Source organism: Picosynechococcus sp. NKBG042902, assembly GCF_963864045.1.
Lineage (GTDB): Bacteria > Cyanobacteriota > Cyanobacteriia > Cyanobacteriales > MRBY01 > MRBY01.
Map to the genome: position 1 here is coordinate 55,139 of NZ_CAWLTV010000065.1, position 48,368 is coordinate 103,506.

At 50.8% G+C, this 48,368-nt stretch carries 46 protein-coding genes and 1 tRNA gene (1 of these 47 cut by a window edge); 18 read left to right on the forward strand and 29 right to left on the reverse strand.

The window, feature by feature from the left end; genetic code table 11:
• From AACR41_RS06290 to AACR41_RS06310, 5 genes are all read right to left on the reverse strand, one after another.
• Positions 1-492 carry the 5' portion of a DUF6208 family protein gene (locus tag AACR41_RS06290; RefSeq protein ID WP_030007333.1) on the reverse strand. Its footprint begins 462 nt before the window's first position, so 492 of the gene's 954 nt are visible here — the first part of the coding sequence; the start codon lies at positions 490-492; the stop codon falls past the left edge of the window.
• A gap of 22 nt (positions 493-514) precedes the next feature.
• Complete coding sequence (locus AACR41_RS06295; protein ID WP_030007334.1) at positions 515-1,189, reverse strand: M15 family metallopeptidase; 675 nt, start codon at positions 1,187-1,189, stop codon at positions 515-517.
• A gap of 13 nt (positions 1,190-1,202) precedes the next feature.
• Entirely contained in the window at positions 1,203-1,907 is a 705-nt protein-coding gene (locus tag AACR41_RS06300) for a potassium channel family protein (protein ID WP_012307864.1), read from the reverse strand.
• A gap of 166 nt (positions 1,908-2,073) precedes the next feature.
• Positions 2,074-3,408 (reverse strand): TrkH family potassium uptake protein, encoded by a 1,335-nt coding sequence (locus tag AACR41_RS06305; protein ID WP_030007335.1) that lies wholly within the window; start codon positions 3,406-3,408, stop codon positions 2,074-2,076.
• Between the two features lie 55 nt (positions 3,409-3,463).
• Positions 3,464-4,465: a glycosyltransferase gene (locus AACR41_RS06310; RefSeq protein ID WP_223209933.1), complete on the reverse strand. Its 1,002-nt coding sequence runs from the start codon at positions 4,463-4,465 to the stop codon at positions 3,464-3,466.
• A gap of 113 nt (positions 4,466-4,578) precedes the next feature.
• On the opposite strand from AACR41_RS06310, the gene AACR41_RS06315 reads away from it, so the two are divergent.
• On the forward strand, positions 4,579-6,198 hold the full coding sequence (locus tag AACR41_RS06315) for an ABC transporter ATP-binding protein (RefSeq protein WP_315862035.1): 1,620 nt from the start codon (positions 4,579-4,581) through the stop codon (positions 6,196-6,198).
• A gap of 17 nt (positions 6,199-6,215) precedes the next feature.
• On the opposite strand, the gene AACR41_RS06320 is transcribed toward AACR41_RS06315, so the two are convergent.
• From AACR41_RS06320 to AACR41_RS06365, 10 genes are all read right to left on the reverse strand, one after another.
• On the reverse strand, positions 6,216-8,072 hold the full coding sequence (locus AACR41_RS06320; protein WP_339367629.1) for an MASE1 domain-containing protein: 1,857 nt from the start codon (positions 8,070-8,072) through the stop codon (positions 6,216-6,218).
• A gap of 172 nt (positions 8,073-8,244) precedes the next feature.
• Positions 8,245-9,786, reverse strand: a complete 1,542-nt coding sequence (locus AACR41_RS06325) for a hypothetical protein (RefSeq protein ID WP_030007339.1) — start codon at positions 9,784-9,786, stop codon at positions 8,245-8,247.
• Positions 9,787-9,944: 158 nt separating this feature from the next.
• Entirely contained in the window at positions 9,945-10,736 is a 792-nt protein-coding gene (locus AACR41_RS06330) for a hypothetical protein (protein ID WP_030007340.1), read from the reverse strand.
• A gap of 59 nt (positions 10,737-10,795) precedes the next feature.
• Positions 10,796-12,793 (reverse strand): hypothetical protein, encoded by a 1,998-nt coding sequence (locus AACR41_RS06335; protein WP_030007341.1) that lies wholly within the window; start codon positions 12,791-12,793, stop codon positions 10,796-10,798.
• Positions 12,794-13,018: 225 nt separating this feature from the next.
• Positions 13,019-14,299, reverse strand: a complete 1,281-nt coding sequence (gene hisS, locus AACR41_RS06340) for a histidine--tRNA ligase (protein ID WP_030007342.1) — start codon at positions 14,297-14,299, stop codon at positions 13,019-13,021.
• Between the two features lie 29 nt (positions 14,300-14,328).
• Positions 14,329-14,853, reverse strand: coding sequence for a hypothetical protein (locus tag AACR41_RS06345; RefSeq protein ID WP_030007343.1), 525 nt, complete (start codon positions 14,851-14,853; stop codon positions 14,329-14,331).
• A gap of 85 nt (positions 14,854-14,938) precedes the next feature.
• Positions 14,939-16,105, reverse strand: a complete 1,167-nt coding sequence (recF, locus tag AACR41_RS06350; RefSeq protein ID WP_030007344.1) for a DNA replication/repair protein RecF — start codon at positions 16,103-16,105, stop codon at positions 14,939-14,941.
• Between the two features lie 110 nt (positions 16,106-16,215).
• Positions 16,216-16,821 (reverse strand): SH3 domain-containing protein, encoded by a 606-nt coding sequence (locus AACR41_RS06355; protein ID WP_030007345.1) that lies wholly within the window; start codon positions 16,819-16,821, stop codon positions 16,216-16,218.
• 89 nt (positions 16,822-16,910) lie between these two features.
• Positions 16,911-17,453, reverse strand: coding sequence for a hypothetical protein (locus AACR41_RS06360; RefSeq protein WP_315862033.1), 543 nt, complete (start codon positions 17,451-17,453; stop codon positions 16,911-16,913).
• A 22-nt stretch (positions 17,454-17,475) separates the two neighbouring features.
• Positions 17,476-18,360: an alpha/beta fold hydrolase gene (locus AACR41_RS06365; protein ID WP_030007347.1), complete on the reverse strand. Its 885-nt coding sequence runs from the start codon at positions 18,358-18,360 to the stop codon at positions 17,476-17,478.
• Between the two features lie 226 nt (positions 18,361-18,586).
• Here AACR41_RS06365 and clpS point away from each other — a divergent pair, with 226 nt between their 5' ends.
• Both clpS and AACR41_RS06375 read left to right on the forward strand, forming a co-directional pair.
• On the forward strand, positions 18,587-18,874 hold the full coding sequence (clpS, locus tag AACR41_RS06370) for an ATP-dependent Clp protease adapter ClpS (RefSeq protein WP_012307878.1): 288 nt from the start codon (positions 18,587-18,589) through the stop codon (positions 18,872-18,874).
• A 91-nt stretch (positions 18,875-18,965) separates the two neighbouring features.
• Positions 18,966-19,820 (forward strand): type II CAAX endopeptidase family protein, encoded by an 855-nt coding sequence (locus AACR41_RS06375; RefSeq protein ID WP_030007348.1) that lies wholly within the window; start codon positions 18,966-18,968, stop codon positions 19,818-19,820.
• Positions 19,821-19,857: 37 nt separating this feature from the next.
• Here the strand turns inward: AACR41_RS06375 and AACR41_RS06380 are convergent, their stop codons facing one another.
• Positions 19,858-20,802 (reverse strand): spermidine synthase, encoded by a 945-nt coding sequence (locus AACR41_RS06380; RefSeq protein WP_030007349.1) that lies wholly within the window; start codon positions 20,800-20,802, stop codon positions 19,858-19,860.
• Between the two features lie 884 nt (positions 20,803-21,686).
• On the opposite strand from AACR41_RS06380, the gene AACR41_RS06385 reads away from it, so the two are divergent.
• The 3 genes from AACR41_RS06385 (at position 21,687) to pstA (ending at position 24,734) form a co-directional block, all read left to right on the forward strand.
• Positions 21,687-22,751, forward strand: a complete 1,065-nt coding sequence (locus tag AACR41_RS06385) for a PstS family phosphate ABC transporter substrate-binding protein (protein ID WP_030007350.1) — start codon at positions 21,687-21,689, stop codon at positions 22,749-22,751.
• A 136-nt stretch (positions 22,752-22,887) separates the two neighbouring features.
• The gene (gene pstC, locus AACR41_RS06390; RefSeq protein ID WP_012307882.1) at positions 22,888-23,826 is read left to right on the forward strand and encodes a phosphate ABC transporter permease subunit PstC; all 939 of its coding nucleotides are present in this window, start codon (positions 22,888-22,890) and stop codon (positions 23,824-23,826) included.
• A complete protein-coding gene (gene pstA, locus AACR41_RS06395) occupies positions 23,823-24,734 on the forward strand; it encodes a phosphate ABC transporter permease PstA (protein ID WP_012307883.1) in 912 nt (303 codons plus the stop codon). Before pstC ends, pstA begins: the two co-directional genes overlap by 4 nt.
• 324 nt (positions 24,735-25,058) lie before the next feature.
• On the opposite strand, the gene AACR41_RS06400 is transcribed toward pstA, so the two are convergent.
• From AACR41_RS06400 to moaC, 5 genes are read right to left on the reverse strand one after another with little or no spacing between them, the layout of a single operon-like run.
• Positions 25,059-25,868, reverse strand: coding sequence for an LmeA family phospholipid-binding protein (locus AACR41_RS06400; RefSeq protein ID WP_030007351.1), 810 nt, complete (start codon positions 25,866-25,868; stop codon positions 25,059-25,061).
• Positions 25,869-25,915: 47 nt separating this feature from the next.
• Entirely contained in the window at positions 25,916-26,371 is a 456-nt protein-coding gene (gene tsaE / locus AACR41_RS06405; protein WP_030007352.1) for a tRNA (adenosine(37)-N6)-threonylcarbamoyltransferase complex ATPase subunit type 1 TsaE, read from the reverse strand.
• 13 nt (positions 26,372-26,384) lie between these two features.
• Positions 26,385-26,684, reverse strand: coding sequence for a DUF3181 family protein (locus tag AACR41_RS06410; RefSeq protein WP_030007353.1), 300 nt, complete (start codon positions 26,682-26,684; stop codon positions 26,385-26,387).
• Positions 26,677-26,934 carry a 2TM domain-containing protein gene (locus AACR41_RS06415; RefSeq protein WP_030007354.1) on the reverse strand — a complete coding sequence of 86 codons (258 nt, stop codon included), beginning with the start codon at positions 26,932-26,934 and terminating at the stop codon, positions 26,677-26,679. The genes AACR41_RS06410 and AACR41_RS06415 overlap by 8 nt, the downstream gene beginning before the upstream one ends.
• Before the next feature lie 55 nt (positions 26,935-26,989).
• Positions 26,990-27,499, reverse strand: a complete 510-nt coding sequence (gene moaC, locus AACR41_RS06420) for a cyclic pyranopterin monophosphate synthase MoaC (RefSeq protein ID WP_030007355.1) — start codon at positions 27,497-27,499, stop codon at positions 26,990-26,992.
• 60 nt (positions 27,500-27,559) lie between these two features.
• Between moaC and AACR41_RS06425 the strand changes: the two genes are divergently transcribed.
• Both AACR41_RS06425 and AACR41_RS06430 read left to right on the forward strand, forming a co-directional pair.
• Positions 27,560-27,633 (forward strand) — tRNA-Arg (locus tag AACR41_RS06425).
• Positions 27,634-27,794: 161 nt separating this feature from the next.
• Positions 27,795-28,895: a peptidylprolyl isomerase gene (locus tag AACR41_RS06430; protein WP_030007356.1), complete on the forward strand. Its 1,101-nt coding sequence runs from the start codon at positions 27,795-27,797 to the stop codon at positions 28,893-28,895.
• Between the two features lie 91 nt (positions 28,896-28,986).
• Here the strand turns inward: AACR41_RS06430 and AACR41_RS06435 are convergent, their stop codons facing one another.
• Complete coding sequence (locus AACR41_RS06435) at positions 28,987-29,364, reverse strand: DUF805 domain-containing protein (RefSeq protein ID WP_012307891.1); 378 nt, start codon at positions 29,362-29,364, stop codon at positions 28,987-28,989.
• A gap of 288 nt (positions 29,365-29,652) precedes the next feature.
• Here AACR41_RS06435 and AACR41_RS06440 point away from each other — a divergent pair, with 288 nt between their 5' ends.
• The 5 genes from AACR41_RS06440 (at position 29,653) to AACR41_RS06460 (ending at position 36,862) form a co-directional block, all read left to right on the forward strand.
• Positions 29,653-31,233 carry a Na+/H+ antiporter gene (locus tag AACR41_RS06440; protein WP_030007358.1) on the forward strand — a complete coding sequence of 527 codons (1,581 nt, stop codon included), beginning with the start codon at positions 29,653-29,655 and terminating at the stop codon, positions 31,231-31,233.
• 254 nt (positions 31,234-31,487) lie between these two features.
• Positions 31,488-33,023 carry a cryptochrome/photolyase family protein gene (locus AACR41_RS06445; RefSeq protein ID WP_030007359.1) on the forward strand — a complete coding sequence of 512 codons (1,536 nt, stop codon included), beginning with the start codon at positions 31,488-31,490 and terminating at the stop codon, positions 33,021-33,023.
• A gap of 232 nt (positions 33,024-33,255) precedes the next feature.
• Entirely contained in the window at positions 33,256-33,726 is a 471-nt protein-coding gene (locus AACR41_RS06450) for a hypothetical protein (protein ID WP_052349673.1), read from the forward strand.
• 60 nt (positions 33,727-33,786) lie between these two features.
• On the forward strand, positions 33,787-35,712 hold the full coding sequence (locus tag AACR41_RS06455) for a peptidoglycan D,D-transpeptidase FtsI family protein (RefSeq protein ID WP_030007361.1): 1,926 nt from the start codon (positions 33,787-33,789) through the stop codon (positions 35,710-35,712).
• 181 nt (positions 35,713-35,893) lie between these two features.
• Positions 35,894-36,862 (forward strand): hypothetical protein, encoded by a 969-nt coding sequence (locus AACR41_RS06460; RefSeq protein WP_030007362.1) that lies wholly within the window; start codon positions 35,894-35,896, stop codon positions 36,860-36,862.
• A 2-nt stretch (positions 36,863-36,864) separates the two neighbouring features.
• Here AACR41_RS06460 and AACR41_RS06465 read toward each other — a convergent pair whose 3' ends face one another.
• The 3 genes from AACR41_RS06465 to AACR41_RS06475 form a co-directional block, all read right to left on the reverse strand.
• The gene (locus AACR41_RS06465; RefSeq protein WP_030007363.1) at positions 36,865-37,545 is read right to left on the reverse strand and encodes a pantothenate kinase; all 681 of its coding nucleotides are present in this window, start codon (positions 37,543-37,545) and stop codon (positions 36,865-36,867) included.
• Between the two features lie 9 nt (positions 37,546-37,554).
• A complete protein-coding gene (locus AACR41_RS06470; RefSeq protein ID WP_030007364.1) occupies positions 37,555-38,751 on the reverse strand; it encodes an HhoA/HhoB/HtrA family serine endopeptidase in 1,197 nt (398 codons plus the stop codon).
• A gap of 285 nt (positions 38,752-39,036) precedes the next feature.
• Positions 39,037-39,387, reverse strand: coding sequence for a hypothetical protein (locus AACR41_RS06475; RefSeq protein ID WP_030007365.1), 351 nt, complete (start codon positions 39,385-39,387; stop codon positions 39,037-39,039).
• Between the two features lie 306 nt (positions 39,388-39,693).
• Between AACR41_RS06475 and AACR41_RS06480 the strand changes: the two genes are divergently transcribed.
• Positions 39,694-40,308 (forward strand): hypothetical protein, encoded by a 615-nt coding sequence (locus AACR41_RS06480; RefSeq protein WP_030007366.1) that lies wholly within the window; start codon positions 39,694-39,696, stop codon positions 40,306-40,308.
• Positions 40,309-40,408: 100 nt separating this feature from the next.
• Positions 40,409-41,683 (forward strand): MgtC/SapB family protein, encoded by a 1,275-nt coding sequence (locus tag AACR41_RS06485; RefSeq protein ID WP_030007367.1) that lies wholly within the window; start codon positions 40,409-40,411, stop codon positions 41,681-41,683.
• A 37-nt stretch (positions 41,684-41,720) separates the two neighbouring features.
• On the opposite strand, the gene mtnA is transcribed toward AACR41_RS06485, so the two are convergent.
• Entirely contained in the window at positions 41,721-42,761 is a 1,041-nt protein-coding gene (gene mtnA, locus AACR41_RS06490) for an S-methyl-5-thioribose-1-phosphate isomerase (RefSeq protein WP_030007368.1), read from the reverse strand.
• A 162-nt stretch (positions 42,762-42,923) separates the two neighbouring features.
• Between mtnA and AACR41_RS06495 the strand changes: the two genes are divergently transcribed.
• Positions 42,924-43,160 carry a hypothetical protein gene (locus AACR41_RS06495; RefSeq protein ID WP_012307905.1) on the forward strand — a complete coding sequence of 79 codons (237 nt, stop codon included), beginning with the start codon at positions 42,924-42,926 and terminating at the stop codon, positions 43,158-43,160.
• Positions 43,161-43,166: 6 nt separating this feature from the next.
• On the opposite strand, the gene AACR41_RS06500 is transcribed toward AACR41_RS06495, so the two are convergent.
• The gene (locus tag AACR41_RS06500; RefSeq protein ID WP_030007369.1) at positions 43,167-43,877 is read right to left on the reverse strand and encodes a 16S rRNA (uracil(1498)-N(3))-methyltransferase; all 711 of its coding nucleotides are present in this window, start codon (positions 43,875-43,877) and stop codon (positions 43,167-43,169) included.
• 149 nt (positions 43,878-44,026) lie between these two features.
• Between AACR41_RS06500 and AACR41_RS06505 the strand changes: the two genes are divergently transcribed.
• Positions 44,027-45,409: an NAD(P)/FAD-dependent oxidoreductase gene (locus AACR41_RS06505; protein ID WP_030007370.1), complete on the forward strand. Its 1,383-nt coding sequence runs from the start codon at positions 44,027-44,029 to the stop codon at positions 45,407-45,409.
• A gap of 92 nt (positions 45,410-45,501) precedes the next feature.
• Here the strand turns inward: AACR41_RS06505 and AACR41_RS06510 are convergent, their stop codons facing one another.
• Positions 45,502-45,909, reverse strand: coding sequence for a type II toxin-antitoxin system VapC family toxin (locus tag AACR41_RS06510; protein WP_012307908.1), 408 nt, complete (start codon positions 45,907-45,909; stop codon positions 45,502-45,504).
• A complete protein-coding gene (locus AACR41_RS06515; protein ID WP_030007371.1) occupies positions 45,909-46,115 on the reverse strand; it encodes a hypothetical protein in 207 nt (68 codons plus the stop codon). Before AACR41_RS06515 ends, AACR41_RS06510 begins: the two co-directional genes overlap by 1 nt.
• A gap of 147 nt (positions 46,116-46,262) precedes the next feature.
• Here AACR41_RS06515 and AACR41_RS06520 point away from each other — a divergent pair.
• On the forward strand, positions 46,263-48,368 hold a 2,106-nt coding region (locus tag AACR41_RS06520), incomplete at its 3' end, for a DNA methyltransferase (protein WP_030007372.1).

Genomic DNA, 48,368 nt, shown 5'->3' on the forward strand with positions numbered 1-48,368 from the left:
CGATACGGTTAGATTTAAGTCTGTTTTAACTGTCGGAAAGCGGGGATTTACCTTGGGGTGGTAGTAGCGTAAACCGACAGTATATTTGCCCTTGGGTAAGGAAATCTTGAGTTCTGTTTGGCTGGGATCGTCGGTAAGTTGCGTGAAATTTAACACCGTGCGATAGCCCGGAAAGTCGTAGATACAACCGACCCAAGCTTCCGTGGACTGACGGATAGTTTCAAGGTTAATGGTGAGTTCTTTTTCTACAGAAAGTGGCCCCAGGGTGCCGATAATGGCGTGGGTATTCCAGCGGGGTGCTTTGGTCATTAAAACGGGTAAGCTGAGGAATTTTTGGAGGGATTTTTCTCCAATAATGCGCCATTCTTTTGCATTTTTTTTATTCAGCGCCAAATACAAAGTGTAGAGATTGCCAATCAGGAATTTATTGACTTTATAAAAGCCAAAGGAAAAGATTGCCAAGGGCAGTTCTAACCAGGGTTTGCGCGCCATTATTTATCAGAAAAATTGTGTCCTAGATTCTACCGTAGTGGGCGATCGCCGTTTGGGTTTGCCAGGCCCAGAGCTGATCTCCATAGGAAAAGTGCCACCATTCGTTGGGGTGAATCACAAAACCGGCCTGTTCCATGGCCTGCCTAAGCAATTGGCGATTTTGATGGTACTGCTGTTCTGGGGGCGTGGTGGCGGCAGCATAAAAATCTGGGTAGGAGCGATCGCCAATGTCATCAATCTCTCCTCCCATTGGTAGAGGTTCCTGAGCGCGGTTTACCAAACGCACATCCAGGGCCGCGCCGGTACTGTGGGGCGGTGGGGTCGCTGGATCGGTGCTCGGTACGGCCCAAAATTGCAACACCTGCTCCCAAATCTGGGCTGTTTCTGGGGGAGTTAGGGGGCGATCGCCTTTTAGCTGGGTGAAAGTGTAGTCCACCATAAATTGCTGCACCGGGATCGGTCGGTAGGCATCGAAGATTTGAATTTGTAACTCTGGATGGGCAGCCCGCAAGAAATCCTGGGCTTGGATGAGTTTGTCGAGGACTCGGCGGCGCAAAAAATAAGGCGATCGCCCCCCATAATCAGCCCCCAAAGCCATGTAGGGGTGGGGCGTCACCAAAGAAAAAAGACCTGCGGGGATTGGCACCAGGGGGTCATCACTGATTGCGATGGGGATCCGTTGATAGGGTTTGGTCATGGGCCGGGGCAACTTAGGACAACGGTAGGCGATGGATCGCGTCATTAGTACCAATCACCATCATCATTAGCGACTTATCCAGGCGATGCTCTGGCCCAGGGTTAATTTCAAAATGCTCTTCATTGCCCACTGCTAACACATTCACCCCGTAGTTGGCCCGTAGGGACAGTTCCGCTAGGGTTTTATCATGGAAAGCCTCCGGGATTTTAATCTCAACAATGCTGTGCTCTTCGTCAATATCAAAGCGGTCGAGGATTGACGGTTTTGTGAGGGTCATCGCGAGGGCGGCCCCAGCTTCATATTCTGGGTAAACAATCCGGTCGGCCCCCACCCGTTTCAGGAGCTTGCCATGTACCTCCGAGGACGCCTTAGCCACCACATGTTCGACGCCCCCTTCCTTCACGTTTAAGGTTGTGACAATGCTTTCTTGGAGGTAATTCCCAATCGCCACAATGACAGTGTCAAACTCAAAAATACCCGCCTGACGCAGGGCCATCACCTCGGTAGAATCCAATTGCATTGCATGGGAGACTAGTTTTTCGGAAACCACCTGGGCGACTAATTTCGGGTTGATATCGGTGCCAAGGACTTCGTAGCCCATGTTGTGTAATTTTGTGCAGACGGCGCGACCAAATCGTCCCAGGCCAATGACCGCAAACTGACGACTTTCTTCCTGCCGAAAACCCTGAAAGAGAAAATTCCAATTCCGTAAATTCACCGTTTGTTTTACTCCAAAACCCAAATGGTTGTTAACTCGTGGCTAATGTGATTGCGAAAGGTTCAAAATGCTGTGGAGGCGATCGCCGCATCTTAACCGATGATCCTACTCGAATTTCAAGCGCTGGTGAAGCCTTGGGACATTCCTCTGGCCGAGGTGCTGCGGCTCAACCCACCAATAAATTTTCTTCGGGATAGCTAATGCGGCGTGGGGTGATTTCCCCGACGATGGCCGACATCAGCAAGAGCACCCCGACCCGACCACAGTACATGGTGGCAATGAGGGTCAGTTGACCGACAGCGGAAAGGCTGGCAGTAATCCCCGTGGACAGGCCAACGGTGGCAAAGGCCGAAATCACCTCAAACAAAATCGCAATCAATTCGATCTCAGGGTTGCTGATGGAAATAATCGCCGTGGCAATGGTGATCACAGTGGCAGAACCAAAAACAACGGCGATCGCCTTAAAAACGATACTCTGGGCAATTTCACGGTCAAAAACAGTGACACGGGTTTGACCATAGAGCACGGATTTGGTGCAATTCGCCAGGATATTAATGGTGGTTGTTTTGATCCCGCCCCCGGTGCCACTGGGACTCGCCCCAATAAACATCAAACCCATGGTGATAAACAGTCCGGCGGTACTCAGCTTGCCGATGTCGATACTATTAAACCCAGCGGTGCGGGTGGTCACCGATTGAAACCAGGCGGCGATCGCCTTATCACCCCAACTCATCCCCGCAAAGGTGGTTGGATTGGCCCATTCCACAAACAAAAAAGCCACAGTCCCCAGGCCCAGGAGCCAGAAGGTGGTGGAGGTGACCACTTCAAAATTCAACGAAAAGGTAAAGCGTCGGCTTTTGCGCTGGAGACGGTGCCGCAGCCATAGATACATTTCGATGATCGCCTCATAACCAATGCCACCAAAAATAATCAAACCAGAGATTGCCCCATTCACCAGGAGAGAATTTTGATAGCCCACTAAACTATCCGCAAACAAACTGAAGCCTGCATTGTTCCAAGCACTAATGCTGTGAAAAATTGCGAGCCACAATCCCTCACCGGGATCAAAGTCCCGACTAAACCGCCCAAACAGGAGAAAAATCCCCGTCAGTTCCCCAATTAGGGTCGTGGCGATAATTGAACGAATTAAGTTGCGCGTGCCTTGGTTGTAGGGTTGGTCAAAGGATTCTTTAATGGCAAATTTTTGGGCCAAGTCAAACCGACGCCCCAGCAGCAGCATGAGAAATGTCGAGAGGGTCATGTAGCCTAGTCCCCCCAGTTGGATTAACAGGAGAATAACTCCCTGGCCAAAGTTGGAAAAGGCTGTGCCTGTATCCACCACAATTAATCCTGTAACACAAACGGCGGAAGTCGAGGTAAATAGGGCGACGAGGGGACTATTCCATTCCCCGGAGGCGGTGGAAAAAGGCAACATTAAAAGCAACGTACCCAATAGAATAGCTCCGAGAAAGCCGAGGCAAATGGTTCTGGCGATGGTCATGGCCGATCAAGATTACAAAAAAGCATTTATAAAAGATCAAAAAAATGAAATGGCATTAGGCGCGCCACCGGGCAAGTTGTTGGCGGAGGGCCAAGCGGAGGCGCACCAGGAGAGGATTTTGTCGCTGGAGTTGGATATTGCCTGGGTATTGGCCTTGGTAATCAAAGAAATGATTAACCTCCTGGAGAATGGTGGCAAACCGGAGCAGAATCGTTTTGGTGCGGTATTCCTGCAAGAGGGCTTGGGCATTGGTGGCGGCTGGGGGATTGTTGAGGGCGGCCAAAAGGCGATCGCCATCGTATTCGACACAATAGGTACTGATTTTTTGACAATTGAAGCCCGGATCTAAGTAATCTGCTAAAGCACCGTTGACGCTACTAAAGACCTGACAACCACAGGCGATCGCCTCTAGGGGTGGCAAACCAAAGCCTTCACTCACCGCATTATTCAGCCAATATTCCGCAGAATCATAGAGATAAATTTTACTGCGATTAAAGAGGGCCGCAAGGTCTGGCACGAAGGAATTTATCACTTCTACGCGACATCGTTGCTGGAGGTAGGGCACCAGTTGCTGGAGCACATAGCTAGAAGTTTTACGGGTTTGCACCAATACATCAATATCCCGTTCTTGCTGCCAGTTCTCGAACTCCGGGGAAATTTGATTGGGTAGATAAAACAAAGGATTATTCGGTGCCCGTTGTCCCCAATAGCCTAGGGAATTGCGACTCACCGCCCAAATGGGAATGCGACTGGGGAGCTTAAACCCATAGCCGGTGCTGTGGGCATGGTAAACCACCGGATGCGATCGCAGTTGTTTGACCAGACGCGGAATATCAAAGCCCCAACTGATCACAAAAATAGCTTCCTGGGGCTGCACCTGGGGCAGCAGTTCCGGTAAATAAAGATGATCTGGGGATTTTTCTCGGTAGGTGACTAAATGGGCGGATTGCAGTTGTTGGGCCAGTTCACAGGTCTTGATTTCGGCAAAGAGGCCACCGCTGGCAAATTTTTTACTGACACCGGGGACGAGGAAATAAAGCGATCGCATAGTAGCCATTGGAAGAGTCTCTAAAAATATACTGTTTATCTGGAAAAATACTCGGCAGGGCCAGAAATCCCCTTAAAATCAGAGGGTCAGTGTTCCTTGGTAAGTTCGTCATGACCCCTCCTCTGCTTCAGGTTCAAGATCTACACATCGCCTATCCCGCCCAGGGTCAAGCTTTACAGTGGGCCGTTGCTGGGGTGTCTTTTCAAGTGAATCAAGGCGATCGCCTCGGCCTCGTGGGGGAATCCGGCTGCGGTAAATCCACCATTGGCCGCGCCCTGTTGCAACTGCTGCCACGGGGTTCCCAGGTAACTGGCAATGCCGCTTTTCAAGCAAAGCCCATCTTAAATCTCAAGGGTGAAGCCCTACGCCACTACCGGGGCGAAGTGGTGGGGTTAATTTTCCAAGACCCAATGACCAGGCTCGATCCCCTGATGACCATCGGCAACCACTGCCTCGAAACCCTCCGTTGCCATCGTCCCGACCTCAGCGCCCAAGCCGCAAAACAAAAAGCCATTGAAACCCTGGCGGCTGTGCGCATTCCCGAAAACCGCTGGCATCAATATCCCCACGAATTTAGCGGCGGGATGCGTCAACGGGTGGCGATCGCCCTAGCCCTGCTGCTCGATCCCAAATTCATCATCGCCGACGAACCGACCACTAGCCTCGATGTCACCGTTGCCAACGAAATCCTCCAGGAACTGACCCGTCTCTGCGCCGAACGGGAGATGGGCTTGTTGCTGATTTCCCACGATCTCGCCATGGTCGCCGAATATTGCACGGACATTGCCGTGATGCACCAAGGTCAAATCGTCGAAACTGGCCCCGTTAAACAAATCTTCAATGACCCTCAGCATCCCTACACCCAATCCCTCCTCGAAGCCGCCCTCCACCTCCACAGCGATCAAGAAATTTCCTCTCACCAAGAGAAACAAGCGATCCTCTCCCTCGAAAACCTAGAGCAACATTACACCCTGGAGAGCAACCTGTTTCAACGGCTAATCACGGGCAAAAAAACCCAGGTGATCCGCGCTGTCGATGGGATTAACCTTGACATCTATGAAGGGGAAATTTTGGGCCTTGTCGGGGAATCCGGCTGCGGCAAATCCACCCTCTCCCGGACAATTTTGCAACTGATCAAACCTACGGGTGGCAGAGTTATCTTTGCAGGGAAAGAATTAAACCGACTGTCGGTGGGACAAATGCGACCGGAGCGACGGCACCTCCAGATGATTTTTCAAGATCCCCATGCTTCTTTGAATCCCCTAATGACCGTGGGGGAAAATATCGGTGATCCCCTCCATATTCACCAGTTAGCGACGGAGCCAGCGGTTAAAGAAAAGGTATTGCAAATGCTGGAAAAGGTGGGTTTAACGCCCGCTGAGGAGTATTACGCTCGCTATCCCCGGCAACTGTCTGGGGGGCAACAGCAACGGGTGGGCATTGCCAGGGCTTTGATTACCGAGCCGCGCCTTGTGATCTGTGATGAACCCGTGAGTATGCTCGATGCGAGTATCCAGGCTCAGGTTTTAGATTTGATGCAAGCCCTAAAAGCGGAGTTTAATCTGACCTATCTGTTTATTACCCATGATCTGTGGGTGGCGAAGTTTTTGTGCGATCGCATTGCGGTGATGAACCAGGGCAAAATCGTTGAATTGGGTCAAACCGTTGATATTTTCAATCATCCCCAACACCCTTACACTCAGAAACTCCTGGGCGCGGCTCCCCTACTCCACTCCGCGTAATTAGCCCGCTCGCTCGTTCAATTTGGGTTGGGAGCACCATCTAGCTCCGAGACGGGATGGCTCAAAAACGTAAAGTAAAAAGAAGCACCATAACTCTGGGGATCTAATTCACCGGGAGTAAACCAGTCTGGCGGTGGATCACCAGCCAGCTCACCATTGCTCTCAACCCAAATTTTGCCGCCCATGAGATTCACCAGACGTTTGGCGATCGCCAACCCTAAGCCACTACCCCCGTAGCGACGACTAATGGAAGCATCAGCCTGAATAAAGGGTTGAAATAGTTGATTGAGTTGCGCAACCTGAATGCCAATGCCCGTATCTAAAATTTGAAAACTCAGTTCCTCCGTTGGGGGGTCGCTCAGGGACGGCACCGTGTGGCTTGTGATCACCAATTGCACAGATCCCGTTGCCGTAAATTTGAGGGCATTACCCAAAAGGTTAAACAGAATTTGCCGCAGCCGTAAATCATCCCCCATCAAAATATTGGGAATCGAATCCGCCACACAATATTGCAAATCAATATCCTTTTGGTCGGCCTGTACTTTCAGGAGGGTGAAGACAGATTTCAACAGTTCCTGAAACGAAAAACAACGGGCTTCTAAGCGGAGGCTGCCCGACTCAATCCGAAGAAAATCAAGGATATCGTTGATGATATTCAGTAGGGTTTTACCACTGTCTTCAATAATGGCGACCAATTCTGCTTGATCATCCTTGAGATCCATAGTCAGTAGCAATTGGGCTACACCAATCACCCCATTTAGGGGCGTGCGAATCTCGTGACTCATGTTGGCGAGAAATTCACTCTTTTCCTGGGCCGCCATTTCTGCGGCTTGTTTAGCTTGGATAAGGTTTAGTTGTCGTTTCAGGGCTTGATTATATTTAACCAAGAGATTTTCCCGCTGCTGATGGGCTAATTCTTTCTGGGTCGCCAGCTCTTCGAGGCGTTGATTTTGGCTGGCAAGGGTTTGATTCATTGCCTTGAGATCGGCTTTGGCTTGCTTTTTTTCGTTTAGTACCGCAATCAACATCAACGTCATCAGGCCAATGCAGGCAATAAAAAATTGCGAGAGCAGCAGGGAATTACGTAACGACTCCCCCACAAAGGTGCCATAGCCCTGGACGGTGCTAATCGCCACCATCAAAACGATCATCACCATCAGGAGTGTTGCGCCAACTTCTTTAAACTGAAAGGTTGTCCACACCAGGAGAGGGGCAAGGAGATATTCACCGTGGTAGCCGTTGATCACCAGGTGACTAATGCCGAGGGTCAGGGCGGCGATGCTGATGGCCGCTAACCAATATTTTTTGAGGTGATGGATAAATTCACGGTAGCCATGCTGGGTGGCAATAATCAGAGGCGCAAAAATGAGAATGCCAAAGCTGTCACTGAGAAACCAAGTCCCAGCAATTTCTGGGTACAGCGACCAAGGGGCTTTCCCGGCCAGGCAAACGATGAGGGCACAGGCGATCGCCACGGGGAGGTGGCTCAGAATGCAACTGTAGAGGATAAAATTTTGGGTCGTCTCCGGTCGGTCTAAAAAATAACGGTGTTGGTTGCGACATTGTAACCAATAGGCCGCTAGGACTTTTCCGGCGGTGGCGATCGCCGTAATACCGAGGGTCATCAACAAATTAGGCACACTGAGCCAAGCTTGGTAAATGACGATCTCTGCGACCAAAATGCCCTCCAAGACCCCCCAGCACATGGGTAGCCCCCACACGACCAGGAAGCCCACCGCTAGCCCCCCCGGAATCCAAATGGGCGTCGAACCTGTTTCTGGGTAAACCGTAAAATTGTGGGAAAACAGGGCCGTAACACAATAGGCGATCGCCACGACCACGTGCTTCCACCAAGGTTCCGGTTGATGAATCAAAAAACGGGAAGACAAACGAGATAATGACGACAAAACCATCACAGAGAAAAGATTAGGGGAAATAATTGGCTACCGATGACTAGATTCTATTGTGGGGTGTGCTTGAATCGTTCATGACACCTATGCAATGAATCTCTAAGTACCTCGTCACCGAGCCAATCCTCCCAGTATTCTAGACGCGACAAAATTTGCGGTCATTATCAAATTGTGGTTCCTGCCAAGAGTAAGCAAAATGACTCACCTGGGTAATGTCCGGGAAGCTAGCTTTGATGGCGGCCATTTGATCCTTGAGGGAAGGACGATTATCCTGGGCACGGTTCCAATCTCCCGCCAAGGCCGGAATAATCTTGGTGCCTGCTGGCGCAAACTGACGCACCCGGTTAATCTCGTCAACGATGCAACTGCTGTTGCCACAGACGGCATAGGCCATGGGGTGCCACTCCATCGAACCAGGAAATTTATCCCAAGGTTGGAGGCGAGAATCAAAACCCCGTTGGCCAACGGGTTGATTACCCCCCGGAAAAAATACGGCTCCCGCAGGAATATTGCGACTTTGGGCCTGGGCGGCGGCACTGCTCACAAAATCCACAACCCCTTGGGCCGCATGGCTGACAGTGAGATACCAAAGTTCCGCTACGAGGCGTTGATGAAGGGCATTGACGTCTAGATCGGCTTCATCCCCCAGGATTTTTCGACCCTGCCACCGGGGCGTGCCTTCTTCGGGATATTGGGCTAAAACTGCCGCCACATCCCCGACGGTAATGTTGCCTTGGCGGAGATATTTTTCGATGAGGGTTAGACCCTGGCGATTTTCGGCGCGGTCGTAGAGGGCTTGGGCTGAGGCGGGGCTATAGATCCACAGATCCGCCACGGAAGCCGCCACGGAGCGGGCACCGGTGCCACGGGGGTAGCGGATGTAATCAAATAAAATGCCATCGGGTTGCCGCTGGAGCATTTGATTGACAAGATTTTTATAGTCGGCCTGGGCGATCGCATTGTAGGGATCCGCGAAGGCTTGGGCACCATCTTGGACAAAGTCGAGGCTGGTTTCACCGTAACCATTCCGGGCCATGGCACTTTGGCGATCGCCCCGATTTCCATAGACATAGCCGTAGTTCATCCCAAATAGCCAAGCATAGACCTCTAGACCACGTGCCCGACCTTTCTCGATGATTTCAGCCATCACATCGCGATTTTCGAGGCCGGGGGTTTGGATGCGGGACGGCCAGGGGGTATTGTTTTGGTTTTTGGGTAACAGGGCCTGACTATCGGCAAAGACTTCGAGATAAAGCTGGTCATAGCCTTTATTGACAATGTCATCGAGAATCCGCTCAATCATCCCGGCTTTTGTGTCGCAAGGATAGACGCGGAGCCACATGGCCTGGTGCCGTGGCCAGTAGGTTTGTCGGCAACGCTGCAGTTGATCTTTGTGTTGTTGTAGGAGCGCTTGGTACTCGGCTTGGGCGCTACGATCACCTTGGATAGCGGCGGCACGCCGTTGATCTTTCGTGGCGATCGCCCCAGCATTGAGGCGACAATATTCGTCTAGTTGATTATTGACTTGGGCCTGGGCGGTGAGGGGATCGATACCGAGGGAAAGGCCACCCAAACCAAGGGCGAGACAAAAGGCCTGGAGACGGTGACGCCAAGGTTGCTGCCGGGCCTGGGTAATTTTTCTGGGGCAAGTTCCCGTTGATGGTGGCCGCTGATCCATAAAATACTCACACTTGAAACAATGACAAAATAACTAGAAATCGGAATCGTGGCGATCGCCTTTTGCCGTCTTAAGGATAGCCAAAATTTCCAGGGACTACACGACCCCGTTGCAAAGCCAAGAATTCAAACGTGCCGCAATTGTTCCCCAAGGTCAGGCTAGGGGCGCTGGGGGGATGGGATTTCGATGGTGTCCGGCAGTTCAAACCCGGAGAGGTCTAGATTTCCAGGTAAAGATTCCTGGGCATATTGAAAGGAACCGGGCAAAATTTCTTCAAAGAAAAACAAGGATAATTCTTCGGTGAGGGCCGCCCCAAGACTTTCGCCTAATTTGTCGCCCAGGTTGAGGTTGGTCACCCCCGTAAGGCTGACATCCGGTACGGTAATCTGCCGGGCGATCGCCTGCTCCTGCCAGGGCACCGTGAGGTTTAAATTTACCTGGATATTTTGCACCGCTAGTTGATCCACCGTAAATGTCGTGGTGGGTTGACCATCGGCCGTGGTGGAAGCTTGGATCTGTGGCTCTAGTTGTTCGATCAATTGGGCGATGTTGACATTGGGTAGGGCACCCACAAGGCGCGGATCCGGCAAGTCATTTAGATCGCCTTCGATGTTGACCGTGACCCCTTCGAGGTTGGCGATCGCCACCTGGAGGGGTTTGCCTTGCAGTTGGGGGTTTTGTAGCTCGATGTGACGAATTACCAATAGATTTTCCCCAGAAAAGCCCGGCACATTCGCAAAGGCCAAATCATGGAACATCACCCGGCGTTGGAGGAGTTGCACCTCGGTCTGACCCACTGCTGCCTCAATGCCCGTGCTCTCGGTGAGTTCGCTTTCGAGTTCCGTTTCCAGGCGCTGGCCTAACCAGTTTTCCGTTGCTAGCAAAGCTCCACCCCCCACTACACCGAGGGCCAAAATTGAACTCGCAATGATCAGGATGGGTTTTTTCATCAAAATGCTCCGTTATGCCAGACAAACCGAGTAGAACGATTCTTTGCCCAAGGGTAACATCACCAAGATTCTCCAGATTCGAGGGCGGGCCAATCTCCGTTCGTGGCGGCGGTTGGCAACACCTGACAGTCTTGGCTCACTTTACGGCTTTCTTGCTGGGAGTGGGGGTCAAGGGCGATCGCCTCAAACCTCAACGCCAAAGCACCGGGGGGAATCGAAACCACTTGGCGACAATAGAGCCGTCCTTCGGGGCCTGGGGTAAAGGTCATTAGTTGAAATGGCCCGGCTAAAAGTTCCCGTGTTTGGCGATCCTGGAGCCACAGTTGCCCATGGAGGCGATCGCCCCCGGCGGGTAAACTCAATTCAACAACGGCTAAATCTGCCACCTGGTAAGCCGTTTTATCAAGGTGCAGCTGGGGTTCTGGGACTGGTAATGGTGGTGGGTCAGTTTGTGTTTCTGGAGCGAAAGGCATTTCCGGCTCAGGGAATTCGGCAGTTGTTTCTGGGGTAGCTTCCGGTACCTCTTCTGGGCTTTGGACTTCAAGTTGCTCATCCCAGAGGCTATCGACAACAATTTCCAAGCGGGGCGATGGTGTCGGTGTTGGGTTCTCTGCTTTTAGGGTTGCTTCAGGGGGCGCTGTCGGCGGTTCCGGCTCCGGCATTAACCAGGTGGAATCTTCTCCATCCACGGCCAGGGCATTTAACCGGGTAAAAAACCGTGAATTCCAATCCAAATCCTCTGCCGGAGGCGTTTCTGAGGCTTCGGCAGCAGGGGGATTAGAATCTTGTGCAGCAGTATCTGTGTCTATTGCTGGTGCCGCTGTCTGGGGATCATTATCTTCTGAGACTTCTAGGGCATGATCCGAGGAGCTTACAGGTACTTCATTGGTCGGTTCAGTTTGGTCTGACGGGGGAACATCAGGCACAGTCGCCTTGGCAGTGAAGTTAGGTAATTGCAGGCCCGTGGTTGACTTTTGGCTTTTAGCTTTGAGCTTGGGGGGCAGAATGGTTGGGGTTTGCTGACTTTGGGGCTGAGAACTAGGATGCATAGCCTCAGGGGTAGGAAGCTTAAGGGGTTTGGGTGTGGGCGTAGTTGGCGCTGGAGAGTCTGGTTTTGGGGGCGCGGTTGCTTGGAGTTGGTTGGCGATCGCCCCATAATCTGCCATAAGACTAAAGGTTTGCTGGGCGAGTAATGCCCCTGCCTCTGTGTGTAGGGTGATTTCTCCGACCAGGAGCAGAGTTGTTAGAGGCTCATCGATGGTAATGGTTTGGCTAAAGGCACAGGGAAAATCATCAAGGGCGATCGCCGCCGTTAAGGTGGTTACCACTGTGGCTGTCTGGGGATCCCGGAGGGTAAACCTTAGGGTGCCAGGCTCAGAAATTGGTTGGCGATCGCCAGCGGCGGGATTGGGTTGAATTTCTCCCCGGAGTTCCGGTGCATGAGTTGCGTCCCAAGGATAAACGGTCTGCGCCAGAACGATCTGATAGGGGAGTGGGGCCGGAGGAATATCCAAAGTGGGCGGCGCGGGTGGTGCAGCGGCAATTTGAGCTTGGGCCACTTGATCCATTTCTGCCCAAATCGGCTCTAATTCTTCCCTGAGCAGCTCATCCAATGCCGTGAGGGAATCTTCTCGCAGGGCGGTGGCGTGTTCCTCTTCGTCTGGTTCTGGGGATGCTGGGGGTGTGGATGTTTTTGACGTTTCTAACAGAGTGGGAGCCTCATCTACTCCGGCTAATTCTTCTAACGTTTCATGGTTTGCTGCACTTTGGTCAGCGTCGGCCAAAGAATTCATCACGGGTGTTGCTGCTGTTTCCTCCCGTGGAGGGGGAGCATCGTCGCTTGTTTTTTGGGTAGGCTGATCTGCTGTTTTTGGGTGACTGTCTGCCAAGGAAAACGTTGTTTCAAAGGAAAAGACATTGGGGTTTGGGGGCAGCGGCAACGGCTTAAATGTTGGCTGGGTGACCTGGAGCGTGAGACGTTTTTCCCAGGGGTTAGTCACCTCAAGGCTCCGGCAGATGATCACCCATTCTCCAGCACCGAGGTGTTGCAGGGGCATGATCGCAAATAAGCCCTGGTCGGTGGTGACATCTGTGCGCTGCGACCTTTGTCCTTGGGGGAAGCAGATCTCACAGTGAATTTCTACTTGGGCGTCGCCCCGGGCAGCTAGACGATACTCCCCAGGCGCTAAGCTCAGGGTCTCGGTCTGGAGGATGTCCCAATTGCGATCGCCTTTTTTTGTAGCAGAAATTGCCAGTGCACCATCGACGCCTCCTCTGGGATTCTAATGTTTTGCCTGCTGAATTTTTTGACGCCACGACTCAAGATTTCCCAGCAGATCTGCTTGGGCCAGGGTTTCTTGGGCCTTGGTCTGGAGCCATTTGAGTTGTACCTGCTGGTTGGCGGCTTCTTCATCGCCGAGCACCAAACAGGCGATCGCCCCACTACGGTCAGCCCGTTTAAATTGCTTCCCAAAGGCACTACCACTGAGATCAAGCTCCACCGAGAACCCCGCAAAACGCAACTTATGGGCCAAAATCACAGCGGCGGCCTCGGCCTGTTCTCCTTTGGAAACGAGGTAAAAATCAAGTTGGGGGCCGGGGGCTTCTCCCAATTGTTGTAACAGGATCACCAAACGCTCCAAACCAATGGCCCAACCCACTGCTGGCGTTTCGGGGCCACCCAATTCCGCCACGAGGCCATCATAACGCCCGCCTCCACAGACCGTGGCCTGGGCACCGAGGTCGCTGGATTGGATTTCAAAGGCGGTATGGGTGTAGTAGTCTAGGCCCCGCACGAGGCAAGGGTTTAACACATAGTCAATGCCCAGGGCCGTGAGGGAAGCTTGCACTTGGTCGAAATGTTTTTTTGAGTCATCCCCCAGATAATCCAGGATACTGGGGGCATTTTGGGCGATTTCCTGAGTTTTTTGATCTTTGCTATCCAAAATGCGCAGGGGATTGCGCTCGAGCCGCTCCTGGGAATCTGCGTCTAAATCCGCCTTAAAAGGGGTTAGATAGTCTACTAACGCTTCACGATACCGTTGGCGATCGCCGCCATTCCCCACCGAGTTTAATTGCAGGCTGAGATTTTTCAGGCCGAGTTTCTGCAAAATTTCTGTGGCGATCGCCATCACTTCCACATCGGCGCGGGGATCCGCACTGCCAAGCACCTCGACCCCCACCTGGTGAAATTGCCGTTGACGGCCCGCCTGGGGTCTTTCGTAGCGAAACATTGGCCCTGTGTACCACAGCCGCTGCACACCGCCCTGGGCAAACAATTTCCGCTCAATATAGGCCCGGACTGCCCCTGCTGTCCCTTCAGGCCGGAGGGTAATCGGGCGATCGCCCCGGTCTATGAAAGAATACATTTCCTTACTGACCACATCCGTCGCCTCACCGATCCCTCGCTCAAACAAGCTGGTCTGCTCAAAAATGGGCGTGCGGATCTCCTGGTACATCGCCCGGCCTAGGCAATCGCGCACCACCGCCTCCACCTGCTGCCAGTAGGCGATCTCCGGCGCAAAAATATCCTTTGTTCCTCGTAAAGCTTGAATTGTTGCCATTATGTCTCGAAAAAAGTACCAATCCCAGCTTATCGGGATGGGGCGTTGTTATTGTTCAGCAGAGGTAAAACTACCATGTATCCTGCTCCAAATGCTGTCAAAATCATGGCGATCGCCGCTACCAAGAGCACCCAGGCACTCACCCCAGCATCAAAATCCGTCCCACTCTCAAACTGCTCCGGCGGTACCGTCGTAAACTGCCGTACTGGTTCTGGCGTCGGTAGAGCCGCGACCACATTATTCACAGTTGGCTTTCCCTGTGGGGGACGGTGGTGGGGGGTAACCGGTGGCAGTGGCTCAATGCCAAAATCATGGCGGTTGACCATTTCCTTGAGGCGCTCTGTAGATTGCACCACCTGATGCACCTGGTTATATAGCTTCCGGTTATGCACCCGCAACTGTTGATTTTCCTGCTGGAGGGCTGTCATCTCCGCTTGGGTGGCCCGGAGTTTTTCGGCTAGTTGTTGATAAACAGAAATGGGGACTGAAGCACCACTCTGGGGTAGGGGCGTAACGTTATCGAAGCTCGGAGAACTAGAAGGATTGGCAATCATGGTCAGCTCACACCAAAAAGAGCAAATATCCTTACATTATGATCGAATTCCAGGATTGTCATCTGTCGTGGGGAGCCAATCTACCTCAGGGGCCGTAGGTTTCCGACAGGGGACGGGCGTAGGGTTGTAAGGTGCCTTGGTTTACCGTCAAAATTTGCGAATGCTTTAGCCAGTCTGCCCCAAAGGAATTGAGGTGAGTGGTTGTAATCAGGGTTTGGAAACGGGTTTGAATCGTATCTAGCAGTTGATTTTGGCGGGAGGGATCAAGCTCAGCCAGGACATCATCTAAAAGCAACAGGGGCGGTTCACCAATGATTGTTTCAATGAGTTGCAGCTCGGCGAGTTTGAGCGCTAAAACCAAGGTGCGTTGCTGCCCCTGGGAGCCATAGAAGCGGGCGGGGGTGCCATTAATGGAAAATTCGATTTCGTCCCGGTGGGGGCCAACCATGCTGCTGCCCTGGAGTTGTTCTGCTTGACGGCGTTGTTCTATTTTGTCGAGGCAGGCCTGTTGCACATGGTGGGGGTCATCCTGTTGCCAGGGAATATTGGGGCAGTAGGTGATTTCTAAGGTTTCGGTTTGGCTACTGATATCACGGTGCCAAGCTTGGGCCAGGGGCATCAGCCTGAGCAACCCCCGCGATCGCCTTCTGGTGACCCGCGAACCTGTGGCTGCTAACTGGAGATCCCAGAGGGCCAACTGTTGGGTCAAATCAGTGGGGATCGCCGCTTGGTTCCGGTGGAGTTTTTTGGCCGTCCTTAAGAGGGCATTGCGTTGCTTCAGCACCTGTTGATACTCCTGCAAAATCCGGGCATAGACAGGTTCTAACTGGATCAAAAGATTATCAATCCATTGGCGACGACAGTCAGGCCCACCCCGCACAAGGTCTAAGTCAAGGCAGGAAAATTCCACCGCATTCAGGGTACCGAGGCCATCGAGTTGGCGACGGAGGGTTTCGCCATTGAGCTTGAGGGTGCGTCCCCCCTGGTTGCGGAGCAACAGATTAAAGTCAACGGTGCCATAGCCACGCTGAATTTGGGCTTGGATGCGGGCGATCGCCTCTCCCTGTTTCACCAAATCGGCGTCCCGGCTGGCGCGGTGGGTTTTGAGGCTGGCGAGCAGTTCGACGGCTTCGAGGAGGTTGGACTTTCCCTGGGCGTTGTTGCCGATCAAGATGGTTTTTTGGGCCGAAAAATCAACGTGCTGATGGTGGTAGTTGCGAAAATTACGGAGGTGCAAGGTTTGCAAATACATTCTTTTTCTGTCGCCCAAGTCCCGAAACAGAACCCTGATTTTAGCGTGTTATGCCCAGGTTAAGGCAGTGGCGATCGCCTGGGGAATCGCAAACCAAAAATTGAGCCTGATCAATCACAGAAACGGTAATTAATGTGACCACCGGCTTCGGCCATGACAGATGTCCAGGCGTAATCCTGCTGAAAGGGAATATAAAGCCAAGTTCGTCCGGTGGTGTCTTCACTGAGGTAGGCGGGCGATCCTGTCACCACAATCTGACTGCCGTTGCTGAGAAAGCCCACCACTGGCGCTGAGACAGTGGGTTCCTGCCTAACATTAAGACCCGTCCCCAAATCACTCTGGACGATCAAACAACCGCGAGAGGGTTGATCATTTAAGGTGGCTGTACTGGTGTGCTGGGCAACGATTTGATCATTGACGAGGCAGCGATATTGCACCTGACCTGTGCCAATGGCTTTCACTAAACTATTTAAGCGATATTCAAAAACGGGTTCTTGCTCTGCTGCTGTGGCGGCTTGGGTGCAGGTATATTCGTAGTCCATGTAGCCCCCCAGCTCCAGATTAGAAAACCCCGCACTAAACGACCAGTTGTCGTCTTCTGTTTCGTTGGGTCGCCAGGGTTCCCAGCCGGGTTCCGGATTGGCGATCGCCCCTGGGGTAGCACCCAGCCAACACCCGATCGCCAAACAAAATAGGTAAGGTTTGACTCGCACCATGTTTTTTCCTTCCCTTGCAGATGACTTTGTTTCCACATTAGAAGGAAATCTCAGATCTGAAGCCCAGAACCACAGATAATGTCCGGAGCTTAGGACAAAGTCAGGGCGGTGGCGATCGCCCAACCATCCACGAGGCACAGCAGCACAGTAAACCCCAGCAAAATCATGTACATCCACGGTTGAGACAGGGGCCGCACATCGCTGGTATCAATATTGGTTTGTGCTTCAATCAAGCCCACCATCTTCGCAAAACCCGCCACCCGCATCGGTAACAAATAAGCGCGATCGCGTTCTGGGGTGACGAAATAATAAACCAAGCCCCCTTGACCGGTGGTGCGCATTTTCAGTTGGTCGATTTTTTCCCAGGGCAATGACCAGCCCTTACGGGTCAGCCAGCGGAACCAAGTCGGATAGGTGACGGTAATTCCGGTTTCATCCAGACAGACTTTTTCACTGAGGGCACCATAAAGAAAAATCGCCCCCAACCCCAAACCAACCCAGAGGAGCACTGGAGAAACAGGAGCTTGGGTGACGTCCGCTAAAAACGGAATCGGGACTGTGAGTGAAACATAGAGACTCAATAGGGTAATGCGGATGAGGGGGGAAAGATTAAAGGTGGTCGCCATCGTCATTGCATCAAAATTGCTTGATTTCCTAAAACGTTTGGTTGAGCCAATCGCGAATTAAAGGATTGACCAGTTCCGGTGTGTCGTCGTGGGGACAGTGGCCGGACTCCAGGTAATGTTCCGTGAGGTTAGGACAGTGTTGTTTAAACTTTGCACCCCGTTCCCGCGCCCGAATCCAGGGATCTTTTTCGCCCCAAATCATCAATAACGGTCGATCTAGTGCTTCCAGGAGATGATCGACTTTGGCTCCTTCTGGGGTGTTAAAAACCGCCGCAAAAACTTTGGCTGCCCCTGGATCATTGGAAGGGCGCTGAATTTCGTCGATCAAACGTTCGGTCACCGCCCCTTGGTTGACGTAAACCTTTTGCAGGGTTTTACGGATGGTGGCGCGCCGTTTGGTGTATTGGAAAATAAGCTGGGTCGAAAGGGGACTAAACAGAACTTTGCGGAGGGCTTTTTTCCAGGGTGAAGGTTGGGCCTTAACTTGGTCGCTAAAAGGGCCAGCACTGTTAAGAAGAATTAAACCCTTGGCCACCTCTGGACATTGGGCTGCTGCACAGAGGGATGCATAACCCCCCAGGGAATTCCCGGCTAACACCACGGGTTCACCAATGACTTCGTTAATAAAATCGCGCAGTTGATCCCGCCACAGAGCGCCGCTGTAAACAACGGGAGCCTTTGGCGATCGCCCGAAGCCGAGTAAGTCAATCGCCCACACCGAAAAATCCCCTTGCAGTACCGTAATGTTTTTGCGCCAGTGATCTGTGGAAGCCCCAAAGCCATGGACTAGGAGCAAAGGCGGTTTTCCTTGGCTGGTGCCGGCCTGGACATAGTGGATGTCGTAACCCCGCCATCGCCAAAACTGACTGGGGGGATTTTCAGCGAGAACATGGGGGGAAACGGTCGCACTCATCGGAGATTTTTTTGTAAATAAATGTTAACTACTGCCATTGTATCGTTTTCTTCCGGGGGGTTCTGGGGCGATCGCCAGGTGAGGTTCCCGTGAAATTTGTGCTATAACCTAAGCGACGGTTTTTGATTGTGACATTGTTTACTGCGGCAAAAACTCAACAGTTGCCGAGACAGTAAAAGTTCATCTTTTCCCTTGAATCCAATATTGCCTAGGAGGTTTCTTCATCATGTCTACCGGTGTGATCGAACAACGTTCCACTTCGACCATCCGTAAACCAGCCCCCCGCTACCGGGTACTGCTCCATAACGACGACTTTAACTCCATGGAACATGTGGTACAGACCTTGATGCAAACGGTGGCCGGTCTGACCCAACCCCAGGCGGTCAGTATCATGATGGAAGCCCACACCAATGGCATTGCCCTGGTGATCACCTGTGTGCAGGAACACGCGGAATTTTATTGTGAAACCTTGAAAATGCACGGCCTCACCAGCACCATCGAGCCGGACGAGTAGAAATATTTTGCCTTTTTAATCAAGGCGATCGCCAGATTGCGGCCCAGAAACAGATTAAATAGAAGGTGGCAAACCTCAACGACTTTTTCCCTTGAAACGATTTTGGCATCTCTGTAAAACTACCCCAGCACCCCTGCGGCTGGGACTTTTTTTCTTGAGTTTGGGGATCATCTGGCTTCCCCTGGCGGCGCCGTTATATCTAATTTTTCGCGCCGACGAGAATCTAACCACCATCCTGACCATGGGACTGCTGTTCCTTGAGTTTCTGGTCTATCTGCCCTTTTGGGTGAAACAAGTCCACGGGGAAACGCAACCCTTCCGGCGCTATGGTTTGGTGTGGCAGCGGGCGAATGGCGTGGATTTAGTTACAGGTTTGGCCTATGGGCTGGGGTTTACCTGGGCACTGCTGATTTTTGAAGATTTGTTGGGTTTTATCGAGATTATTCCGCCTACAACGGCCTTGATTCGCATTGTGATCGAAGGAGCCTTGAGCGGTCTGGGGGTGGCCCTCGCAGAAGAATTGGTCTTTCGGGGCTGGGTTTATGACGAGCTAGAGCGGGACTATGGCTCAAAAATAGTGCTTTGGGGCAGTGCGATCGCCTTTGCGGTTTTACATTTCCTGAAACCCCTCCCGGAGATGATCCGAACGCTCCCGGTATTTCCCGGTTTGGTGCTGTTGGGATTGACTTTAGTTTGGGCGAAGCGATCGCGCTTTGGTCGCCTCGGCAAACCCATCGGTCTCCATGGGGGCTTAGTTTGGGGCTATTACATTTTCAATGTGGGTGGTTTGATTCAATTCAAAGAAGGTATTTCCCCTTGGCTAACGGGTGTTGATGGCAATCCCCTCGGCGGTCTCTGGGGCATTCTCTTCCTGGCCGTTCTCGCCTGGATCATGGCCCGTGCCGCCCAAAAATCCCAAAAACCTTCTCCCCTAGAGGGGAGCTAGAGGGGTTTTAAACTGGAGAGAACTTAGAAAAATGTCTCTACTGCGCTTTGTGGCCTTTCCCGAAGAATTTCGGCGGTTCCGCTAGGGTAAAGACTTCGGTGTGGGTGGCGATCGCCTCGCGGACATGGCGGAAAGTTTGCAACATTCCCAACAGCGTTAAGCCATCGATAATCTTGAAGCCACCGGTGGTTTGCTCAGCCAAAAGTTGATCCACGGCTTCCGGGTCGGGGCGCAGATTCAAATCCCCATCGGTGCAGATGGCAAAACCCCAGGGGGAGCCGTAGCTCGAAATGGGCGTCGAGTAGGAGGAAACATTGGTGTAAACGGCCTTCAGGGTATTCACTAGCCGCGCATGGAGCCGCAGATTCGCCGGAGCCGTAGGGCCAGCCTGCACTGCCACAACCCCACCGGGTGCGAGCACATCCTTCAGTTGCGTGAAATATTCCTTGGTAAAGAGCTTAAAGGAAGGGCCTTCCTCGATGGGATCAGACAGGTCAGAAATGATCACATCCCACTTCTCGGTGGTGGTTTCTAAAATCTTAAAGGCATCTTCAATGCGCAAATCGAGGCGTGGGTCATCAAAGACCCCCTGGTGCATCTCCGGCAAATATTCCTTACAGGCTTCCACTACTTCGCCATCGATATCGACCATCATCACCTTTTCGACGGACTGCCAGCGCAGCACTTCGCGCACCGTTGCCCCTTCCCCAGCACCGAGAATTAACACTTTTTTCGGCGCACCGTGGGCAATCATCGCCGGATGAACAAGGGGTTCATGGTAGAGAAATTCATCGCCGGTACAGGACTGCCATTTTCCATCCAGCACCAGGGCTTTACCATAGGCACCGCTTTCAACGATCGCCATCTCCTGAAATTGGGTTTGTTTATAGGCCAAAATCTTGGTGATCCCGTGACTATAAATATCCCAGGGCGTAATGTACTCGTTAATCCAATAGTCGGCTTTGACTTCGCTACCTGCCATAATTTTTCCCTTCTGACAATTGACCGGATACCAGTATCGCAGACTTTTTCATTTTTTTAGCGATCGCCCCCCAAAACCTTGTCCGGTAAGCTTTTTAAAACTTTATGCTTCCTAAAACTCCGGGGATTGAACCCGCGTCAGCGACTCCCTCAGCCAAAAGGCGATCGCCAAAAAGACAATCAATGCATTGATCCGTAAACTTGCCGTGAATAATCATTGGGAATTAACTTCATTTCCGCTGTCTCGAACCCACAGCTTTCCATAAAACTGAAAGTACAATATTTTTAGAAAAAGTACATTACTTTTTAGTCAAAATGGAACTATTTTTTTGGGCATAAAAACTATTTTACGATTGCTAAAATAATGCTATTGTGAACTGGTTTTTCACGATTTAAGTCAGTCCTTCAAAAAAAAGATTACTTCTTGAACCATCAACGATCTAAATGCCTCCCATGCTGCCCTGAATGTCGCCCAAGATTTTTAGCAGTCAAATCAAATTAAACTGGTCACTGCCTTGATATTTGGCTGAAAATCTCCCCCTGAATTTACCTCGACTTTTGCAAAGATTAACCTTCATTTAACCTCCTTAAAAACTTTGCTTAAGGCTGATGGACTTTTTGGAGAGAGGAGAGAAAAAACAAACATAAATTCTGCATTGATTTTCTGTAGTTATGGTATAAACATCTTGAAAAGTTTTGTGAATCTCAATTCATTTTTTCGAAGATTTACAAATTCATCAGAGCTTCAGAGAGTTTAAGCATAGAAAAATCGCTCTAATCTTAATCTCTGACTAGCAGTCAATGCCTGAAAGCCTCGATCTCGCTAAAAAGTTTTAATCCATCGCTCACTTACGCTTAATTGCACAGTACACAATAGAGGAAACTATGAAACAGAGCGCTACTCGCCTCCGTACCTTATCTTTGGGTCTTGCTGGCCTCACCCTTACCGCTGCACTTGCAGCTTGTAATACTACCCAAACACCGACTGAAGGCACTGGCACAACTGATGCTCCTGCAGATAGTGCGTCTGGTTTGTCTGGCGATGTCCTCATTGATGGTTCTAGTACCGTTTTCCCGATTACCGAAGCCATGGCCGAGGAATTCCAAATCGCAAACCCCGATACCCGTGTAACCGTTGGGGTTTCCGGGACTGGTGGTGGCTTTTCTAAATTCTGCGCTGGCGAAACTGATATTTCTAACGCTTCCCGCCCGATTTCCACCGAAGAAATTGAAGCTTGTGAACAGGCTGGCATCGAATATATCGAAATTCCCGTCGCCTATGATGCGATTTCCGTTGTTATTAACCCCGAAAACGACTGGGCCACTTGTTTAACCACCGAAGAATTGGCTAGCATTTGGTCTCCTGATTCTCAAATTAACAACTGGAGTCAAGTACGGGAAGGCTTCCCGGATGCTCCCCTCACTCTCTATGGGCCAGGGACTGACTCTGGGACTTTCGACTACTTCACCGACGCCATCAATGGTGAAGAAGGAGCTAGCCGGGGTGATTACACTGCCAGTGAAGATGACAACGTTGTTGTCCAAGGGGTTGTGAATGATCCCAACGCCATGGGCTATTTCGGTTTGGCCTACTACGAAGAAAATGCTGACAACTTGAATGCGGCGGCCATTGATGACGGCGATCCCAGCAATGGTGATGGCTGTGTGGCTCCTAGCACTGCGACGGTAGACGACTCTACCTATCAGCCTTTGGCTCGCCCGATTTTCATCTACGTCAGTGCAGCGTCTTTGGATGAGAAGCCCCAGGTTCAAGCTTTCATGGACTTCTACTCGGCTGAAGAAAATTCTTCCCTCGTTTCTGAAGTTGGCTATGTTGCCCTCAATTCTGAACTCTACGCCAAGGCCCAGGAACGCCTTGCTGCTCGCACCACTGGTTCGATCTTTAATGGTGGTTCCACCGTCGGTGTTCGATTGGGTGAAGTTCTCTAGGTTTTATTTTTAGGTTTCGCTGGGGAGTGGGGCAGATTCATTCAGAAAAGGCCCGACTCCCTTTATGCTTTGAATGAATGCCGCTGTTTTTGTAGTGGCATCGCTGATAAATCAAAATCATAAGTATTTAAAGATTATGACAACTAGTCCTTTCCCCCCCCTTGCTGATGCGGGACTCTGGCGGACAACACGGACATTTAGTAAATGGAGCCAACGTTTAATCGTGGGGCTTTTTGGTTTATTTGCCCTGGTGTCAGTGTTAACCACGTTTGGGATTGTCATCACATTGGTCGTCGATGCGGCGGGCTTCTTTAATGAGGTTTCCCTGTTTACTTTCCTAACGGATACCCGCTGGACGCCGCTATTTGTCGATCCACAATTTGGTATTTTTGTGCTGGTTTCTGGCACCCTGATGACGACGGCGATCGCCATTTCCGTGGCCTTGCCGTTGGGTCTGTTGGCCGCTATTTGCTTAAGTGAATATGCTTCCCCTGGGATCCGAAAATGGCTCAAGCCCGCCCTCGAAATTCTGGCAGGGGTGCCCTCCGTTGTCTATGGTTATTTTGCCCTGTTATTGGTGACTCCAGCGCTACGGGCGATTATTCCAGGGCTTTCTCCCTTTAATGCCTTGAGTGCCGGTTTAGTGTTAGGGATTTCAATTTTGCCCTTGGTTGCCTCCCTCAGTGAAGATGCAATCTATGCCGTGCCCGATAGCCTACGTCAAGGTTCCTACGGACTGGGGGCCACCAAACGAGAAACCATCGTGAATGTCGTCTTACCCGCCGCCTTATCCGGGATTGTTTCTTCCTTTATTTTGGCCATTTCTAGGGCCGTCGGAGAAACAATGATTGTGACCATTGCCGCTGGTTTAAACCCGACCCTCACCCTCAATCCCACGGTGCCCATCGCCACCATGACTGCTTTTATTGTTCAAGTTAGTCTTGGGGATGCCCCGGCTGGCAGTTTGGCTTTTAAGACCATTTATGCCGTTGGTTTATCTTTATTCTTGATCACCCTGACCCTAAACATCCTCAGTTACTGGGTTGTGCGTCGCTATAGACAGAAATACGAATGAATAGTAACCCTCCCAATTCTCAAAATACGAACACCCTGTTCGATACTCGTCTTAAAACCCGTTACCGCTGGGATACCGCATTTCAAACTCTCAGTTGGATCGCTGTAATTTTAAGCATTGTGGTGCTGGCCGTTCTCTTGATCGACGTTTTTTTCGATGGTCTGCCGCGCCTCGATTGGAAATTGTTAACTTCCTTTCCCTCTAGACGCCCCGAAGATGCCGGCCTCAAATCAGCCCTTGTCGGGACAATTTGGTTGATGATCCTAACTGCCATAATCACCTTTCCCATCGGTGTGGGTGCGGGGATCTTCCTAGAGGAATTTTCCGCTGAAAATACTTTCACGAAAATCATTGAAGTCAACATCAACAATCTCGCTGCCGTTCCTTCAATTATTTATGGTCTTTTGGGGCTACAGGTTTTTGTCCGGCTCCTTTCTCCAATGACAGGGGGACGCAGTGTTTTAGCTGGTGCTTTAACCCTCAGCCTATTGATCTTGCCCATTGTGATTGTCGCAACCCGCGAAGCTCTCAAGGCTGTACCCGATAGCCTCAGGCAAGCTGGTCTAGCCCTCGGAGCGACCAAATGGCAAGTGGTGCGCGAACAAATTTTTCCCCTCGCCCTACCGGGGATTTTAACAGGAACCATCTTGGCCCTCTCCCGTGCAATCGGTGAAACAGCCCCGCTGATCACCCTAGGGGCCTTGACCTTTATCGCTTTCTTGCCCTCTTTATCCTTAGAAGGCCTCCAGACGCCATTTACGGCGCTGCCGATTCAAATTTTCAACTGGGTTTCCCGCCCCCAAGAAGAGTTTCACACGGTGGCAGCAGCGGGGATTATTGTTTTGATGGTGGTGTTATTGGCGATGAATGGCACAGCTATTTTTCTCCGGAATAAATTCCAGAAATAAAGCTCTAAAACAAAATTGAGATTGATAAATTAGATCCTCCAGGGTATGGAGGATTTCTTTTTGCGTTATTCGACGAAAGCTCTCGCGAAAGCTTTTATTTTTCTTCGGGTAAGAGCCATGTCCGCAATCCCAAAATGAGCAAAAAGGCCATGACATCAGCGGTAATGAGAAAAGCAATCCAGTTTTGATCCATGGTGACTGAGCTCCGGTGTTCTAGATATTGTTTTTAGGCTATGCAATCTAGGTAAACTATACTCTTGTATCTATGGATTGGGGCAAAGGAAAACCTCAAAAATTTTGAGGGCTGTGATTAGATTTTGTTATTTATTGGGGGGTGGGGTTAGCCAACTGAATGAACATCGCCCCCTGGATTTGGCGATCGCCGGTTTGAAGTTGGAGAAAGCGGGCCGTTAAACCCCGGTCTTGGAAGATTCGTAAATTGAAGCGACGACTAAACCCTTGGGCAAAGCCATTCAGGAGGGGCGGAGGGAGGGGTTGATCATTAACTGCCCCTTCAAAGTCTGTGAGTTGGAATTGGCTACCAGATGCGAGGCCGAGGGTAAAACTGAGTTGCAGCGTCGCCCGCTCTGCGTCGCCTGTTTCGGGATTGATCTGGAACATTTCTCCGGTGAACCGGAGACGGTTTTCGCCGAGGAAATCGACGGTGGCATTTTCTAATTGGAAACGGGGTGGATTGGTGCTGCCGGGACGGGTGAGCAGACGATTAATGAGAGGTTGTATCAAGGCCGTAACTTGTGGAGACGTTAAGGCTTGATTGAGATCAGTTTCGGTGAGAACAAAGCGCACGCCTGCCTGGAGGGGCTGATCCAAAACACCGGGGCCAGGTTTGCCACTGCGAACTTTAGCCAGGTCAAAACTGAGGGGATCGGTTTCAAGTTCTAGCACCTCAAAACGTAGGCCAGGAAAAAGTTCAACGCCACGACTAGCAATCTGAACGCGGTCAATTTTGCCCTTGAGAAGTTGGTGGCTAGGGACGTTATCGACGCGCACTTCAAAGGTTTCTGCGGCTTGGAGGCGATCGCCAATGCGTTTACCGCCGACCTCCTCTAGGATCAAGCCCACTGGGGCAAGGGCCGTCAGAAAACCGGACATCAAGATTGCGAGAAATTCCATGGTGCGCCCCAGGCTGATGGTTCGTCCTTAACTTTAGCTGAAAATTTCTAAGAGACAAGCAATTTTAAATCCGCATTAACCGCAGACACAGTCGCTTGCCGCTGGTCATTGGTAGTATGGCTCAATTCAATTTGGTAATAAGATTCCGGGAGATAGGGTAAGCGTTCTGACCATTCAATGACGGTTAGGCCAGGGTCACATTCTTCGCCTTCCCAGTAGGTTTCGGGGTAGAGGCCATCCACTTGTGCAGGGTCAAGGCGGTACAAATCCAGGTGATAGAGGGGAATGCGTCCGGTGTGGTATTCGTTCACCAGGGTAAAAGTGGGACTGGCGATCGCCTCGGTGATGCCCAAGCCGAGACCAATACCCTGGGTGAGGGTTGTTTTCCCGGCCCCTAGATCCCCCTTGAGCAAGATCACTGAGTTTTCTGGCAACGTTTGCCCCAGTTTTACCCCGAGAGCCTGGGTAGCGGCCGCATTTTCTAACAGAATAATTTCTGCCATTGATCGCTTTAATTTACCAATTGTCTTGATAGTCTTCGAGGAGCTTGAGCAAATCCCCTTGGCCGGCGGTGGGGATCAGTTGGGCCAGGGTGACAAAAGCTTGTTTGCCACCTAGGGGAACTTGAATCGAGCGTAAAACATCCATCACTTTTGCTTCGTCCACTGCACGATCTTCAATGGCAGGGAAAATTTTCTCAGCGACAGTGGTATGTAAATGGGCATCAGTCAAATATAAATGCCACCCAGACACATCGATATAAATATTTTCACCAATCTCTGCGGCGAGTTTTTCGATTTGAATTGTGCTAGCCATTGGAAGCCTCCGAATAATCGGCGATCGCCGTAATGTAAAGCAGGTGTAATCCCAAAATGCCCAGCCAAATCAGACTAAACGGTTTTACCCAGGGGCGCTCTACCGTCGTTTGAATCATGGCAGTAAACCAAATGGGCGAATTAATCGCGAGGTAGACCATCACATGGACAATAAAATTCATCCGGTCTTCGGCGCGACGGAATTCAGGATCAGTTTTACGGTCAGGTTTGCGCGGCCAACTGCGAGGCATAGGTTTTACCCATCACATTTACGGAACACAGGTGATCCTATCACAAGGATTTTCTTCAGGCTTGTCGGGTATAATCGCCGGATTTGCCCCCGGTTTTTTTCAGCAGTTGAATCTCAGAAATCACCATCCCTTTATCCATTGCCTTCGCCATGTCATAAAGGGTTAAGGCCGCTACGGAAACCGCCGTCAACGCCTCCATTTCGACACCCGTTTCGGATTTGGTCGTCACACTGGCCTTGATGCGATAACCGGGTAAATTTGCGTCAGCAATAAAATTTACCGTCACCTTTTTAATCGGTAGCGGGTGACACATGGGGATTAAGTTCGAGGTTTGTTTCGCTGCCATGATCCCAGCAATGCGAGCTGTGCCTAAAACATCACCCTTGGGGGCATTTCCCGCTTGGATCGCCGTAAAGCAAGCGTGGGTCATGGTGATTATCCCCGTGGCGATCGCCTCCCGTTTCGTCACGTTCTTTTCCGAAACATCCACCATCTGCGCTTCACCGTGGGCGTTGAGATGGCTCAGGGGAGGGAGGGAAATCTTTTTTTCAGAAAACTCTTGCATTTACCCAAAACGTCTGTTAGATTAGATGACTGTTGGTCAAACAACACAACTCTTCTCCATGGGTCTGTAGCTCAGCGGATTAGAGCAGCTGACTACGGATCAGCAGGTCGGGAGTTCGAATCTCTCCAGGCTCGTAAGAAGAGAAAACAGCCCTCCTAGGTTAGCCCAGGGGGGTTTGTTGTGGCAAGAATCTGAAGAGTCGTGATGTTTTGTTGACAAGCCCAGAGGGAAACGCAGAATATGACAAGAGACCAGTCAAACTGCACTCTTTCAAACAAACTCATTTCCCTCCGTCATGACCAAATTTTTAAACTATTGCCTATCTGTGGCTTTGGCGATCGCCGTTTGTTTTGGCGTGACCCAACCAGCCTCGGCTTTACCACAACCGAGTTTCACCCTCGCCTCCCTCGCCCAAGGGGATGCGATCACTGATCCCGAAGCCATCCTCCGCTACGCCCTGCCCATTGAAAATCAGCCCATTCGCCGCCTCCAGGACAGCATGGAATTTATGTCCAAGGATCTACGGGCGAAACGCTGGGGGCCGATTGCAGCCAATGCCAAGAAAGCCAGTCGCGTCCTCTCCATTAGCCAAGATGGCATCCTCGAAGATGTCGTACCGAGCTTTAAGGAACAGGCCCAAACGCTCCTGAGCGAAATGGAACAGGATGTCGCCACCATGAGAGAGGCGATCGCCGCCAAAGACCGTGAAGTGATCTGGACAAAACGTCGGGAAATCCTCAACAAAGTCGGTACGATCGAAGAAAATATGATCGCCGAATATCCGACCACGATCCCCGAAGACTATGCCAATCTACCGCGCTTGTTAGGTCGGGCCACCGTCGAACTCGAAACCACCCAAGGGGACATTACCGTTGTCGTTGACGGTTACAACGCCCCGATCAATGCCGGAAACTTTGTTGATTTGGTGCAGCGGGGCTTCTATGATGGCCTACCGTTTAACCGGGCTGAAGATCTCTACATTCTGCAAACGGGTGATCCCGAAGGTGATGCCGATGGTTTCATTGACCCGAAAACCAATGAGTACCGCGCCATCCCCATGGAAATTATGCTCACTGGTGACCACGAAGCGACCTATGGGGCAACCCTAGAAGACCTCGGCATTTACCTAGCAGAGATCAATCTTCCTTTTAATGCCTATGGTGCCTTGGCTCTGGCCCGTCCCGCCGATGATGCCAATGGTGGTTCTTCCCAGATTTTCTTCTTCAAATTTGACAATGAATTAGCGCCGCCCGGATTTAACTTAATGGATGGTCGTTACTCTGTGTTTGGCTATACCGTCGCTGGCCAGGATGTTCTCGAAAGCCTCAGCAAAGCTGACAAGATTATTGCGGCTAAAGTTGTTAATGGCTCTGAAAATTTAGTTGTCCCCAACTAGACCGATCACCCTTTAATTTTTCGATTTAAAAAACACCCTAAACCACTGTTGGTAAAGGGTGTTTATCCTTTTGCAGGTTAGTTTTTAAAAGTTATGCCATCGTGTCAGCACTATATTGATTAGGGCCTGGTTGACTGTCAGAAGCAAAGAAGACAATTAAGACAATTACACCAATAATCGGTACAAATCCAATTAAGAGCCACCAACCACTGCGGCCAGTATCATGCAAACGCCTGATGCTAAGGGCTATTCCAGGTAAAATAAAGGCTAAGGAATAGATAATACTAACCAAAGAGGCGATCGCCCCAAGAAATGTTTCCTGGAAAACACCCAAGACAAGGGAAATCAAAAGGTTGATGATAAAAACATACCAGAATTCTTTGCGGCGGGCTCTACCACTAAAGTTTGTATAATTTTGCCAAGCCTTAATGTAATAATCGATAAATTCTTCAAATATACTTTTATCCATTGTTTTATTATTGTATTAACAATTGATTGGGCTTTTATTCTACATAAAAGATTCATAAAGAATTCAAGTCAATGCTAAAAGTCAACATTTTGTAATTATTAAATTGACACAAAAACAACAAGGTGACAGAAGCGTGAATTAAATGCTTTTCTATGCAATATACCTTTGAAATACAAGATGTTCTGGGCTAATGATCGCCTTCAAAAATTTAAAGACTCTTGATATTTCTGATGACAGAGGTCAATGCCTGTTAGCATCTGTAGAGATTATCTAGACATGCCTTTGGTCATGATTGTTTTAGCAGAACTTGCAGAAGCGGCGATTTCAACAAACTTGCAACAGTTTGTGTTGGTTTTATCGATCTCCCTAACCGTTGCAACCTTTTCACGGATTTTTAGTTGGTTGCGTCAGATCCCCTATACCCTCTTGTTGGTGATTGTGGGGCTGGGTTTGGCTTTTATTAATGTGCGTTTAGTGAATCTTTCGCCGGAGCTAATCCTTGAAATTTTCCTCCCACCGCTCTTGTTTGAAGCTGCTTGGAATATTCGTTGGCGCGAACTCCAGAAACAATGGTTGCCGATTGCGTTGTTTGCCTTGGCTGGGGTGGCGATCGCCATCTTTGGGATTGGTTTTGCCCTCAGTCAGTGGACGAGCTTGGCCCTGAGTTCTGCCTTGTTAGCGGGGGCGGCCCTCTCGGCGACGGATCCGGTGTCGGTGGTGGCCTTATTCCGAGAGTTAGGAGCCAGTAAAAAACTCACGATGGTGATGGAAGGGGAAAGCCTCTTTAACGATGGAGTCGCAGTCGTGGCGTTTCTGTTGCTGGTGGGAATTCCCCTCGGTACCCAGACTTTTTCGATGTCGGCGACGGTGGCAACTTTCCTGGTGTTTGTGGGCATTGGTGTCGGCTTCGGTTGTTTGATTGGTTTTGGCATTTCTTTTCTGACCCAACGATTCGATATTCCCCTCGTGGAGCAATCTTTAACCCTGGTATCAGCCTATGGTACTTACCTATTGACGGAGGAGTTGGGCGGTTCTGGGGTGATTGCGGTGGTGACTGTGGGGATGATTTTGGGGAATTTTGGCTCGAATATTGGCATGAATCCCCGTACTCGCCTAGTCGTTTCGGAATTCTGGGAATTCCTCGCGTTTTTTGTGAATTCGATTGTATTTCTGCTGATTGGTGATCAGGTCAATTTTGGCACCCTGGGGGAAAGCTTAGATGCAATTTTTGTGGCGATCGCCGCTGTGTTGGTGACGCGGGCCATTTCCGTCTATGGCTTGGGTTGGCTCTCCAATCAATTTAGCAATAACCCCCTGAGCTTCTCCGAACAAACGGTACTGTGGTGGGGCGGTCTGCGGGGATCAGTTTCCATTGCCGTGGCCTTAAGCGTGCCTGTAGTGCTCGGCGATCGCCAAGAAATTATCAACATCATTTTCGGGGTGGTGCTATTCACCCTCCTGGTACAGGGCCTGACAACCCAGTGGGTTTTAGAAAAACTCGATTTGATTGGTGATCAACCGATTCGTCAGAAATATTCCGAGTATCTTGCCCGTCGTGTCGCCCTCAAACGAGTGTTAAATTACCTCGACCAGTTAAACCTCGCTGCCGATGTGGACGAAGAATTCTACCGCTATGAACGGGATCTCGTCGAAGGGGAGCTAGAAACCATCGAAGAAAAAATTGAAAAACTCAAAGGCAGCCATCCCCAACTGCAAGAACTGGATATGAAGCAGTTGCGCGATACTCTCCTGGATATCGAAGCGGACACCTATGCCGAATTTATCCGGGTGGGCCGTTTAAATAAAGATCTTTCGCCCCTCCTCCAGGAGACCTTGATCAAAGCCACCGAAAAAACAATCCAAAGCTAGCCCCCCTTCGCAAAACAGATCATCACAATAAACGACAGGGCCAACCCAGGGCTAAGGAGGGTTGCCAGGGTTAAAAGTTCTTCGCCGGACATAAAAATACCTGTAATTGTGGGGATTCCTTTTCACGTTAAAGGGTTTTTCTGGCGATCGCCCACGGGTTCACAGAAATTTAATTGTCTTTGAATCAAGCTGTCGCAGTCCCCAAAAAGCCTGTGTTACACTCTCCAACAGCATTTTTCGGGAGAGAAAAGCCCATGACCGTCGGGATTTGGGTACTGGGGGATCAACTGTGGGCCACCCAAGCCGCCCTCCAACAACGGGAAGACCAACGCTCAACAACGCCGGTTCTGTTGATCGAAGCGGCAGACTATGCCCGCCAACGGCCCTACCACGGTCAAAAGTTGGTGCTGGTCTGGTCGGCCATGCGTCACTTTGCCCAGGAGCTAGAACAGGCCGGGTGGTCTGTGCATTATGCGATCGCCGCTGATTTTCAAAGTGCCCTAACCGACTGGATCACCGCTGAAGGAATCACGGAATTGTGGGTGATGCAGCCTAGCGATCGCCCCTTCGAGACTTTGATCCAGACCTTAGATCTCCCCTGTGCCCTCAAGTTCATTCCTAATAATCACTTCCTGTGGTCGCGGGCAGAATTTCACAACTGGGCCAAGAATCGTAAACGCCTCGTCCTCGAAGACTTTTATCGGGCGGGTCGCAAACGATTTAAGATCCTGCTCGATGAAGCGCAGCAACCCCTTGGGGGTCAGTGGAACTTTGATAAAGACAATCGCAAGCCTCCTAAAAAAGACCTCAATCCTCCCCAACCGCTGACCTTTGCGCCCGATGAACTGACCCAAGCCGTGATCAACCGGATTAAAGCTTTAGGTCTTGTCACCTACGGGCAGCTCGAACCTTTCCGTTGGGCCGTGACCCGCACCCAAGCCCTCCAGGTCTTTGAGCATTTCCTCGCTACGGGCTTAGAAAAATTTGGCACTTTCCAAGACGCGATGGTCACGGGGGAATATACCCTCTGGCATGGTCTGATTTCGCCCTATCTCAATCTGGGTCTGTTGCATCCCTGGGAATTGATCAAAAAAGTAGAGGCAATCCGGGAACAAAAGGCGATCGCCCTCAATAATCTCGAAGGTTTTATCCGGCAAATTTTGGGCTGGCGGGAATATCTCCATGGCCTCTACCATTACGTGGGCGCTGATTATGCCCAGAAAAACCATTTCAACCACCAACAGCCCCTGCCCGATTTTTATTGGGACAGCCGCAAAACCGATCTCAACTGCCTCAAACAGGTCTTACAACAAGTAGAACAAACGGGCTATGCCCACCACATCCAACGCTTGATGATCCTCAGCAATTTTGCCTTAATTTTGGGGGTCAATCCCCAGGCCCTAGAAGCTTGGTTCCACGCCGCATTTATCGATGCCTACGATTGGGTAATGCAAACCAATGTCATTGGCATGGGGCAGTTTGCTGACGGGGGAATCCTTGCCAGTAAGCCCTACGCCGCTTCGGCCAACTACATCAATAAAATGAGTGATTACTGCCGCGACTGTCGCTACCACAAAGGCGATCGCCACGGAGAAAATGCCTGTCCTTTTAATACCCTCTACTGGCACTTCCTCGACCGCCACCAAGGCCAACTCCGCAGCCAAGGTCGGATGAATTTAATCCTCAAAAATTTAGAACGGCTCTCCCCAGATGAATTGCAGGCCATCCGCGCCCAGGGCCAAACTTGGCAAAACCGCCTAAAGCCCGCTCCACAAGGGGAATTACCATAGGCGATCGCCACCGATTGTTCGCCATAACCACTTCATAAAAATCATAAAAATCAGGGAACTTTTTTTGCCCATTGATATCTTTCTTTATATTTTTCTTAGAAAGAAAAGTACATCAATATTGCTTTTTTGAAAAATTAGTAAAAATCGAAAAAAACACGGGAAAATCGATCAAGGCGCGACTACAATACCCCATAATGACAACATCTTTTGTGTGAGGCGATAGAAAGTAGATATGGCAGTTGCACCTCGACCCTGGCAGGTTTCCCCCTCCCGTCCGCAAAAATCCAGACCCCTCAAAGTGGTAGAGTCCAAGGTTCGCAGCTTGCCAGCGCGGCCAGAACAGCCCTCTACAACCCCTTTGGTACACACGCTCCGAATCAGTAAGCAGGTGACCCAATGGGTGGCGATCGCCGCCGTGACAACGGCCATGGGTTTATATGCCGGAAAAGCCTATTACCAAAAGGGCTGGAGTGAAGCGTTTAGTCACCTCCTCCAACTCCAAGACTACGAGGCAGATCTCATCGCCACCAGTGCCAGCCTCGGCGAATTTTTCCAGCACCAAGCAGAGCAACCGACCGCAGGACTTGTGGCGCCAACCCCAGCCCACAGCGTTTATGTCAAAACGCCTGCCCAGGTCTCTCTCCCCGCCGCGCCCCAAGATAATCTCCCCCACGTCCGCGAACAATCTCCCATTGGCTATTAATCATTGGTTTCTTGGTAGAGTGTTGAGCAGATTTGCCCTTAGCAATCAGGGGTCAAACCGATGACCATGCCTTCCCCCCACTCCCACCAACAACGACGGCAACTGTATCGGCGCAAGCAACAAGCCATCCGGTCTCGGCCGCCCGCACCGAAGCTGCTCCAACGGCGTTTATTCCTCGTCTGGGGCATTTTTGTGGTGGGGTTATTGGCTTTGGCTGTCCGGGTGTTCTACTTACAGATCATTGACTACGACAAGCTAGGGGCGATCGCCCAGTCCCAGCATCAGATTACCCTCCGTCCCTATATTCCCCGACGGACTATCGTTGACCGCGAAGGCAATATTCTGGCCCTAGACCGCATTTCCCATACCCTCTACGCCCACCCCGTCGGTTTCCGACTTCCCCAGGAGCTAGTAGACAATCTCCCGGGGGCGATCGCCCCCACAGACCTCCCGAAGGCCGTTGCCCATTATCTCGCTCCTATTTTGGGGGATGTTTCCCCCGCAGACCTAGAGACCACCTTACGCCGCCAAAAAAGCGGGATCTTGTTGCGGGCCAGCCTCGACGCCACCAAGGTCAGCGCCATTCGCCAATTACGCATTGATGGCTTAGAACTGGTGGAACGATATGGTCGGTTCTATCCCCAGGGGGACGCAACCGCAGAAATTACCGGTTACGTCCAAAAAGACGACCACCTGGGCCGGGCTGGCATTGAACTTGCCCAGGAAAGCTTGATCCAACGGGAGCCCATTTCCCTGAGTCTCCGGCGCAATGGCAATGGGGCGATCCTGCCGGGGAACCTCCAGGCAGAGGCGATGAAATATGATGACTGGGAATTGGAACTGTCCCTCGATCTCCCCCTCCAAAAGGCCGCCCGCCAAGCCCTACAAAAACAGATGGCTGCCTACAAAGCGAAACGGGGTGTTGTCATTGTCATGGATGCCCAGTCTGGGGAACTGCTGAGTCTGGTGACAGAACCCAACTACGATCCCAACAATTACGCCCAAGTTCAGCCTGAAAATTATGGTGTTTTTAAAAATTGGGCAGTCACAGATCTCTATGAACCGGGGTCTACCTTTAAACCGATCAATGTCGCCCTCGCCCTCGATGCCGGGGTGATTACCCCCAACACGTCGGTGAATGATCCGGGATCAATTCAGGTTGGCCCCCACCGGATGAAAAACTACAACGGTGCCGGAAACGGTGTGATTGATGTGGCGGGGATTTTGCGGGTTTCTAGTAACGTGGGGATGATTCGGTTGATGCAAAATCTGTCCCGGGATGATTATTATGACCGACTGCAAAGCTTGAGACTCACTGAACCCACAGGCATTGATCTACCGGGGGAAGTAACAGGCACCCTCAAGAGTCGCGAAAAATTTACCGCTAGCCCCGTCGAAGCAGCCGTGAATTCCTTTGGCCAAGGGTTAACTGTGACGCCCATCAAGCTGGTGCAACTCCACGGGGCGATCGCCAACGGTGGCACCCTCGTCGAACCCCATCTGGTGCGGGGACTATTCAATAGCCAAGGGGAACCCCAAACCGTCACTCCCAAAGCAGAAATCCCCAATAGTGCCCAGCAGCTTGCGGCAACCACGACTGAACCGGAAAACCCACAAATTTTTTCCCCGGCAGTGGCGAGAACTGTACTCGACATGATGGAAACCGTTGTGGACGATGGCAGTGGCGAAAAATCAAAAATTGCCGGCTATCGGATTGGTGGGAAAACAGGAACTGCCCAAAAAGCGCGCAACGGCCAATATATTCCGGGAGCCTACATCACAAGCTTCGTCAGTATCTTCCCCATCGATAATCCCCGCTATGTGGTCTTTGCCGCTGCCGATGAACCCACAGAGCCCAATTCCTTTGGGGGGACTGTCGCCGCTCCCGTCGTCCATGATGTGCTCCAGGCCCTAATTGTCCGCGAAAAAATCCCTCCCACTGGCCCTACAGTGGTACCAGAAGATTCCACAGAAGCATCCCCCTAGGGAAAAACCAATTACGATTCCCGACACCGCAATAATTGCAGGAATTTCGGGAGAAATTCTGTGTATCTCACAACCGCTGGTTCCTTGAAGGGATACACTAATAGAGCACACAGGTTAAACTAATGTGCTGGCACGCTTTGACCCAGGCTGCTCACCTTTATCTGCATTTTGTATCGACGCTATGAGTCCCCGCAAACTAACCGACCATGACAAAGAAGAATTACTCGTTGCCTACCGTGAAACGGCAGAAACGACTTCTACTTTGGCGTCCCGCTATGGCGTGAGCAGCTCTACCATTAGTCACTTTCTTAAGAGTCGTCTCAGTGCCAGTGAATATGAGGAATTGATCCAACGCAAACGCCTGGGTCGTGGCAACCGTGGGACAAAATCAACCCCCGAACCGGAGCCATCGACGGCTAAAACCGTGGAAAAACCAAAGCTAGTTAAACGGGTTGAAACAGCTCCAGAATCTACCGATACAGCCGAGGACACGCCACCCAAAACGGAACGGCGGCGCACCAGACGTAAATCCCGTGACCCAGAGCCAGAGGCAATCCCAGAGCTGGACACTGCCGATGCAAGGACGACAGTGGCCCTAGAGGATTCTGAGCCTGAACCGGAAGCTGCAACCTTTGAGGAGATCGAAATTAATCCGGATTTACTCGCCCTAGCCCAGGAAATTCAGTTGGGCGATCGCCAACAGGCCCTCAAGGAATTATTGGGGGAAGACATCGGTGATGACGATGAATTTGATGATGATGACGACGATGAGGAATTTGATGATGATGACGACGACGATGAAGAATTTGATGTGACCCCGGTCGCCCACTCGGAAACGGTGGAAATTTTGCCCCTCGAAGCAGCCCAGTTCCCCCGCAATTGCTATGTGGTGACGGATCGTTTGTCGGAGTTGATCGCCCGGCCAATGCAAGATTTTCAGGATTTAGGGGAAATTCCCGACGAAGAAATCAGCCAAAAAACCCTTCCCATTTTTGATAACCACCGTGTCGCTAAACGGTTTATCCGGGGGCGCACCCAAAAAATCATCAAAATTCCCAATGGCGACCTTTTCCTCAAAACGAGCGGTTGTCTCGCGGCCAAGGGCATTACCCGCCTACTGCTCGATGGCAAGGTTTATCAGCTCCGTTAGGATCAGCGATTACGTCTCAGGGCTGCAAATCCGTGGAAAATAAGCCCCGGATCGTAATGCAAAATAGGTAACTGTTGGGCCAGCCACGCCCCATCTCCCCCGGTGCTGAAGATCTGACCCTGGGGAAATTCGGCTTGCCAAGCGCGGATAAAATCTTTGACCCCAGCAAGGACTGTGTAGGTAATGCCACTGGCGATCGCCCCGGCGGGATCATTGGCCCAACGGGGGGGCAATTGCGTCGGTAAATGGACTTTGGGTAAGGCGGCAGTGTGCTGGGTGAGGCTTTTAAATTGGAGGTTTAAACCCGGTAGAATCGCGCCACCGATCCATTGGCGATCGCCGTTGGCCGCTGAAAAGGTTAAGGCCGTCCCCCCATCAACCACTAAACAGGGAAAGCCATACCGTTGTCCGGCCCCCCAGACCGCCAGGGCGCGATCAATCCCCAATTGGGGATAGAGATTTTCGAGGGGAATATCGGCCAAGGTAATGGGCTTGGCGGTGGGAAAATGAGCCCGTATCCAAGTGCTTTGTTGGGGGACGACCGAGGCCAGATAGCGCAACTGTTTCACACCAGGGGGACAAGTGCCATGGGCCGTGTGGTGTACTGTTTGCAAGGTATCCCCCGTAAATGTCGCCCAATGGAGCCGGGAGTTGCCAATCATTAAGGCCCACCATTGATCCATAACCCTGGCCTAACTCGGAAACTCCGTAGGCTGGACGGTTAACTGCCGCATTTTGCCCCGGCGCTTGAGATCAATGGGTAAATCAGCACCGATGCTACTCCGTTCTACGACATCCTGGACATCAAAGGCGGTCAGGACGGGTTGATCCCCCACCTGCTTGAGGATATCTCCCACCTGGATATTGGCGATCGCCGCCGGAGAATCTGGGGCCACCTCAATCACCAACACGCCTGTCTCTTGGTTTAAATCAAGATCCTGGGCCATGGCAGGCAGGGTTTCCCGCAATCGATTTTTCCCTTCTCCGTCCAATGCCAGCATCCGAATCCCCAGGTAAGGGTGGGTCGCTTTCCCCTCCGTAAAGAGTTGCTGGGCAATGCGTTGGGCGGTTTCGATGGGAATGGCAAATCCCAGACCTTGGCCATCAGCGCGAATCGCTGTATTTAAGCCAATCACTTCCCCCCGCACATTGAGGAGGGGGCCACCGGAATTACCAGGGTTAATGGCGGCATCGGTTTGGATAAAACGTACCCGTTTGTCCGGAATGCCGACCTGGGCACTGGGACGGTCGAGGGCACTGATAATACCGACGGTGACACTGTTGTCAAAACCGAGGGGATTACCAATGGCGATCGCCCATTCCCCTGGGGTCAGACCCGCCGCATTCCCTAGCGTTGCGGTAGGCAACCCCGTGGCGTCGATTTTAATCACGGCAATATCTGTTAGCTCATCAACACCCATCACTTGTCCTTCAAAGACCTGGCCATCCTTGAGAGTCACCTTTACCTTAGAGCTATTTCCCACCACATGGGCATTGGTCACCAGTTGGCCATCACTACTGAGAATAAAACCGGAGCCCGTGCCCTGGGGTTGGCGATCGCCGTCAAAGGTGGGAAATCCTTCTTCTAATTGAAAAAACTTCTTAAATAATGGTGTGGGTGATGCCGAGGCCTCCGTCTGATCTAGGGCATCAATGCGCACGACGGTCGGCCCAACGGTTTTGACCGCTTCAGCAATAAAATTTACCGAGTCTTGGTTGAGATCCAGCGCAGCCAGGGATTGCTCATATTGACGAAACTCACCATAGGCCTGCAAAGATGCATTTAGCTGTCTTTGGAACCAATAGGCATGGCCCAAAAACCCCAGGCTTCCCCCGAGGATAAGGAAAGTCGTGTAGAGGCTCCACTGACGAAAAGATTGATTTAGCATGGGTGTGAGGAGACTGGAGGCGCAAAGATAAACGCAAGCTTGCCTTAAAATTATGGCAAAAATCTTGCTTGATTCCCTACTTTAACCAGCCCAGAAAACCTCTTTTGTTAATTGCGGTCAATTTTTAAAAACTTTTTAAAAAAATCGGCTGCCAACGGCCTGAATACTCCTGCCACCCCAAGGAATATCTGGATCAGAAAAAATCTCCCCAGTCACTTTCGCCAACAAAAAACCAGAGCTTGCTGACTCTGGCACAATATCAACCCCCGACAACTCGCCAAATTGTTACTGGCTGGTATGTTGGTAAACCTGGATTGAAGTACGGCTCGAACTTTGAATGTGGGATTCCTTGGGGTGGCTCGGATCGATCTGAGCGCCAGTTTGGATAATTCGCAGTTGTTGCACCTGCACCTGGGCCGGTTGTCGGCTGAGATCCGCGAGCGTTGGGAGGTGGATATTTTTGGGTAAACAGACACGGATCTGGGGATTGAGTTCTTGGGTATGGAGACGCCATCCCTCTGGACAGGTCATTTCTGTGGGGGTGGCGATCGCCGCTGGGGCACCAGACAACAGCACCATCAACCCCAAAGACAGACCATCCAACAACTGTACGCCAATACCTTGTGTTGATTTCATGGTTTTGCTCCATTGCAAAGGAGAATAAATTGAGAGATTAGGGACTAACGGGACTAACCTCCACGGGGTTGTAGTGGCGGCCCCCCAGAACCTATGCAGTTCATTCTCTGAGGTCGTCAGATCGCTACCGAATTTATCCCTGGGCTGTCGGTGAAAATTTTGTCTTTTGTTGCAATCTAAAAGGCTTCTGGGAAAAGCTCACTATACTAATGGTGCAGATTTTCGGGCGGCGGAAAAATCCAGAAAAGTGCCCCCAATGCTGTTGTGATTGTTTGAAGTCAAATATTACTGAGGGAGAAAGCTGTGATGTTCCAGGTTTTGCGTCGTTATCTGAGTGCCAGTGTGGGCCTTGGTTGTCTCATGGGGCAAATGATCTATGCACCAGCCCAAGCTAATCCAGTGGGAATTCAGTTCCAAGGGGATACCAATGCCGTCTTTGTGGCCCAACAGCTCGGCTTTCCTCCTGTGCCTCCCAATGCGGGGATTATTGGCCCTTTTTCCGATGATCAGGGTTTAATTTATCTGGATGCTCAAGGACGAATCAGTTATTTTTCACCGAGTCAGGTGACGGTTTTTTTCGCCCAGGCCAACGCCAATAATGACCCAAAAATTCTTTATGCCCTGACCCCCACTGCCACCTACAGAATGCAAAATAATCAGGCGATCGCCGTTGACCCAAACACTATCGAAGCGGCGATTACCCCTTGGCCTTATTCGGGGGTGATGGTGAATGTTTTAATCGCCTACCTCCAGCAATACCAAGCCCAGCTAATGGCGAGTGGAGGCGTTACGGTTTCCGCCGAACAGCAATCCTATGTCAGTTCAATGCTCCACAACACCAGCATGAATATTTTGAATAATATTGGCAGTGAAGGTTGCACCGAACACTACGAAGATGTTTACTACCTCGGCTGCTGGTAAGGTGAGTACATCGCGTTCGGCCCCAAGCACAATCATTTGTTTGTCATTGGGTGCGGAGCGGCAAATATCGCTATCGTAAAATCGCAACACATTTTTGGTAATGGGCTCCCAACTCCTCAGCCTCGTCCCAGCAGATGCCTATAAGCTTCTGGTGGTTTTATTTTTGTCGTTTCTCATTGGCCTCGAACGGGAGGAACACAAACTCAATAAGGGCTATGCCTTTGGGGGCGTGCGCACCTATCCGCTCATTGGTCTGATTGGCTATAGTGTCGCTTTTTTGGCCCAAACCCAAATGCTGGCAGTGATCGGCGGTTTGGCGGTGATTGGTGGCTTTATGATGATTTCCTACTGGCACAAGGCGGAAACGTCACGGGTTGGTCTTACTTCGGAGATGGCGGGTTTGGCGACCTATATTCTGGGGGCGCTGGTCTACCACGGGCATTTTTGGGTGGCTTCTTCCTTGGCGATCGCCAGTTTGATTTTGTTGGAACTGAAGACTTTTCTCGAAGGATTGGCCGAGCGGTTTTCTGAGGAGGATATTTTCACCTTCACCAAATTTCTGCTGCTGACCATTGTTATTTTGCCCATTTTGCCCAATCAAGCCCTGACTACCTTTGATCTCAACCCCTTTAAAACTTGGCTGGTGGTGGTGGCCGTGAGTACCGTTTCCTACGGCAGCTTTCTGCTCCAAAGGCTCATTAAAGGTCAAGGTAGCATTCCGCTGGCGGCTCTTTTGGGGGGAGCCTATTCTTCGACGGTGACCACCGTCGCCCTGGCGAAACGTTCTAGCGTCGATCCTGCAAATTCCCAGCGTTATGTGGGGGGAATGGTGATGGCTTCGGGGATGATGTATTGGCGCTTAATTCTGCTGTTGGAATTGTTTAATGGAGCTTTGTCGGAACGGCTGATGGGTTCGTTTTTCCTGTTAGGGCTGGTGGGAGTTGTGGGGGGCTTGGCGATCGCCCTCCGGAAAAAAAATGGGACTGATCCCCAGGCGATCGCCGCGACCCATCCCCAGGGCAACCCATTGGAACTAAAGGCCGCCTTTAGTTTTGCGCTGCTCTTTGTGGTGATCTCCCTCTTGACCCGGTATATTGTCGATTATTTAGGCGATCGCGGTGTGTATTCCTTTGCGGCGATTATGGGGATCACCGACGTAGATCCCTTTATTCTGAGCTTGACCCAATCGGCGGGTCAGTCCTTGTCTTTACCCCTAGCCAGTATTTCGATTTTGATTGCGACGGCGAGTAACAATGCGGTCAAAGGAATTTATGCCCGCTCCTTTGGCGATCGCCAAACGGGACAACAAAGTTTGTATTTTTTGCTGGGCTTTAGTGTGTTGGGCTTACTGCCCATTTTGACCCAGCTATTTTGAATCTTCACCGCTTGGGAGGGGATAGAGGGGGCGGTTTCTAGCCCTTGAAGTTAATCAACTGGTCAGGAGCCACGGCCCCTTTTTCTGTAATGATCGCCGTGATTAGATGGGCCGGGGTCACGTCAAAAGCCGGATTATAAAATTGCACCCCTTCCGGGCAGATGCGCGTATCACCAATTTGATAGACTTCCTTAGGATCGCGCTCCTCAATGGGAATTTGCTTACCATCGCTGAGGGAAAAATCCACCGTCGATAAAGGAGCCGCCACGAAAAAAGGAACATTATGGGCCTTCGCGACGATCGCCAAACTGTAGGTGCCAATTTTATTCGCGGCATCGCCATTGGCCGTAATCCGGTCGGCTCCCACCACCACTGCATCGATGCGACCCTGTTGCATACAGTGGGCCGCCATGTTGTCACAGATTTGCGTCACCGGAATCCCTTCCTGGACGCATTCCCAGGTAGTGAGCTTGGAACCCTGGAGCCGGGGCCGAGTTTCGTCGGCGTAGACCATCCCTAAACGATTTTCTCGCCAGGCCGAACGAATTACCCCCAAAGCTGTACCATAACCCGCCGTGGCTAAACCACCCGCATTGCAATGGGTAAGGATCGTTAATTTTTCGGGGGTTTCGGGAAGAACCGCTAACCCCTGATCACCGATCGCCTGGCAGGTGGCGAGGTCTTCATTGTGGATCGCCTTGGCGGTATCAAGAATTAAATTTTGCAACTCAGGAATACTACCAGTCGCATCTTGAACCGTTGCCATGACTCGATCAATGGCCCAAAAAAGATTGACTGCGGTGGGACGGGTTTGCCGGAGGGTTGCGGCGATCGCCTCTAGTTTTTCCAGAAAAATGGTGCGGTCTGTGGTTTGGATCTCCTTTGCCCCCAGGTATAGACCATAGGCCGCCGAAACCCCGATGGCAGGTGCTCCCCGGACAATCATTGTGCGGATCGCCTCAGCCATGGCCTGGTGGGTTTTAATTTCGACGACTTTATAGGCGAGGGGGAGCAGGGTTTGATCCACGAGGAGGACGCAGTCTTCTTGCCAAACGATGGGGTTGATGGAGTTGCTCATTAAACTGGGAAAATTCCAACGGTGAAAAATCTTCCCTATTGTGGCCTGAGGGCGGACGAAAAAAATACATTCGGTAAATTTCTCCGGCGATCGCCTTGCATCTCCGCTACCATGGCCATGTAAGGTAACTAAAATCCCCTAACGGCTTGGAGAAGCGGGAAAATGAGTGAATTCGCTGATTTTATGAGCATCATGCACGATGACCTTGGCGAACATTATCAACGCATCATGATGACCTATAAGGGGAATATCACCCCCGATACGGCGTTTCAGGCGGCGGCACTCCTCACGGCAGCCCAGAGTAACGCGACTTATACGAGTCAGCTCCAGGGGGAAATTGAGTCCCTCCGCAAAACCTTGATCGCCATCGAAAAATCCCGCCGGGATTCCCAAAGTTAAATCCAGTTAATTTCCTGGACGACAGTAACTATTCACTAAGGCGATCGCCGTAATTGATGCTGTCACCGCCCGGAGAATTGATGTCCCTAAAGAGACTACGGGAATATTTTTGGCGATCGCCTGTTGAATTTCTGCTTCCGTCCAGCCTCCCTCCGGCCCGATCAGTACCGTAATTTCTGGGGGGAGTGTTTTAGGTAAAGCATCCAGGAGATGCAATGACTTTTCCCGTGCGCCACAGAGATAGGTTTGCTCTGGGGAAAGGGTTTCTAAAAGTTTTAAAAAAGGTTGGGGTGCGGCAATTTCTGGCACAATCGCCCGTTCCGATTGTTCAGCGGCTTCGGTGGCAATTTTGCGCCAGCGTTTTAACTTGTTCTCACTCGGTTTTAAAATTGTCCGCTCAGAAATCACCGGATAGATCTGCGTTACTCCTAATTCTGTACAGCAACGCACCACTTCATCGAAGCCATTTTTCGGCAGAGCAGCCACTAATTTCACTGGAATCGGGCATTCTGTTTGGAGGTGCTGGGATTCGATTAATTGAATCTGCTCAGTCTCCGTCAGTTCACCAAGCCAAGCTTGGCCTAAACCATTTAACACAACCAGGCGATCGCCCGCGCGCAACCGTAGCACACTTAGCAGATAATGCCGTTGTTCTGTCGTTAAATTAACCCTAGAAAGATCAGTAAATTGCGCCTCAGAAACCACCAAACGCTGCATTAAATTAACCGTCTCCGCCCTATTTTTTCGAGCAATAGCACCATTGAAATCTCACCTTTTATCTCTTTGGGTAGATTTCTGTTAGTATTCTTACCTAACACAGGCCGATTGAAATAAAAGTTTATATTTTCCCCAACCCCAGCGAACCCATGGTCAATACCCAACTCCCCAATCTCACCCCCCAGACAGACAAGCATAAAGTGGTGATTATCGGTGGCGGTTTTGGTGGTCTTTATGCCGCGAAAACCCTCGGTAAATATGAGGCTGCCGTGGATGTCACCCTGATCGACAAACGGAACTTCCACCTGTTCCAACCGCTGCTGTACCAAGTAGCAACAGGTACCCTTTCCCCGGCGGATATTGCCTCGCCCCTGCGCGGTGTCCTCAGCGGCAACAAAAACACCCATGTGCTCCTTGATGAAGTCGTTGACATTGATCCCGATAACAAAACGGTGGTAATGAACGAAGGGATCGTCAACTATGACAGTTTGATCGTCGCCACGGGGGTCAGCCATCACTACTTTGGAAATGACCATTGGAAACCCTACGCACCGGGCCTGAAAACCGTTGAAGATGCCCTCGAAATTCGCCACCGCATCTTTATGGCCTTTGAAGCTGCGGAAAAAGAAACAGATCCGGCACTCCAACAGGCTTGGTTGACTTTTGTGATCGTGGGTGGTGGCCCGACGGGGGTAGAATTGGCCGGGGCGATCGCCGAAATTGCCTACAGCGTCCTGAAAAAAGATTTCCGCAAAATTGATACTACCCGCGCCCGGATTATTCTCCTAGAAGGGATGGATCGGGTCTTGCCCCCCTACGATCCAAGTTTGTCGGCAAAAGCGCAAAAATCCCTGGAAAACCTAGGGGTTCAGGTACAAACCAAGAGCCTTGTGACGAACATCGAAGACCACCTTGTCACCTTTAAGCAGGGCGATGACCAGCTTGAAATTGCCGCGAAAACCATTGTCTGGGCCGCTGGGGTGAAAGCGTCTGGCATGAGTAAAGTCCTCGAAGACCGTTTGGGGGCGACCTTAGACCGAGCTGGTCGGGTCATCGTCGAGCCGAACCTGAGCGTTGCGGGTTATCCCGATGTCTTTGTGATTGGGGACTTGGCCAACTTCCCCCACCAAAATGAACGGCCTCTACCTGGGGTTGCGCCAGTGGCGATGCAAGAAGGGGAATATGTGGCAAAACTGATCAAACAACGGGTCAATGGTCAGGAGATGGCGCCTTTTCGTTATATGGAATTGGGTAGCCTAGCTGTCATTGGGCAAAATGCCGCCGTTGTGGATCTCGGTTTTGTGAAATTCTCTGGGTTCCTGGCCTGGTTAATCTGGATTTTTGCCCACGTGTACTACCTGATTGAGTTTGATAACAAGATGGTGGTAATGCTCCAGTGGGGTTGGAACTACTTCACCAGAGGTCGGGGTGCCCGTCTGATTACCGGAGAAAAGGATCTCGTCTCTGGATTCAAGCTCTACCAAGAAACTGCTGACAAAGAAACGAAGGTCAACATTAAAGTCGAAGCCTGACGCCAAGCTGAATAGCGCATCTTAATGCACTTCCCCCACGACATTCTCGTAGAGTAATAATTTTGTGGGGGATTTTATGATGCAATCTTTTTTCAGGGATGCCAAAAACCAATATCTTCAAAGAAGCCGAGGTCTCTGTAATCAATTGTCCAAACCTTTGCTTGCATTTGTTTTGCTACAACCAGCACAGAAGCATCTTCTAAACTGCCTCGCCATTGGGGTGAACGAATGCTGAGTTCGTAAATCTCTTGAAAATCCGTTGGAGAAATAGTCTGAATGACTGTATTTGTCTGCAAAGTTGTCAAAAGGAATTGAGCCGCTTGAATTGACTCACGGCGTGAAACAAATTTGTAAACCTCAAAAACAATCGGTAAAGGGGTAATGATCTCTCCAAAAGCTTTTGGGATTTGGGTAAAGCCGGACTGAGCTAGCTCATGATATCGATCCTGGCGAGAAACGAGGGCAATCAGAGGGCCTGCATCGAGTACCAGTCGTTCCATCAACGCTCCAAGGGATTCGTCGAAGCATCTACAGGGGCATTACGAACTAGGCCTGCTAAATCTAGCAAATCCTGACCATTCCGGGGACGTAACTTATCTCTGAGGGCGCTCTGGACGAGGCTAGAGGCATTTTCTTCGGGGTGAGTTTGGAGGTATTGATCAAGCTGCTGCCACAGCTCATCCGGGATGTACAGTGTCTTTTTCATGGGCGCTTGACTCAAGCTGCAGGGTATGACTTTTATCATACTTGCTCACAGTGAATTCTGTCGGTGGTTTTTGGGTGGATGGTGTTGGGGTTGGGCGATACTATGGAGGAATCTTTGTATTGTTTTTTCTTGTGGGCTGAGTGACCAATGGCAGTAACCCGTGATTCTCTCCAGGTGTTTGTGGATTACTGTAATGCCTATATCCAAGGGGATGAGAAGTCGGAGGCGCAGACATTTTTAACGCGATTTTTCCAAGCCTTTGGCCATGCGGGAATCAAAGAAGTTGGGGCCGAGTTTGAGGAGCGGGTCAAAAAAGCGAGTAAGAAAGATAAAACAGGTTTTGCGGATTTGGTCTGGTCGCCCGCCCCTGGGGTAAAGGGAGTCGTGGTGGAGATGAAAAAGCGCGGGACAGATCTGGCGCTCCATTATTCCCAACTTGAAAAATATTGGCTGCGGCTGACCCCAAAACCACGCTATTCGATTCTCTGTAATTTTGATGAGTTTTGGGTCTATGACTTTAACAACCAGGTCGATGAGCCTGTAGACCGGGTCAAGCTAGAAGATCTCCCGAACCGGGTAGGGACATTTTCGTTTATGGAGATCGGTGGTCGGGAGCCGATCTTTCGGAATAATCAGGTCGAAGTGACGGAACGCACGGCCAAGCGCATGGGGGAATTTTATCGGCTGGTGCGATCGCGGGGCGAAAGGGAAAAGTTTGTCTATTTCACAGAAGCGCAACTGCAACGGTTTACCCTGCAATGTGTGCTGGCGATGTTTGCCGAAGACCGGAATCTCCTGCCACGGGATCTGTTTGTGGGGTTGGTGCAGGACTGTTTGGCGGGGCGGGATAATGCCTATGATGCCTTTAGTGGGTTGTTTCGGGCGATGAACTTGCCGGGGATCGTGCCCCAGGGTCGTTACAAGGGGGTGGATTATTTTAATGGGGGTTTGTTTGGGGAGATTCACCCGATTCCCCTCGAAAAAAGCGAGCTAGAAATTCTCGATGTGTGTGCGCGGGATGACTGGGCGAATATCCGACCCTCGATTTTTGGGAATATTTTTGAGAGTGCCATTGATGCGGATGAGCGCCACGCCAGGGGAATTCATTACACTTCTGAGAAGGATATCCGGCAGATTGTGCGCCCGACGATCGCCGACTATTGGGAAGGGAAAATCGACGAGGCGACGACCTACGAAGATCTCGAAAAGCTGAAACAGGAATTACGGGAATATCGGGTGTTGGATCCGGCGTGCGGTTCGGGAAATTTCCTTTATGTGGCGTATCAAGAGCTGAAGCGAATTGAGCGGGTTCTCCTGAATAAAATCTATGAGCGGCGCAAGCGGTTTCAGGGGGAAGTTTTACAGCAGGAAGAAATCGGGATTGTGACGCCGTTGCAGTTTTTTGGGATGGATACAAATCCGTTTGCGGTGCAGTTGGCGCGGGTGACGATGATGATCGCCCGGAAGATTGCGATTGATAAGTTTGGGTTGAATGAGCCTGCTTTGCCGTTGGATTCTTTGGATCAAAATATTGTCTGCCAAGATGCGCTATTTAATGACTGGCCAAAGGCTGACGCGATTATTGGGAATCCGCCTTTTCTTGGTGGCTCAAGAGTACGTTTAGAGCTTGGGGATAAATATGTTGAACGAATTTTTGAAAAGTTTTCTGATGTCAAGGACAAAGTAGACTTTTGCGTTTATTGGTTTCGTTTAGCACACGAAAATCTTAATAAAACTGGTCGAGCTGGTTTAGTTGGGACAAATTCAATTAGTCAAGGCTTCAGCAGAAGGGCGAGCTTAGAATATATTGTCAATAACGGCGGAATTATTCACGATGCAATCTCTACACAGGTTTGGTCTGGACAAGCGAATGTCCATGTTAGTTTAGTTAATTGGCAATATTTAAAGCCTCCAGAATATGTCTTAGATCATGAAATTGTCAAAAATATAAATTCATCTTTAAAGTCTGAAACTGATGTTTCCAATGCCGTTAAGCTAAAAGTTAATCTGAATCAATCTTTCAAAGGTGTGCAACCCACGGGAAAAGACTTTTTGATTTCTGAGAAAAAAGTAGAAAATTGGATCCAGAAAAATACAAAAAACAATCAAGTCTTGAAACTATTTGTATCAGCTTCAGATTTAGCCAGCAATAAAAATGGTGAACCCAGTCGATGGATTATTGATTTTAATGATTTTTCTTTAGAAGACGCATCTACATACAAAGAGCCTTTTGATCATGTTAATTTTTTGTTA

Coding starts and splice junctions, on each gene's coding strand:
- AACR41_RS06295 (WP_030007334.1), bottom strand. CDS start 1,189: ATGACCAAACCCTATCAACGGATCCCCATCGCAATCAGTGATGACCCC.
- AACR41_RS06305 (WP_030007335.1), bottom strand. CDS start 3,408: ATGACCATCGCCAGAACCATTTGCCTCGGCTTTCTCGGAGCTATTCTA.
- AACR41_RS06310 (WP_223209933.1), bottom strand. CDS start 4,465: ATGGCTACTATGCGATCGCTTTATTTCCTCGTCCCCGGTGTCAGTAAA.
- AACR41_RS06325 (WP_030007339.1), bottom strand. CDS start 9,786: ATGGATCAGCGGCCACCATCAACGGGAACTTGCCCCAGAAAAATTACC.
- AACR41_RS06330 (WP_030007340.1), bottom strand. CDS start 10,736: ATGAAAAAACCCATCCTGATCATTGCGAGTTCAATTTTGGCCCTCGGT.
- AACR41_RS06335 (WP_030007341.1), bottom strand. CDS start 12,793: ATGCCCCTGCAACACCTCGGTGCTGGAGAATGGGTGATCATCTGCCGG.
- hisS (WP_030007342.1), bottom strand. CDS start 14,299: ATGGCAACAATTCAAGCTTTACGAGGAACAAAGGATATTTTTGCGCCG.
- AACR41_RS06345 (WP_030007343.1), bottom strand. CDS start 14,853: ATGATTGCCAATCCTTCTAGTTCTCCGAGCTTCGATAACGTTACGCCC.
- recF (WP_030007344.1), bottom strand. CDS start 16,105: ATGTATTTGCAAACCTTGCACCTCCGTAATTTTCGCAACTACCACCAT.
- AACR41_RS06355 (WP_030007345.1), bottom strand. CDS start 16,821: ATGGTGCGAGTCAAACCTTACCTATTTTGTTTGGCGATCGGGTGTTGG.
- AACR41_RS06360 (WP_315862033.1), bottom strand. CDS start 17,453: ATGACGATGGCGACCACCTTTAATCTTTCCCCCCTCATCCGCATTACC.
- AACR41_RS06365 (WP_030007347.1), bottom strand. CDS start 18,360: ATGAGTGCGACCGTTTCCCCCCATGTTCTCGCTGAAAATCCCCCCAGT.
- clpS (WP_012307878.1), top strand. CDS start 18,587: ATGTCTACCGGTGTGATCGAACAACGTTCCACTTCGACCATCCGTAAA.
- AACR41_RS06380 (WP_030007349.1), bottom strand. CDS start 20,802: ATGGCAGGTAGCGAAGTCAAAGCCGACTATTGGATTAACGAGTACATT.
- AACR41_RS06385 (WP_030007350.1), top strand. CDS start 21,687: ATGAAACAGAGCGCTACTCGCCTCCGTACCTTATCTTTGGGTCTTGCT.
- pstC (WP_012307882.1), top strand. CDS start 22,888: ATGACAACTAGTCCTTTCCCCCCCCTTGCTGATGCGGGACTCTGGCGG.
- pstA (WP_012307883.1), top strand. CDS start 23,823: ATGAATAGTAACCCTCCCAATTCTCAAAATACGAACACCCTGTTCGAT.
- AACR41_RS06400 (WP_030007351.1), bottom strand. CDS start 25,868: ATGGAATTTCTCGCAATCTTGATGTCCGGTTTTCTGACGGCCCTTGCC.
- tsaE (WP_030007352.1), bottom strand. CDS start 26,371: ATGGCAGAAATTATTCTGTTAGAAAATGCGGCCGCTACCCAGGCTCTC.
- AACR41_RS06410 (WP_030007353.1), bottom strand. CDS start 26,684: ATGGCTAGCACAATTCAAATCGAAAAACTCGCCGCAGAGATTGGTGAA.
- AACR41_RS06415 (WP_030007354.1), bottom strand. CDS start 26,934: ATGCCTCGCAGTTGGCCGCGCAAACCTGACCGTAAAACTGATCCTGAA.
- moaC (WP_030007355.1), bottom strand. CDS start 27,499: ATGCAAGAGTTTTCTGAAAAAAAGATTTCCCTCCCTCCCCTGAGCCAT.
- AACR41_RS06430 (WP_030007356.1), top strand. CDS start 27,795: ATGACCAAATTTTTAAACTATTGCCTATCTGTGGCTTTGGCGATCGCC.
- AACR41_RS06435 (WP_012307891.1), bottom strand. CDS start 29,364: ATGGATAAAAGTATATTTGAAGAATTTATCGATTATTACATTAAGGCT.
- AACR41_RS06440 (WP_030007358.1), top strand. CDS start 29,653: ATGATTGTTTTAGCAGAACTTGCAGAAGCGGCGATTTCAACAAACTTG.
- AACR41_RS06445 (WP_030007359.1), top strand. CDS start 31,488: ATGACCGTCGGGATTTGGGTACTGGGGGATCAACTGTGGGCCACCCAA.
- AACR41_RS06450 (WP_052349673.1), top strand. CDS start 33,256: ATGGCAGTTGCACCTCGACCCTGGCAGGTTTCCCCCTCCCGTCCGCAA.
- AACR41_RS06455 (WP_030007361.1), top strand. CDS start 33,787: ATGACCATGCCTTCCCCCCACTCCCACCAACAACGACGGCAACTGTAT.
- AACR41_RS06460 (WP_030007362.1), top strand. CDS start 35,894: ATGAGTCCCCGCAAACTAACCGACCATGACAAAGAAGAATTACTCGTT.
- AACR41_RS06465 (WP_030007363.1), bottom strand. CDS start 37,545: ATGGATCAATGGTGGGCCTTAATGATTGGCAACTCCCGGCTCCATTGG.
- AACR41_RS06470 (WP_030007364.1), bottom strand. CDS start 38,751: ATGCTAAATCAATCTTTTCGTCAGTGGAGCCTCTACACGACTTTCCTT.
- AACR41_RS06475 (WP_030007365.1), bottom strand. CDS start 39,387: ATGAAATCAACACAAGGTATTGGCGTACAGTTGTTGGATGGTCTGTCT.
- AACR41_RS06480 (WP_030007366.1), top strand. CDS start 39,694: ATGTTCCAGGTTTTGCGTCGTTATCTGAGTGCCAGTGTGGGCCTTGGT.
- AACR41_RS06485 (WP_030007367.1), top strand. CDS start 40,409: ATGGGCTCCCAACTCCTCAGCCTCGTCCCAGCAGATGCCTATAAGCTT.
- mtnA (WP_030007368.1), bottom strand. CDS start 42,761: ATGAGCAACTCCATCAACCCCATCGTTTGGCAAGAAGACTGCGTCCTC.
- AACR41_RS06495 (WP_012307905.1), top strand. CDS start 42,924: ATGAGTGAATTCGCTGATTTTATGAGCATCATGCACGATGACCTTGGC.
- AACR41_RS06500 (WP_030007369.1), bottom strand. CDS start 43,877: ATGCAGCGTTTGGTGGTTTCTGAGGCGCAATTTACTGATCTTTCTAGG.
- AACR41_RS06505 (WP_030007370.1), top strand. CDS start 44,027: ATGGTCAATACCCAACTCCCCAATCTCACCCCCCAGACAGACAAGCAT.
- AACR41_RS06510 (WP_012307908.1), bottom strand. CDS start 45,909: ATGGAACGACTGGTACTCGATGCAGGCCCTCTGATTGCCCTCGTTTCT.
- AACR41_RS06515 (WP_030007371.1), bottom strand. CDS start 46,115: ATGAAAAAGACACTGTACATCCCGGATGAGCTGTGGCAGCAGCTTGAT.